General features: G+C 33.6%; 51 protein-coding genes, 1 tRNA gene and 1 pseudogene (2 of these 53 cut by a window edge). 40 read left to right on the forward strand and 13 right to left on the reverse strand.

Annotation, left to right across the window (positions count from 1 at the left end):
- The 4 genes from CBF37_RS05500 to nrdG form a co-directional block, all read left to right on the forward strand.
- Nucleotides 1-113: the final stretch of an FtsX-like permease family protein gene (locus tag CBF37_RS05500; RefSeq protein ID WP_125983752.1), read on the forward strand. The gene continues 1,879 nt to the left of window position 1, outside the view; 113 of the gene's 1,992 nt are visible here — the last part of the coding sequence; the start codon falls outside the window, past its left edge; it ends in the stop codon at nucleotides 111-113.
- 782 nt (nucleotides 114-895) lie between these two features.
- Nucleotides 896-1,609: an epoxyqueuosine reductase QueH gene (locus tag CBF37_RS05505; protein WP_125983753.1), complete on the forward strand. Its 714-nt coding sequence runs from the start codon at nucleotides 896-898 to the stop codon at nucleotides 1,607-1,609.
- A gap of 523 nt (nucleotides 1,610-2,132) precedes the next feature.
- Nucleotides 2,133-4,274 carry an anaerobic ribonucleoside-triphosphate reductase gene (gene nrdD / locus CBF37_RS05510; RefSeq protein WP_420824166.1) on the forward strand — a complete coding sequence of 714 codons (2,142 nt, stop codon included), beginning with the start codon at nucleotides 2,133-2,135 and terminating at the stop codon, nucleotides 4,272-4,274.
- 67 nt (nucleotides 4,275-4,341) lie between these two features.
- Nucleotides 4,342-4,926, forward strand: a complete 585-nt coding sequence (gene nrdG / locus CBF37_RS05515) for an anaerobic ribonucleoside-triphosphate reductase activating protein (protein ID WP_125983755.1) — start codon at nucleotides 4,342-4,344, stop codon at nucleotides 4,924-4,926.
- A 70-nt stretch (nucleotides 4,927-4,996) separates the two neighbouring features.
- On the opposite strand, the gene CBF37_RS05520 is transcribed toward nrdG, so the two are convergent.
- From CBF37_RS05520 to CBF37_RS05530, 3 genes are all read right to left on the reverse strand, one after another.
- Complete coding sequence (locus CBF37_RS05520; RefSeq protein ID WP_125983756.1) at nucleotides 4,997-5,404, reverse strand: hypothetical protein; 408 nt, start codon at nucleotides 5,402-5,404, stop codon at nucleotides 4,997-4,999.
- Nucleotides 5,401-5,847, reverse strand: coding sequence for a LytTR family DNA-binding domain-containing protein (locus CBF37_RS05525; RefSeq protein ID WP_125983757.1), 447 nt, complete (start codon nucleotides 5,845-5,847; stop codon nucleotides 5,401-5,403). Before CBF37_RS05525 ends, CBF37_RS05520 begins: the two co-directional genes overlap by 4 nt.
- Before the next feature lie 170 nt (nucleotides 5,848-6,017).
- Nucleotides 6,018-6,236 (reverse strand): hypothetical protein, encoded by a 219-nt coding sequence (locus tag CBF37_RS05530; RefSeq protein ID WP_125983758.1) that lies wholly within the window; start codon nucleotides 6,234-6,236, stop codon nucleotides 6,018-6,020.
- A 347-nt stretch (nucleotides 6,237-6,583) separates the two neighbouring features.
- On the opposite strand from CBF37_RS05530, the gene CBF37_RS05535 reads away from it, so the two are divergent.
- Nucleotides 6,584-6,943, forward strand: a complete 360-nt coding sequence (locus CBF37_RS05535) for a DUF1622 domain-containing protein (protein ID WP_165866648.1) — start codon at nucleotides 6,584-6,586, stop codon at nucleotides 6,941-6,943.
- Nucleotides 6,944-7,784: 841 nt separating this feature from the next.
- Here CBF37_RS05535 and CBF37_RS05540 read toward each other — a convergent pair.
- Nucleotides 7,785-9,143, reverse strand: a complete 1,359-nt coding sequence (locus CBF37_RS05540) for an Nramp family divalent metal transporter (protein ID WP_125983760.1) — start codon at nucleotides 9,141-9,143, stop codon at nucleotides 7,785-7,787.
- A gap of 366 nt (nucleotides 9,144-9,509) precedes the next feature.
- On the opposite strand from CBF37_RS05540, the gene CBF37_RS05545 reads away from it, so the two are divergent.
- Both CBF37_RS05545 and CBF37_RS05550 read left to right on the forward strand, forming a co-directional pair.
- A complete protein-coding gene (locus CBF37_RS05545; RefSeq protein ID WP_125983761.1) occupies nucleotides 9,510-10,922 on the forward strand; it encodes a C69 family dipeptidase in 1,413 nt (470 codons plus the stop codon).
- A 24-nt stretch (nucleotides 10,923-10,946) separates the two neighbouring features.
- Nucleotides 10,947-12,353 carry a C69 family dipeptidase gene (locus CBF37_RS05550; RefSeq protein WP_240626668.1) on the forward strand — a complete coding sequence of 469 codons (1,407 nt, stop codon included), beginning with the start codon at nucleotides 10,947-10,949 and terminating at the stop codon, nucleotides 12,351-12,353.
- Nucleotides 12,354-12,429: 76 nt separating this feature from the next.
- Here CBF37_RS05550 and tyrS read toward each other — a convergent pair.
- Nucleotides 12,430-13,438 (reverse strand): annotated as a pseudogene (tyrS, locus tag CBF37_RS05555) (tyrosine--tRNA ligase).
- A 659-nt stretch (nucleotides 13,439-14,097) separates the two neighbouring features.
- Between tyrS and CBF37_RS05560 the strand changes: the two are divergent.
- The 7 genes from CBF37_RS05560 to CBF37_RS05590 are packed head-to-tail and all read left to right on the forward strand — an operon-like array spanning nucleotide 14,098 to nucleotide 21,318.
- Nucleotides 14,098-15,561, forward strand: coding sequence for a CoA-acylating methylmalonate-semialdehyde dehydrogenase (locus CBF37_RS05560; protein WP_125983763.1), 1,464 nt, complete (start codon nucleotides 14,098-14,100; stop codon nucleotides 15,559-15,561).
- 53 nt (nucleotides 15,562-15,614) lie between these two features.
- Entirely contained in the window at nucleotides 15,615-16,433 is an 819-nt protein-coding gene (gene iolB, locus CBF37_RS05565) for a 5-deoxy-glucuronate isomerase (protein WP_125983764.1), read from the forward strand.
- Between the two features lie 15 nt (nucleotides 16,434-16,448).
- A complete protein-coding gene (gene iolC, locus CBF37_RS05570) occupies nucleotides 16,449-17,411 on the forward strand; it encodes a 5-dehydro-2-deoxygluconokinase (RefSeq protein ID WP_125983765.1) in 963 nt (320 codons plus the stop codon).
- A gap of 50 nt (nucleotides 17,412-17,461) precedes the next feature.
- Entirely contained in the window at nucleotides 17,462-18,346 is an 885-nt protein-coding gene (iolE, locus tag CBF37_RS05575; protein ID WP_125983766.1) for a myo-inosose-2 dehydratase, read from the forward strand.
- A 15-nt stretch (nucleotides 18,347-18,361) separates the two neighbouring features.
- Nucleotides 18,362-19,957 carry a solute:sodium symporter family transporter gene (locus tag CBF37_RS05580; protein ID WP_125983767.1) on the forward strand — a complete coding sequence of 532 codons (1,596 nt, stop codon included), beginning with the start codon at nucleotides 18,362-18,364 and terminating at the stop codon, nucleotides 19,955-19,957.
- A gap of 31 nt (nucleotides 19,958-19,988) precedes the next feature.
- A complete protein-coding gene (gene iolG, locus CBF37_RS05585; protein WP_125983768.1) occupies nucleotides 19,989-20,993 on the forward strand; it encodes an inositol 2-dehydrogenase in 1,005 nt (334 codons plus the stop codon).
- 19 nt (nucleotides 20,994-21,012) lie between these two features.
- Nucleotides 21,013-21,318 (forward strand): PTS sugar transporter subunit IIB, encoded by a 306-nt coding sequence (locus CBF37_RS05590; RefSeq protein ID WP_125983769.1) that lies wholly within the window; start codon nucleotides 21,013-21,015, stop codon nucleotides 21,316-21,318.
- 45 nt (nucleotides 21,319-21,363) lie between these two features.
- Here the strand turns inward: CBF37_RS05590 and CBF37_RS05595 are convergent, their stop codons facing one another.
- Nucleotides 21,364-22,407, reverse strand: coding sequence for a sensor histidine kinase (locus CBF37_RS05595; protein ID WP_125983770.1), 1,044 nt, complete (start codon nucleotides 22,405-22,407; stop codon nucleotides 21,364-21,366).
- Between the two features lie 16 nt (nucleotides 22,408-22,423).
- A complete protein-coding gene (locus CBF37_RS05600) occupies nucleotides 22,424-23,095 on the reverse strand; it encodes a response regulator transcription factor (RefSeq protein WP_125983771.1) in 672 nt (223 codons plus the stop codon).
- Between the two features lie 192 nt (nucleotides 23,096-23,287).
- On the opposite strand from CBF37_RS05600, the gene CBF37_RS05605 reads away from it, so the two are divergent.
- The 6 genes from CBF37_RS05605 to CBF37_RS05630 all read left to right on the forward strand — a co-directional run bounded on the left by CBF37_RS05605 (nucleotide 23,288) and on the right by CBF37_RS05630 (nucleotide 31,755).
- The gene (locus tag CBF37_RS05605) at nucleotides 23,288-24,049 is read left to right on the forward strand and encodes an ABC transporter ATP-binding protein (RefSeq protein WP_125983772.1); all 762 of its coding nucleotides are present in this window, start codon (nucleotides 23,288-23,290) and stop codon (nucleotides 24,047-24,049) included.
- Nucleotides 24,036-26,111: an ABC transporter permease gene (locus CBF37_RS05610; protein WP_125983773.1), complete on the forward strand. Its 2,076-nt coding sequence runs from the start codon at nucleotides 24,036-24,038 to the stop codon at nucleotides 26,109-26,111. Before CBF37_RS05605 ends, CBF37_RS05610 begins: the two co-directional genes overlap by 14 nt.
- 24 nt (nucleotides 26,112-26,135) lie before the next feature.
- Nucleotides 26,136-28,712, forward strand: a complete 2,577-nt coding sequence (locus tag CBF37_RS05615; protein ID WP_125983774.1) for a YfhO family protein — start codon at nucleotides 26,136-26,138, stop codon at nucleotides 28,710-28,712.
- Nucleotides 28,713-28,765: 53 nt separating this feature from the next.
- Complete coding sequence (locus CBF37_RS05620; protein WP_125983775.1) at nucleotides 28,766-29,851, forward strand: M42 family metallopeptidase; 1,086 nt, start codon at nucleotides 28,766-28,768, stop codon at nucleotides 29,849-29,851.
- Nucleotides 29,852-29,993: 142 nt separating this feature from the next.
- The gene (locus tag CBF37_RS05625; protein ID WP_125983776.1) at nucleotides 29,994-30,734 is read left to right on the forward strand and encodes an MBL fold metallo-hydrolase; all 741 of its coding nucleotides are present in this window, start codon (nucleotides 29,994-29,996) and stop codon (nucleotides 30,732-30,734) included.
- A gap of 13 nt (nucleotides 30,735-30,747) precedes the next feature.
- Complete coding sequence (locus CBF37_RS05630; protein ID WP_125983777.1) at nucleotides 30,748-31,755, forward strand: lipoate--protein ligase; 1,008 nt, start codon at nucleotides 30,748-30,750, stop codon at nucleotides 31,753-31,755.
- Between the two features lie 67 nt (nucleotides 31,756-31,822).
- Here CBF37_RS05630 and trpS read toward each other — a convergent pair whose 3' ends face one another.
- On the reverse strand, nucleotides 31,823-32,839 hold the full coding sequence (gene trpS / locus CBF37_RS05635; RefSeq protein WP_125983778.1) for a tryptophan--tRNA ligase: 1,017 nt from the start codon (nucleotides 32,837-32,839) through the stop codon (nucleotides 31,823-31,825).
- 338 nt (nucleotides 32,840-33,177) lie between these two features.
- Between trpS and spxA the strand changes: the two genes are divergently transcribed.
- The 3 genes from spxA (at nucleotide 33,178) to CBF37_RS05650 (ending at nucleotide 35,011) form a co-directional block, all read left to right on the forward strand.
- Nucleotides 33,178-33,576: a transcriptional regulator SpxA gene (spxA, locus tag CBF37_RS05640; protein ID WP_125983779.1), complete on the forward strand. Its 399-nt coding sequence runs from the start codon at nucleotides 33,178-33,180 to the stop codon at nucleotides 33,574-33,576.
- Nucleotides 33,577-33,723: 147 nt separating this feature from the next.
- Nucleotides 33,724-34,419, forward strand: coding sequence for an adaptor protein MecA (locus tag CBF37_RS05645; RefSeq protein WP_125983780.1), 696 nt, complete (start codon nucleotides 33,724-33,726; stop codon nucleotides 34,417-34,419).
- A gap of 70 nt (nucleotides 34,420-34,489) precedes the next feature.
- Entirely contained in the window at nucleotides 34,490-35,011 is a 522-nt protein-coding gene (locus CBF37_RS05650) for a GtrA family protein (RefSeq protein WP_125983781.1), read from the forward strand.
- A gap of 109 nt (nucleotides 35,012-35,120) precedes the next feature.
- Here CBF37_RS05650 and nrdF read toward each other — a convergent pair whose 3' ends face one another.
- From nrdF to nrdH, 4 genes are read right to left on the reverse strand one after another with little or no spacing between them, the layout of a single operon-like run.
- On the reverse strand, nucleotides 35,121-36,086 hold the full coding sequence (nrdF, locus tag CBF37_RS05655; protein WP_125983782.1) for a class 1b ribonucleoside-diphosphate reductase subunit beta: 966 nt from the start codon (nucleotides 36,084-36,086) through the stop codon (nucleotides 35,121-35,123).
- 12 nt (nucleotides 36,087-36,098) lie between these two features.
- Nucleotides 36,099-38,261 carry a class 1b ribonucleoside-diphosphate reductase subunit alpha gene (gene nrdE, locus CBF37_RS05660; protein ID WP_125983783.1) on the reverse strand — a complete coding sequence of 721 codons (2,163 nt, stop codon included), beginning with the start codon at nucleotides 38,259-38,261 and terminating at the stop codon, nucleotides 36,099-36,101.
- Nucleotides 38,251-38,619 carry a class Ib ribonucleoside-diphosphate reductase assembly flavoprotein NrdI gene (nrdI, locus tag CBF37_RS05665; RefSeq protein WP_125983784.1) on the reverse strand — a complete coding sequence of 123 codons (369 nt, stop codon included), beginning with the start codon at nucleotides 38,617-38,619 and terminating at the stop codon, nucleotides 38,251-38,253. Before nrdI ends, nrdE begins: the two co-directional genes overlap by 11 nt.
- A 2-nt stretch (nucleotides 38,620-38,621) precedes the next feature.
- Entirely contained in the window at nucleotides 38,622-38,855 is a 234-nt protein-coding gene (gene nrdH, locus CBF37_RS05670; protein WP_125983785.1) for a glutaredoxin-like protein NrdH, read from the reverse strand.
- Between the two features lie 339 nt (nucleotides 38,856-39,194).
- Between nrdH and CBF37_RS05675 the strand changes: the two genes are divergently transcribed.
- From CBF37_RS05675 to CBF37_RS05720, 10 genes are all read left to right on the forward strand, one after another.
- Entirely contained in the window at nucleotides 39,195-39,668 is a 474-nt protein-coding gene (locus tag CBF37_RS05675) for a FeoA family protein (RefSeq protein WP_125983786.1), read from the forward strand.
- A gap of 2 nt (nucleotides 39,669-39,670) precedes the next feature.
- On the forward strand, nucleotides 39,671-41,818 hold the full coding sequence (gene feoB, locus CBF37_RS05680; RefSeq protein WP_125983787.1) for a ferrous iron transport protein B: 2,148 nt from the start codon (nucleotides 39,671-39,673) through the stop codon (nucleotides 41,816-41,818).
- 24 nt (nucleotides 41,819-41,842) lie between these two features.
- A complete protein-coding gene (locus CBF37_RS05685; RefSeq protein ID WP_125983788.1) occupies nucleotides 41,843-41,980 on the forward strand; it encodes a FeoB-associated Cys-rich membrane protein in 138 nt (45 codons plus the stop codon).
- A 357-nt stretch (nucleotides 41,981-42,337) separates the two neighbouring features.
- Nucleotides 42,338-42,778, forward strand: a complete 441-nt coding sequence (locus CBF37_RS05690; protein WP_125983789.1) for a hypothetical protein — start codon at nucleotides 42,338-42,340, stop codon at nucleotides 42,776-42,778.
- 123 nt (nucleotides 42,779-42,901) lie between these two features.
- Nucleotides 42,902-42,974: transfer RNA gene (locus tag CBF37_RS05695), tRNA-Lys, on the forward strand.
- Between the two features lie 967 nt (nucleotides 42,975-43,941).
- On the forward strand, nucleotides 43,942-44,643 hold the full coding sequence (yycF, locus tag CBF37_RS05700; RefSeq protein WP_125983790.1) for a response regulator YycF: 702 nt from the start codon (nucleotides 43,942-43,944) through the stop codon (nucleotides 44,641-44,643).
- Nucleotides 44,644-44,651: 8 nt separating this feature from the next.
- The gene (walK, locus tag CBF37_RS05705; protein WP_125983791.1) at nucleotides 44,652-46,475 is read left to right on the forward strand and encodes a cell wall metabolism sensor histidine kinase WalK; all 1,824 of its coding nucleotides are present in this window, start codon (nucleotides 44,652-44,654) and stop codon (nucleotides 46,473-46,475) included.
- Nucleotides 46,472-47,764: a YycH family regulatory protein gene (locus CBF37_RS05710; RefSeq protein ID WP_125983792.1), complete on the forward strand. Its 1,293-nt coding sequence runs from the start codon at nucleotides 46,472-46,474 to the stop codon at nucleotides 47,762-47,764. Before walK ends, CBF37_RS05710 begins: the two co-directional genes overlap by 4 nt.
- Entirely contained in the window at nucleotides 47,764-48,600 is an 837-nt protein-coding gene (locus tag CBF37_RS05715) for a two-component system regulatory protein YycI (protein WP_125983793.1), read from the forward strand. The genes CBF37_RS05710 and CBF37_RS05715 overlap by 1 nt, the downstream gene beginning before the upstream one ends.
- A 26-nt stretch (nucleotides 48,601-48,626) precedes the next feature.
- On the forward strand, nucleotides 48,627-49,436 hold the full coding sequence (locus CBF37_RS05720) for an MBL fold metallo-hydrolase (protein ID WP_165866651.1): 810 nt from the start codon (nucleotides 48,627-48,629) through the stop codon (nucleotides 49,434-49,436).
- A 42-nt stretch (nucleotides 49,437-49,478) separates the two neighbouring features.
- On the opposite strand, the gene CBF37_RS05725 is transcribed toward CBF37_RS05720, so the two are convergent.
- A complete protein-coding gene (locus CBF37_RS05725; RefSeq protein ID WP_420824165.1) occupies nucleotides 49,479-50,888 on the reverse strand; it encodes a S1C family serine protease in 1,410 nt (469 codons plus the stop codon).
- Nucleotides 50,889-51,217: 329 nt separating this feature from the next.
- On the opposite strand from CBF37_RS05725, the gene rlmH reads away from it, so the two are divergent.
- The 7 genes from rlmH to CBF37_RS05755 form a co-directional block, all read left to right on the forward strand.
- Nucleotides 51,218-51,697 carry a 23S rRNA (pseudouridine(1915)-N(3))-methyltransferase RlmH gene (rlmH, locus tag CBF37_RS05730; protein ID WP_125983795.1) on the forward strand — a complete coding sequence of 160 codons (480 nt, stop codon included), beginning with the start codon at nucleotides 51,218-51,220 and terminating at the stop codon, nucleotides 51,695-51,697.
- A gap of 321 nt (nucleotides 51,698-52,018) precedes the next feature.
- On the forward strand, nucleotides 52,019-52,261 hold the full coding sequence (locus tag CBF37_RS11615; RefSeq protein WP_165866649.1) for a hypothetical protein: 243 nt from the start codon (nucleotides 52,019-52,021) through the stop codon (nucleotides 52,259-52,261).
- Between the two features lie 557 nt (nucleotides 52,262-52,818).
- Complete coding sequence (locus CBF37_RS05735) at nucleotides 52,819-54,756, forward strand: BglG family transcription antiterminator (protein WP_125983796.1); 1,938 nt, start codon at nucleotides 52,819-52,821, stop codon at nucleotides 54,754-54,756.
- A complete protein-coding gene (locus CBF37_RS05740) occupies nucleotides 54,740-55,189 on the forward strand; it encodes a PTS sugar transporter subunit IIA (RefSeq protein ID WP_125983797.1) in 450 nt (149 codons plus the stop codon). The genes CBF37_RS05735 and CBF37_RS05740 overlap by 17 nt, the downstream gene beginning before the upstream one ends.
- Before the next feature lie 18 nt (nucleotides 55,190-55,207).
- On the forward strand, nucleotides 55,208-55,519 hold the full coding sequence (locus tag CBF37_RS05745; RefSeq protein WP_125983798.1) for a PTS fructose transporter subunit IIB: 312 nt from the start codon (nucleotides 55,208-55,210) through the stop codon (nucleotides 55,517-55,519).
- A gap of 19 nt (nucleotides 55,520-55,538) precedes the next feature.
- A complete protein-coding gene (locus CBF37_RS05750; protein WP_125983799.1) occupies nucleotides 55,539-56,585 on the forward strand; it encodes a PTS fructose transporter subunit IIC in 1,047 nt (348 codons plus the stop codon).
- Between the two features lie 37 nt (nucleotides 56,586-56,622).
- Nucleotides 56,623-57,671, forward strand: partial view of a glycoside hydrolase family 38 N-terminal domain-containing protein gene (locus tag CBF37_RS05755; protein ID WP_125983800.1) — the 5' end (the start) only. 1,570 nt of this gene lie beyond the right edge of the window; only the first 1,049 of its 2,619 coding nucleotides appear in the window; it begins with the start codon at nucleotides 56,623-56,625; its stop codon lies off the right edge, out of view.

The raw sequence follows: 57,671 nt of genomic DNA on the forward strand, positions 1-57,671 counted from the left end.
TAATCTTTTTAACCGCGAGCGTCATAGTTGTTATTAGTTTCTTAGTTATCTATTTAGGAATGTTTATGCAGACCTCAAAATCATACTATCGTATTGTTGAGAGACAGCATTAATTAAAAATACTATAAAAAAGTAAAGTATCGAGTTATTAGTTACTTTGCTTTTTTATTTTGTAATCAATCGTAGTAATTATTTAGTTTCTAAATTAATATTTGAATGACATTAAATTTTAAAATAGTTTATAATTTTTAATTGAAAGTATGTTAATTTTAAATGGATGCAGCTGTTATAGCTAATGATTTGAGCTTAGTAGCAATGTTTGTTTCAATAAATACTCTTATTAAACGTAAAGATAGACAGAAAATGATAAGTTAATTGAGGAGGCAGTGCATATTGCCGAAGAAGCTAATAAATTATTCGAAAAGTCATTTAGTCTAAGTATAGGAAGCTATGTTACTTATGTAAAAAAATAAAGTTAATGTTATTTATTACTATGCTAAAATAGATAGTCCTGAAAAATTGCTTACTGATCAAGATTTATTGGAAAGGATACAGTATAAGGTAGAATTAACGTTTAGATTAATTGTAATCAAGGGTATAGTTCTATCGCAGGACTCATTAAAGTACACGATATTGATGGTATGGAAAAATTGGCATTATATACATTAAATAAAAAAGAAGTCAGCATACCAAGAAATAGAAAAAATATTAATGTTAATTAATAATAATCGCCATGATTATTTACAAAAAGATATTAAGTTGTTGGATGACGAGTGCAAACAAACGGTGGTAAAAATCTTAGATAATTTTAAAGATACAGCATACTAATTGTACAGTAGAAAATTAAAGAAATACTAATAAATAAAAAATGTTATTTTATGATGGGAGATACAACATGATAAATTCTGAAGAAATCATTAAAAAAATGTCTAATCAAAAAATAAATTATGATTCTGTTTTAAAAAAAGTTATCACATCTTGGGAAAAACAAAAAATACGACCTAAAATTTTATTACATAGTTGTTGTGCACCATGTAGTACTTATACATTAGAATATTTATGTGAATATGCAGATGTAACAATTTATTTCTCCAATTCTAATATTTATCCTAAAAGTGAATACCAACGTCGCGCGACTGTTCAACAAACATTTATTAACGATTTTATTAAAAATACGGGGAAAAAAGTAGGTTATATTGAAGCAGATTATAAACCAAATGAGTTTATAAAAATGGTAAAAAACAATCAATTAGCTGAAGAAAAGGAGGGGGGGAAACGTTGTACAGCATGCTTTAATATGCGTTTAGATTTAGTTGCACAAGAAGCCCTGGAACGAAACTTTGATTATTTTGGTAGTGCATTAACTATTTCACCTAAAAAAAATGCTCAATTAATTAATCAAATCGGTATGGATATCCAAAAAATATACAGTGTTAATTATTTACCAAGTGATTTTAAAAAAAATAAGGGTTATGAGCGATCAATCGAGTTATGCAAGGAATATGATATTTATCGCCAATGTTACTGTGGGTGTGTGTTTTCGGCTAAACAACAAGGTGTCGATTTAAAACGAATAAATAAAGAAGCTATTGAGTTTAATAAAAAATAATAAGGTTTTATCAAATTTTTCTATCAAAAAACACTCCTTTAACTGTATTGTTAGCTAAAAGAGTGTTTTTTAAAGTCTTTAAATAGTAAGGAACTAATTAATTAGAAAAATACTAGCGGAGAATTAGTATTATTTTTAAGGAAACTAATTCTAATGAAAAAAATTATATTAACTATAACTAAGATAATTAATTAGTATGAAAATAGTATGAATAAAATTTAAAGAGAATTTGATAATTGAATGTATTGTATTAATTAAGAGATGTTTATGTTCCATAATAATTTTTATAGTGAAACTAAACTCAAGAAAAAGAGTGATAAAACTCAGATTTGATAATAGTTATAGCAAATCTATAATAACTATATATAGTTGTCAAGACTTTTTTTTTATTTTAAAGACACAATATATAGTTGAAAAAAGCACTTTATTGAGCTATGATAGTAATCGAATGATTGAAAGGGAGTTGACTAAATTGATAGATTTTAACTTAAATAGTGAAAAAGATAGCGAGTTAAGTGTCAAGCTGCACAAGATTCAAGTAATAAAACGTGATGGACGTATCGTTGAATTTGATGATGACAAAATAAAAAATGCTTTGGTGAAAGCTCAAATAGAAATTGACGGACCGTTAGACCCTGTCTCTAATACTAAAATTGATCATTTAGTCGATTTAATTAATAATGAAATTGCTGAACGTTTTGCTAAAAATATTAAAATTTATGAAATTCAAAACATTGTGGAACACACATTGCTGGATCACTGTGAATATGAGCTAGCCGAAGAATACATTAATTACCGCACAAAGCGGGATTTTGATCGTCGCCGTGCGACGGACATTAACTTTACAATTGAAAAGCTATTAAATAAAGATAGCCGATTAGTCAATGAGAACGCAAATAAAGACAGTGATGTATTTAATACACAGCGTGATTTGACAGCAGGAATCGTTGGAAAATCAATTGGTTTGAAGATGTTGCCGCCGCATGTTACAAATGCACATCAAAAAGGTGATATTCACTACCATGACTTGGATTACCATCCATATGCACCGATGACGAATTGCTGCTTAATTGATTTTAAGAACATGCTGAATAACGGCTTCAAAATAGGTAACGCCGAAGTTGAACCGCCAAAATCAATTCAAACAGCTACCGCACAAATTTCGCAAATTATCGCAAATGTAGCATCTAGTCAATATGGTGGCTGTTCTGCTGACCGTATCGATGAATTTTTAGCACCGTTTGCTAAAAAGAATTATCAAAAACATTTAGCTGATGCAGAACGCTGGGTGGATGATGAAGCTAAACGCGATGCATACGCCAAAGAAAAAACACGTAAAGATATTTATGATGCGATGCAAAGTTTAGAATATGAGATTAATACACTATTTACATCTAATGGCCAAACACCATTTACTTCACTAGGTTTTGGTTTAGGAACTAATTGGTTTGAACGTGAAATTCAACGTGCTATTTTTCAAAATCGGATTAAAGGTTTAGGCGGAGAACACCGCACGGCAATTTTCCCAAAATTGATTTTTACAATTAAAGAAGGCGTGAATCGTCAACCAAGCGACCCTAACTATGATATTAAGGAATTAGCTGTTGAATGTGCCACAAAACGAATGTATCCTGATATTTTAAACTATGATAAGATTGTCGAATTGACAGGTAGTTTCAAAGTACCGATGGGTTGTCGTTCATTCTTGCAAGGATGGAAAGATGAAAACGGGCAAGAAGTTAATGCTGGTCGGATGAATTTAGGTGTTGTTACCTTGAACTTGCCGCGTATTGCAATGGAGGCTGACGGCGATAAGGAAAAATTCTGGAATCTTTTGGAAGAGCGCTTAGGTATTATTAAAGATGCGTTGGTTTTCCGAGTGAACCGCTGTAAAGAAGCGACACCTGCTAATGCACCTGTTTTATATATGCACGGTGCCTTTGGACCAAAATTGAAAAAAACAGATTCTGTTGATGAATTGTTTAAAAATCGTCGTGCTACTGTGTCACTTGGCTATATTGGATTATACGAAGTCGCATCAGCATTCTATGGCGGTGCATGGGAACATAATCCAGAAGCAAAGGCATTCACTTTGGATATTGTCAAAGCGCTTAAAGCACATGCGGATGATTGGGGTGATGAATACGGCTACCACTTTAGCGTTTATTCAACACCAAGTGAAAGCTTGACGGATCGTTTCTGCCGTTTAGATCATGAAAAATTTGGTAATGTTGAAAATATTACGGATAAAGAGTATTATACAAACAGTTTCCATTATGATGTTAGAAAAAATCCGACACCTTTTGAGAAATTAGATTTTGAAAAAGATTATCCGCAATATTGTTCAGGCGGATTTATCCACTACTGTGAGTATCCGGTTTTACAAACTAATCCTAAAGCATTAGAAGCTGTTTGGGATTACGCATATGATAAAATCGGCTATTTAGGAACCAATACACCGATTGATCATTGCTATGAATGTGATTTTAAAGGTGATTTTAATCCAACTGAGCGCGGTTTTGAATGTCCTGAATGTGGCAATCATGATCCAAAAACCTGTGATGTTGTTAAGAGAACTTGTGGTTATTTAGGTAATCCGCAAGCACGACCAATGGTGCATGGCCGTCACAAAGAAATTGCTTCACGTGTTAAACATATGAAATAAATTTTAATAAAGAGATTAAGTGTGGGCATTAAACTTAGTCTCTTTTTTAGCTAAAGGGGTAAAAAGTATGAGAAATCCAAAGCCAAAAGAGTGGTCAGCAGCTGATTGGAGCCAGTATAAAATTGCTGATTATAAACCGTTTATGTTTGTTGACGGGGAAGGGGTTCGCTGCAGTCTGTATGTCAGCGGTTGCCTATTTGCTTGTAAAGGTTGTTTTAATAAAGCTATTCAAAATTTCAATTACGGAGAACCATATACGCAAGAATTAGAAGATCAAATTATTACCGATTTGGGTCATGATCATGTTCAAGGATTGACCTTATTAGGCGGAGAGCCATTTTTAAATACACAAGTATGTTTGAAGTTAGTTGACCGAATTCGTGAAAAGTATGGTACGGCTAAAGATATCTGGTCGTGGTCAGGTTATACATTTGAGGAACTGCTTCAGGATACCAATGATAAGTTGGAATTATTGTCGAAAATCGATATCTTAGTAGATGGACGCTTTGAATTAAGCCGGCGTGACTTAACGCTTCAGTTTCGTGGTAGCAGCAATCAGCGAATTATTGATGTGCCGAAGTCGTTAGCATCTGAAAATAAAGAAGTCGTTATTTGGGAAAAATGTGTGGATAAAGCTAGATATCAAGATTAATATTTAATTGGAAAATTATTTAGACAGTCATAAAAAGAGCGCATCTCAACCATGAGAAGCGCTCTTTTTGCTAGATTAATCGGTTTAATTCTTTGGTTAATTGACTATTTTTATATTTTGAATAAAAGTAAAAACCAATGATATGACCAATTAGTGTTAATAAAATAATACCAATCCAATAGGGCATTACGATATTCAGCATGTCTCTTGAATAAAGAGTGAGACCAATAAACATACAAATGTTATTGGCACATGTGCTGATAATGATATTAGTTAAAGCCTTGAAAGTTGAATAGTGCCACAAATATGGATAGATAACTCCAAAGACTAGACCCATAAGTAAGCCGATGAGTAAAATATTCCAAATAAAGTGGAATGGGACTATCCGCTGATGAAATTGTAGAGTCGCTAACATAGTAATCCAAATAGTGCTGCCTAGAGCGGCTTGTGTAAAACTGTTTTTTAATGTGTTTATCATGATAATCTCTCCTTAATATTTTTTGCGTAGTGTCGGCTGATTAGGTACTTATTATCACTTAGCATGGAAATATTTAGTCTTGAATATTTTTCAACATTGAATGTTTTTATTTGATTTAGGTTGATAATAGTTGATTGATTAATTCGATAAAAAGATTCTTGCTCTAAATAGTTTAATTCTTTCAGTCGCTTACTTAAAAAGTACCGTTTTCCTTCGGTTGTTATTATTTGACTCATATGGCTAAGAGCGGTGATTGCTTCGATTTCTGTCAAATTAAGCAATATATTTCGATTGTTAATCATGTCGGTTGCTTTGATTTGATTAATTCCATTTAACAAAGTGTCTAGTTTTTCTAAAATTGTTTTATTTACGGGATGACTAACGATGTCGATAGTGTTTGGCTTTTTTGAATCTTGCCAAATATGATTTATGTTTATTTTCATTATTATCCTCTCCTATGACTTTAGATTAACAAGAATTTAAGTACAGTGTTAGTAATTTTTATTTGGTTGCAATTTTTTAGTACTTTGTTGCAATTAATCAAGATTTAGTTATTAATAATAAAAAAATGCCCCACAGAAGATTTCTAGGGGCATTTTTTATTACTATGTAATTAACTTCGTGTGAAATGATTTTGATAAACGTATGTTTTTTCATCAACTGAAAAACCATCGTCTTCTAATATCTCTTTTGTTACTAGATGAGTGTCACCATCAGAATCTCTCACAATTACTGTATTTTCCAAAATTAATTCTACTCTACCTGTAACATCTTTATCATGAACAGTGGGATGATTAATAACTGAACCTATCGAAATTATAGTTTTAGACAAATTAAATTCACCCTTTCTATATTAAGTATACCATATAAAAAAATATGTTTTTCAATGTTTATATTTTATTATTATCAAATTATACTAGACAAATTATCTTGGATAACAAAATTCAAAAATACTCTCAATTGTGTTTTATATAATTCAATGTATTTTTGAATGTTACTTCTTTTATAAGCAATAGATTGAATAAAAAATTTGTCAACTTATTTGAAATTAATTTTTTAAGTTATCTAGCTTAATGTTACAATCGGTGTTTATATAGATAAGTCGTTTTGATAATAATGATTATTAAAAGACAAATAAGTCAATGTATTATACAATTTAACATAGAGAGGTGGTTTGTAATGTCATTATTAGTTGAATATATAGAAAAAGGAGTCGACTATATCGCGATTTTTATTTTAATTGTTGGTGGATTGAAAAGTATCGTTAATTTTGTGCGGATTGAATTAAGAAAAAAAGAAGGTCACGAAAAAGCATTACATAAAGATATCGAAAAGGTAAATTTGAGTTCATATATTCTTTTAAGTATTCAATTCATGATTATTAGTGATTTAATTCGAACAGTCACATCAGACTCGTTTAAGAATATTTTTTATGTATCAATTTTGATTATAATTAGAGGAATCATTGCAAAATTAGTTGTAGAAGATTCGTCTATTACTAAAAGTGCTATTATTAATCATAAAACAGAAGGAGAATGACAGTATATTCAGTCATTCTCCTTTTATTTTAATGTGATATATAATCAAGTAGTTGAAATATATCATTTTTGATCTAATCAACATCATTATTTGGACTTTTATAGGTTCACCTAAACTGACGAGCATGTCTGTTTCGTCAGTTGTGGGCAAAAATACTACTAAATTGATAAGGATGGCAAGTGTAAATGTCATGTTGATGTATGATACATGTCGACCCAATCTTTGATGTTTCTAGCTCCTTCAATTTGGATGTGCCATAAAACATTGATTTTCATAGTTAATTTCTTTTTTATGAGCAAAGTTAGCATTGGTTTTCTCTCATACAAGTGCCTTTTTCATAGTGTAATTATAGTAGATTGTATATTTGAATGTATATCGCATAAGAATAGGTGAAACTACAAAACGATTACTTAGATTCCTCCATATAATTGCATATTGGCATGTGGAATACTTCTAAATGATTGAATAACTGTCGGAAATAGCAATGAAGCTAAAAAAGTGGTAAATACCTATTAAAGTAGCTTTGTGCTGTCGGTCTTTTTAAACAATGAATACTCTGCTGAAACTGATATAATTTGATTTAGGAAGATTAAATAATTCATACGTAGGTGGTTAGGCTATTTTTATTCAACGACATGGTACGTTCTGCTAAGATACTCAATAATCCCGACAGCGTTAAGTTGATGATATCTTTAATAGATAGGGATGTTTCTTTCACAGTTTCTATCCCTTGAAGCAAGTTTGATTTTAATGTAGAGAATTATTTTATCATCACTGTATCTAATGTGGCGTAAAAGAATAAAAGAAGCTGTCGTATATTTTAAATATACGACAGCTTAAATTAAGTTAATGTTTCGATAATTAGTCGGATATTTAAGATAGTTAATGTAATAACGCAAATCCAAGCAACTACACTAACCCATTTTGAATTCTTGAATCGTTTGCCCATTATTTTTTCGGAACTTGTAAAATAAACCAATGGAATCATTGATATAGGCAAAGCAATACTCAAGAAAACTTGTGAGTAAATTAATAAATTGTCTAGAGCAACTTCATCTCCACCAAAATAAATTGTACAGATTAGAACGGGAATCACCGAAAATAAACGTGTAATTACACGGCGTGCCCATTGCGGTAACTTCATGTGAATGAAACCTTCCATAACAACTTGCCCAGTAAGTGTGCCGGTTATTGTTGAGTTTTGGCCAGATGCTAGTAAAGCAACTGCAAACAATGTACTTAGAATAGGACTTGCAACACCGCCAGCAATTGCTGGGTTTTGTAGTGCATCATACAATGAAGAAAAGGTACCTAAATCATCACTGTGACCAAAGAAAAGAGCACTACCAAGAATTAATAGTAGACAATTAATGACAAAGGCAAAAGATAACTGAATGTTTGAATCCCATGTGGCAAATTTAACTGCTCTCGCAACGTGTTCTTCATCATCACGTTTGTAACGACGGGTTTGAGAGATTGCTGAATGTAGATATAGATTATGCGGCATGACAGTTGCACCAACAATCCCTAAAGCCATTGTTAGTTGACCGTGATTTAAAATTTGACGTCTTGGGAGAAATCCTTTTAACATATCAGGAATATTTGGTTGAGATATGATTACTTCGTAGAGAAAAACAAACATGATAACGGCTACTAGCGACATAACGATTGCCTCGATTTTTCTAAAGCCTAATTTCATTAGTAAGAGTAGCAGTAAAACATCAAATATGGTAAGGATAACACCGAATAATAATGGAATTCCGAATAATAAATTTAAAGCAATGGCACCACCAATAACTTCAGCAATATCGGTTGCCATTATGGCTAACTCAGTAACAACCCATAGTGTAATGCCAAGTTTTTTACCAGTATGTTTTCTCGTTGCTTGAGCTAAATCCATATGAGTGACAATGCCTAGTTTAGCAGCCATATATTGTAGTAACATGGCAATTAAACTAGAGATTAACACCACTGAAATCAGCAGATAACCGTATTTAGCACCACCGCCGATGGAAGTAATCCAATTTCCTGGATCCATATAACCAACAGCCACTAAAGCACCTGGTCCAGAGAATGCTAGTAAATTTTTCCAAAAATCTTTTGATTCTGGTATCTCAACAGTATCATTTATTTCGGAAAGACTAGGGCCATTCGCATACTGAAAGAGTTTTTCTGTCTCTTTTTTTTCTTTTTTATTCATGATACACCAACTTTCAAAAAAATTGCTATGCTTTTCATAAGACAGTATAACGCATTTGATAATAGATTTAAATAGATAATATCAGGCATTAAAAACAAAGAAAGCGTTATAAATGCTTTTGTATAGATCTTTTTAAGCTTGTTTTGTGAACCGTAATATTTTTTTAGGATAAACTAAAAAAATACTGAGTAACCAAATTTGTATTTTTAAATTATAGAAAAGGAATGGACAGAGAGATGTTTGGTTTATTACAGATATATATGTTATTAAACTTGTAATAACATATAATTTTCTGACCATAAAATAATCAATAATCGTGTAAAGTGTTATAATAAAGTAACGTCAAAAATACTTGGAGGTTAAATTATGTGTACCACAGTATTAGTTGGGAAGAATGCGTCTATCAATGGGGCAACTATAATGGGGAGGAACGATGATTCCGGATTACCGTTACCTCACATTAAATTTCTAGTGACACCGGCAAACAATAATCAGAGCGGCAATTATGTGTCTGCTATTAATGGGTTTACGATGCCGTTGCCTAAAAAAGCACTGCGCTATCAATCTTGTCCAGCCATGAAGGAAGATGGAAAAGGTATTTATGGTGAAGCGGGTATTAATGAAGCTAATATCGGTATGAGTGCGACAGAGAGTTTATATGGAAATGAACGAGTTTTAGCCTTAGATCCTTTTGTAAAAAACGGTCTTGCTGAAGATTCTTTGTTAACTGTTGTTTTGCCGTATATACATTCCGCTAAAGAAGGTGTTGAATTTACTGGTCATTTAATAGAAAAATATGGTTCATGTGAAGGAAACGGTATTGTTTTTTCTGACAAAAATGATGTGTGGTATATGGAAATACCATGCGGTCATCATTGGGTTGCTAGTCGTATTCCTGATGATATGTGTGCAGTGATTGCTAATCAAGCATCACAACAAGAAATTAATTTTGAAGATGCTGAGAATTTCTTACATTCTCCTGGAATTCAGGAATTTGTTGAAACCAATCATTTGAATCCTCATCAAGAGGGTTGGAATTTTAGACAGATTTTTGGTACTGCGACATCATATGACATGCACTACAACAATCCGCGTGTTTGGTCTGGTCAAACAATTTTAGGCTTGGATCAATCAGCTGAAGATCCACGTAGTATGGACTTTCCGTTTTTATTTAAAGCAAATCGTCAAGTTAGTGAAGCAGATGTTGCTCAAGTTTTAAGCTCTCATTATAATGAAACCAAGTATGACCCTTTAGGCGAAGGGACAGCATTGGAGAAAACTTTGTATCGTCCAATCTCTATTTATCGGACAGTTTCATCACATATTATTGAAATTAATAGTCATGTTGCAGAGGCTGCTTCTGCGGTTTTATGGTTTAATCACGGTGTGACAGCTTTTAATCCGTTTGTTCCTTTTTTTGCTAATGCGACAGATACATCACCGCGATATACTGATACTCATTTAACGTATGATGAAAATGATATGTTTTGGATAACTCGCAGTATATCTGCTTTAGTAGAGCGTTCTTATCCGCAATTAAAAACGATGTTAGCAACTCATCTCAATGACTGTCAACAAGAGATGAATCATCATGTTGCTAAGACAATTGATTATGTGTCTGCTCATCCCGCCGAAGACAGTACGGAATACTTAACTATTCAAAATAATGTTATCGGTGAATGGGTGTATGAAAAAAATAGGTCGTTTATGAATGACTTAGTAGCGGCAGGTTTAGATTTTTCAAAATTAACGTTTAAAACATATATTAAAAACGGATAGATATCAGGAGAGGATGGGTTTATTTTGTGTACAACAGTTATTGTAGGAAAGAAAGCAACTATTGACGGATCAACACTTAATGCTCGTAATGTTGACAGTGAATCGCCAATAGATGAAGTGAAATTTATTGTAGTACCTGAAGAGAATAACCAAACAGTCGATTATACCTCTGTTGTAACAGGTGTCACTATACCGCTGCCTAGTCGTCGATTACGCCATCAACTAGTTCCAAACATCAAATTAGCTGAAGAAGGAGAGTTTGGTGAATCCGGTATTAATTCAATGAACGTCGGTATGAGTGCTACGGAAAGTATTTATGGCAATGCCCAAGTTTTAGCAATTGACCCTTATGTTGCTGATGGAATTGGTGAAGATGCAATGGTATCAGTTGTTTTACCTTATATTACCACAGCCCGAGAAGGTGTGGTTTATTTAGGGGAACTGATTGAAAAATATGGTTCAAGTGAAGGAAATGGCGTTATTTTTTCAGACCATGAAGATGTATGGTATATGGAAATACCTTGCGGTCACCATTGGATAGCAACAAAAATTCCTGAAGATCATTGTTGTGTCATTGCTAATCAAGTAGCACACCAAGCAATTGATTTTAATAATACAGATAATGTTCTTTATTCAAATGGTATTCAAGAATTTGTTGAAAGAAATTCGTTAAATCCAGATTCTGATGAATGGAATTTCCGGCATATTTTTGGAACAAACACATCTTTAGATCGTCGTTACAATACACCTAGAGTCTGGTATGGTCAATGTTATTTAGGTCATAAAACTGAAAATCCAAGCAGCAATGATTTGCCGTTTACTTTTAAACCAAATAGATTATTAACTATTGAAGATGTCGGATATGTATTGAGTTCTCATTATAATGATACTATTTACGACCAATTAGGAGACGGCTCATTAGCTGAGAAAACATCATTTCGTCCGATTGCGATGAATCGTACAGCTCAGTCACATATTATTCAGATAAGAAACCATGTGTCGGAAGATATTTCGGGTGTTCTATGGTTAAATAGTGCGCCAACTGCATTTAATCCATACGTTCCATTTTATGCAAATGCAGATGACACATCAACTTATTATAATCAAACCAGCTTGTCATTTAATTTTGGAGAAGCCTATTGGCGAGCACGGATGATTGCCGTATTGGTGGAGCAAAACTATGGTGAAACTCATACAGCAAATAATGCCTATTTAACAGAATGCCAACGTCAAGCCAATGCTTTTATTACTGAAACAGATAAATTGAGTATTTCTTATAAAAATCAAGAGCTAACGAGATATTTAACCAAACGCAATCAATTGCTAACAGATAAAATAAAAGCATTAACACTGGCTCATATTGAAGAGTTAACAAACGGTAATTTGGGTCTGTCAGCCTTAACATATACACGAGATAAAAATCAATTGTAGATAAAATTAGAAATATAATAAAGAGCATTTATTGATATTCAGATATGAAATCAATAAGTGCTCTTTTAATTAGAGATTAAACTAAATTAATGAGTGTGTATTTTTTCTTACCTTTGCGGACAATGATAAAACGACCATCAAATGAGATGTCTTCAGTTATTTCAAAATCCAAATCTTGGATGCGGTCGCCGTTAATATAGATGGCACCATTTGTGATGTCTTCGCGTGCTTGTCTTTTTGAAGGTTCGACTTTAGTTTCAATTAACCAATCGACTAAGTTCATCGTCTCTTTACCGATAGAAGCAGATGGCATATTCTTAAAGCCTTCTTCAATTTGTTTTGCAGATAACTGTTTAACGTCGCCAGAGAATAATGCTGCAGATATGCTTAAAGCATCATTTAGGGCTTCTTCACCGTGAACAAAGACAGTCATTTCACTAGCCAATGTTTTTTGTGCTTCGCGTTTATGTGGTTCAGTTGCAACTTTTTCAGCTTGATCAGCACCACCGACTTGTAAGCGGACATCATGATGTTTGAATAGGTGCAAGAAATCCATTGATTGTAAGATTTGGTACGTAAATTCCGTAAAAGAAATACCTGTTTCTAATCGACTAGATACAATGTCTTTAGCAAGCATTGTATTGATATTAAAGTTTTTTACCGTAGTCTCTTAAAAAATCTAAAATAGAAAGATCTTTTGTCCAATCGTAGTTATTAACTAGCGTTAATTCATGCTCATTGTTTTTATCAAAAAATAATTTGCGCATTTGTGCAGTTAATTTATCAACATTGTGTTGGACTTGTTCCATTGATTGCAATTGACGTTCGGAAGTACGTCCGCTTGGGTCACCGATTGTACCAGTTGCACCGCTGATTAAAATAAACGGATGATGTCCGAATTGTTGAAATCTTTTCAACATCATAAAAGGAATCAAGTGCCCAATATGCATACTATCACCAGTCGGATCAACTCCGCAGTATAATGAAATGTTGTTAGTGCTGACATATTTTCGCAGACCAGCTTCATCGGTTTGATGATTAATTGCGTCGCGCCAAAGTAACTCATTAATAATGTTTGTTGTCATGTAATCATCTCCTAATTAATTGTAATAAAAAAAAGTCCCAGCAGATAATTACATTTACCCGCTGGGACGAATCAGTTTAATCCGTGGTACCACCCAAATTGTGCTTAAACTCCTCTTTGATACCTCATATTGCGAGGTGTCGTTTCTTCAGTGGTCATTAAGTGTACTTCATTGTCTTGTTTGTGTTGATTTTCAGCAAACATCTTTCTTGGGGGAACAGGGACAAGCAATTACTGTGCTAAACGAATAAAATTATTATTAATATATCTAACATGGTATATATTGCAAAGGATGTCAGCAGGATACATCAGTGTTTTCACATTATGTAAAACAAAAATTACTATATGAAATAGATTTCAAAAAATGGTTAAGTGTTGTGTAAGTTTGTTTTTATTGTGAGTAATTGATCAAAAGAAAATAGATTTTAAAAAATAGGATTAGCATATCTATGCCTTTTAAATAATATAAGGAATGTCATATAATCGCTTTTAAAGAATATAGTTCAAAAGTTAACTAATAGTTATGAGTGTGTTGGTTAAATTAAACAAAAGATGGTTAAGTTTTGTTGACACTTACTCTTTTTTGTTGTATATTTATCATAAGTTAATCAAAACATAGATTTAACAATATTTTTATTGACTAAATCGGAGGAGGAAATTATGTCAAACAACGTGCGACAATTAAAAAATTACATTAATGGTAAGTGGGTTCAAAGTACAACAGAAAAGTATGAAGTTGTGGTAAATCCAGCAACGAAAGAACCGATTTGTGAAGTTCCTTTATCAACACGCAAAGATTTAGATCAAGCAGCTGAAGTTGCACATGAAGCATTTCTATTGTGGAAAGAAGTCGCAGTTCCAAGAAGAGCAAGAATTTTATATAAATTTCATCAATTGTTAATTGCCAATAAGGATGAACTAGCTCGTCTAGTTACGATAGAAAATGGTAAGGCACTTTCAGAATCTTACGGAGAAGTTCAACGTGGTATTGAGAATGTTGAATTTGCTGCTAGTGCGCCGACATTAATGATGGGAGATAGCTTGTCATCGATTGCGACGGATGTTGAGGCAACTGTTTACAAATATCCTGTCGGTGTTGTGGGTGGTATCACACCATTTAATTTTCCAATGATGGTTCCTTTTTGGATGTTCCCAATGGCAATTGCAACAGGTAATTCAGTGGTAATGAAACCTTCAGAAAAAACACCAATGTTAATGGAAAAAATTGTTGAATTGCTTGCAGAAGCCGGCTTGCCAGATGGGGTATTTAATATCGTTTATGGTGCTCATGATGTTGTTAACGGCATCTTGCAACATCCGTTAATTAAAGCTATTTCCTTTGTAGGTTCTAAACCAGTGGGTGAATATATTTATACTGAAGGGTCAAAACATTTGAAACGAGTTCAAGCATTAACAGGTGCTAAAAATCATACGATAGTCTTAAATGATGCTAATTTAGATGATAGTATTCCGGCAATTATTGGAGCGGCTTTTGGATCAGCTGGAGAGCGTTGTATGGCAGCAGCTGTTGTTACGGTAGAAGAAGGTATCTATGATGAATTTATGACACGTTTAGTTGCCGCGGCAAAAGACATAAAAATGGGTAACGGCTTAGATGATGGTGTTTTCTTAGGCCCGGTTATTCGTGAAGAAAATCTGACTAGAACATTATCATATATTGATAAAGGGATTGAAGCAGGGGCAGAATTAATTTATGACGGACGTGGTCAAGTATCAGAGGAAGGATATTTTGTCGGTCCAACGATTTTTGGCAACGTGACAACAGAAATGGATATTTGGAAAGATGAAATATTCGCACCAGTTTTATCAGTTATTAAAATTAGTGGCTTAAAAGAAGGTATTGAGATTGCAAATCAGTCTGAATTTGCTAATGGCGCATGTCTATTTACAAATAATGCATCAGCCATTAGATACTTTAGAGAAAATATTGATGCAGGGATGATAGGAGTTAATTTAGGTGTACCAGCACCAATGGCAATGTTCCCATTCTCGGGTTGGAAATCATCATTCTTTGGTACTTTACCAGCTAATGGTAAAGCAGGATTAGAATTCTATACACGAAATAAAGTAGTAACAGCAAGATATTCAAGAGAAGATATTTAACTGCAATGTTAAATTAATTATTAATAGATGTGTTTGGAAAGGAGGTTTTCTTTTTGGTAGATTTAAAAAGAAAACAATATTCAAAAGAAATCGGACCGCATGTTTTTGAAAACCAATTAGTGACAAGACAAAACAGTGGATTAGAATATATCGAATTACGATTAATTACGCTAGAACCGGACGGCGTCTATGAAGAAACTTTAACAGACCTAGAAGTATGTGCGGTGGTATTAACTGGAAAGGCAACAGTCACTGAAGGGAATCATGTCTTTTCTGAGATAGGAACAAGAGAAGACGTCTTTGAGAAAATCCCGACAGATAGTGTTTATGTATCCGCGGGAAAAACGATGCAGATAACCACGCAAACGAATGCAAGAATTCTTTTATGCTATGCACCAAGTACAATTGATCTGCCTACACAATTAATCGCGGCAGCTAATAATACAGTTGAAAAGCGTGGGATTTATCAAAATAAACGAATGGTGCATAATATTATGGATGATCAATCACCTGTGTCAGATAAATTAATTGTGGTTGAAGTCTTTACAGATAGCGGCAATTGGTCAAGTTATCCGCCGCACAAACATGACCAGGATAACCTGCCTTATGAATCATTTTTAGAAGAAACATACTATCATGAAATGAATCCAAAACAAGGTTTTGTGTTCCAGCGAGTATATACAGATGATCGATCATTAGATGAAACCATGGCTGTTGAAAATGGGGACGTGGTAATTGTTCCTAAAGGATACCATCCAGTGTCTGTGCCAGATGGTTATGATGGTTATTATTTAAACATTATGGCGGGGCCGACCAAGAAATGGAAATTCCATAATGATCCAGATCATGAATGGATTTTATCTAGAAAATAAACGGGGGATAATAGAATGACAACTAAAAAATTTGATTTAATTGCAATTGGTCGTGCTTGCGTCGACTTGAATGCAGTAGAATATAATCGTCCTATGGAGGAAACGCTAACATTTAGTAAATATGTCGGCGGGTCACCGGCTAATATTGCAATTGGGGCTTCTAAATTAGGACTATCTTGCGGTTTTATCGGTAAGATTCCCGATGATCAGCACGGCCGCTTTATTGAAAATTATATGGCTGGAGTCGGTATTGATACAACGGGGATGGTAATTGATAAAGAAGGACATAAAACAGGTTTAGCGTTTACGGAAATTTTAAGTCCGGAAGAATGTTCTATTTTGATGTATCGCGACGATGTAGCTGATTTATATTTAACACCAGCAGAAGTTAGTGAAGACTATATTACTTCGGCAAAAATATTGGTTGTTTCAGGAACAGGTTTAGCTAAAAGTCCATCGCGCGAGGCGATTTTGAAAGCTGTTTCAATTGCGCGTAAAAATGATGTCCAAGTCATTTTTGAGTTAGATTATCGTCCGTACACTTGGCAGAATGCTGAGGAAACATCAGTGTATTACTCATTAGTTGCAGAACAATCGGATGTTGTTATTGGTACACGTGATGAGTACGATATGCTTGAGAATAAAACAGGTGGTAAAAACGAGGACACTGTATCTTATCTTTTTAAACACCAGCCAGAACTGCTTGTTATTAAACATGGTGTGCAAGGTTCATATGCTTATACGAAAGATGGTAAGGAATATCGTGCAAGCGCTTATAAAACAAATGTATTAAAAACTTTCGGAGCCGGTGATTCATATGCGGCAGCATTTATATATGCTTTGAGCCAAGGAAAAGATATTGAAACAGCACTTAAATACGGCAGTGCGTCAGCTGCAATTGTTGTCAGCAAACATAGCTCATCAGAAGCAATGCCGACAGTTGATGCGATTGAGGATTTAATGAAAGCACAAGCGTAAAAAAAGAAAAAGTTGTAAACTAACCGCTATTAAAATGGAGGAACGATAATATGACGATTAAATTAGGGATTGCACCGATAGCTTGGACAAATGATGATATGCCGGAACTTGGAGCAGCCAATACATTTGAACAATGTATCAGCGAGATGGCGTTGGCAGGATACACAGGAACTGAAATCGGCAATAAGTACCCTAAAGATCCAGCTGTATTAAAAAGTTATTTAGAACCAAGAGGTTTATCGGTCGCTAGTGCGTGGTTTAGTGCTTTCTTAACAACACAGCCGTATGAAGAAACAGAAGCAGAATTTATAAAACATCGTGATTTTCTTCATGCGATGGGAGCAGAAGTTATTGTAGTGTCAGAGCAAGGACATAGTGTTCAAGGACAAATGGAGACACCGGTTTTCGCTGAAAAGCCGGTATTCACTGAGCAAGAATGGAAGCGTTTAACTGAAGGCCTAGAGAAATTAGGTGAACTTGCTAGGGAAAAAAATATGCGGATAGTGTACCATCATCATATGGGAACGGGTGTGCAAACGACAGAGGAAATCCAGCGATTAATGGATAATACTGATCCTGAAAAAGTTTCATTGCTTTTTGATACAGGACATTTGGTTTTTTCTGGAGAGGATCCATTGGAAATTTATAACATGTATCAGCATCGAATTTATCATATTCACTTTAAAGATATTCGTCGTGCACAAATGGAAGAAGTTAAACAACAAAGTATGAGTTTTTTAAATGGCGTTAAAGCCGGTGTGTTTACAGTTCCAGGAGACGGAGTGATAGACTTTTCACCAATTTGGCAAGCTATTAAAAACAGTGGTTACAGTGGATGGATTGTTGTTGAAGCGGAACAAGATCCAGAATTAGCTAATCCATTTATTTATGCTAAAAATGCACGTGAATACATTAAGCAAGTGACAAAAATATAGTAAAGAGGTGTTATCATGAACAGTTTCTCGTTAATTAGTTTTCTGGTACTAGTTGTTGCAGTTTGGATTTTTGCTTATCGGCGCTCAAGAAGTGTTGCTGTAACGGATGCTGAAGGATTCTTTATGGGTGGTCGAAGTTTGACTGCCTTACCGATTGCCGGTTCAATTATCATGACTAATCTCTCTACGGAACAGTTAGTAGGGCAAAATGGTCAAAGTTACATCGCTGGTATGGAAGTTATGGCGTGGGAAGTTACATCGGCAATTGCTATTGTCATGCTGGCTTTAGTATTTTTACCTAAATATTTTAAATATGGAATTAACACTGTCTCCGATTTTATAGAAATTCGTTATGATGCAACATTAAAGCGCATTATTTCAGCTCTGTTTATTATTACGTATATGACATCTTTTATTCCAGTTGTTTTGTATTCAGGCGCTCTTGTTTTTAATAAGATTTTTAGACTAGATGAACTACTTGGTATTCGTCCAATCACGTCGATTATTTTGGTTTCGATTTGTATCGGTGTTGTGGGTATTTTATATTTACTAATTGGCGGTATGCGTCTAAGTGCATATAGTGATACTGTTTATGGTTTCGGTTTATTAATTTGTGGTTTATTGGTTCCAACCTTAGGGGTTATGTTGCTAGGCGGTGGTAATTTTATCAGTGGAATTGATCATATTGTCGACAATACTCCTTGGTTACTAAACTCGGTTGGCTCGATTGATTCAGCAATTGTACCGTGGCCAACATTGTTTACTGGAATGATGTTTAATAATTTATATTTCTGGTGTACTAATCAAATGATCGTTCAGAAAGCATTATCAGGCAAGAGCTTGAAAGAAGCACAAAAAGGTGTGTTTATTGTTGGTTTCTTTAAAATTTTCGGTGCATTATTCTTAGTCTTTCCAGGTATCGTGGCACGTAATGTTTTTGGTGATGCTTTGCTAGGACAAGCAGATAATGCGTATCCATCTTTAGTTACTGAAGTATTCCCTGAAGTATTGTATGGCTTATTTGCCGCAGTAATTTTTGGAGCTATTTTATCATCATTTGCAGGTGCATTAAATTCAACAGCAACATTATTTTCTCTAGATTTTTATAAAACTAAAATTAATAAGCAAGCAACAGATGCACAAATTACTCGTTTTGGTAAATTGACAACGATTACAGTTGGGTTATTTGCTATCATTATTGCACCATTCATTTCTTTTGCACCAGCAGGATTATATCAATTTGTTCAAGAGTTTAACGGGCTTTATAATATGCCGTTACTAGTTATTATACTATTAGCTTTTTATTCAAAAAAAGCAACAGCATTTGCCGCAAAATTTACTATTTCAATGCATGTAATTTTGTATGCGTTATCAAAAGTGTTACTTAAAGATGTCCACTTCTTATATGTATTAAGTGTTTTATTCTTCTTAGATTTAATTGTGATGCTTTTAGTTTCTAAAATTAAACCTGACGGTAATTTTGAATTAACTGTCTTTAATACGAAAGTTGATATTACACAATGGAAATATGGCAAAATTGTCGGCATTATTACAATTGTCGCTGTTTTATTAACTTATGCATTATTCTCACCAATTGGCTTGGCAAGATAATATTAATTAAATTAATTTAGGAGATGACTTTATGACAAAGAATTTAGTAGTTGGCGTAATCGGCGGAGGAAGAATCGGTAAATTACATACAAAAAATTTGGTACAGATGAAAAATGTTACAGTAAAAAAAGTCGCAGACTTATTTGCTGACAAAATGACAGATTTTGAAAGTGAGATTGGCGTACCGATTGTAGCGGATTTTAATGAAATTTTTAATGATCCTGAGATCGATGCAGTTTTTATTTGCACGCCGACCGATACACATGTGGAGATGATTAAGCGTGCTGCCGCAGTTAACAAGCATGTATTCTGTGAAAAACCGATTAGTTTCTCAGATGAAGAAACGTTGGAAACTTACGATATTGTTAAAAAGGCTGGCATTAAGTTTCAAATTGGTGTAAATCGTCGTTTTGATCGTAACTTTGCACAAGTAAAAGAACATGTTGCCAGCGGAGCAATTGGCGATATTCAACTATTGAGAATTGATTCTCGTGATCCGGAAGCACCACCTTTATCATATGTCCAGTCATCTGGAGGCTTATTCTTCGACATGATGATTCATGATTTTGATATGGCACGTTTTATTGCCGGTAGTGAAGTTGAAGAAGTTTATGCTATGGGTGAAGCATTAGTAAATCCTGATATTGAGGGAATAGATATTGATACTGCAGTGGTAACACTTAAATTTGAGAATGGTTGTTTAGGTGTTATCAGTAATAGTCGTCAAGCTGTATATGGCTACGATCAGCGCTTAGAAGCATTTGGTTCAAAGGGAGCATCAGCTGCAGAGAATGAACTAAAAAGCAATGTTACTTTGTCAGATAAATCTGGTGTTCACAGTCAAAAACCGTTATACTTTTTCTTAGAACGTTATAATGATGCCTATATCGCTGAAGTTGAGCAATTTTTAGATGCGATTCGCTATGATAAGGACACACCTGTATCATTTGCTGACGGTATTATGGCACAACGCTTAGCGTTCTCAGCGAATGAATCGCTGAAATCGGGTAAGCCGGTTAAAGTTCAAAAAATTTAACGAAAAAGAGGGTTGTTACATGTCAAAAAGTATATTATTTATCTGTGAAACGGGAATTAGTGCATCATTATTTGTATCTAAAATGTTGGAGGCATTGAAAACACAAGGGTTAGATTATGATGTGGATTATTCGCCGGTATCAAGAGTTGATGAAAAGTTGACTGCACGTGATTACACGGATATATTGTTATCACCCCAAGTTCATCGTTATGATGATCAGTTGAAAGATATTGTTCTTGCAAAAAGAAAGTCAGCGGTAATCGTTAATATTACTGAAGAAGAGTTTCAGACGATGAATGTCGAGCGAATTTTAACTAGATTATAGCTATAATAAAAACCTGTTGAAACGGTAAATGTTTCAACAGGTTTTTTAAATATCTAAAAAATCAGAATCATTATCAGAGTAATAACCTAGTGTTGGAAATAGAATAGAGACCTTTGTCCCCTCGTTTACTTCTGACGTGACGATTAAATGATGACCAAGCTTTTTAGCGAGGTTATTAGCTAGGTAAAGTCCTAATCCGGTCGAATTTGTTTGCTTGTTACGACCGTTACTACCGGTAAAACCTTTGTCAAATATTCGCTGTAACTCTTCAGTAGGAATACCGATACCCGTGTCACTGATTGATAGCAATGTACCGCGATCATCTTTGTTGATTTCGATATGAATAGTTCCACCTGCTTCAGTATATTTCAGCGAATTGCTGATGATTTGGTTGATAATATAATGTAGCCATTTTTCATCAGTCAATACATTTGCGTCCTCGTCGGCTAATTCTAATTTAATATGATTTTGAATGAAGTAATTAGCAGAACGTTTAACAACAGACTGGACAATGGCTAATAAGGAATGGCTACTAATGAGATAATCTTTAGAGAAACTATCAAGCCTTGAATAATACATTACCTGCTCGACATAATCGTTCATGCGTTGTAAATTGTCTTTAAATAGTAAAAATTTGTCATCAGGAATATCATACTCCACAGCATCAACTAATAAATTAAAAGATGCCAATGGAATCTTAATTTCGTGCACCCAACCATTAATAAAGTCCTGATGCTCTTTTGATTGTTTATTGACATGGTTTGACTCCCAGATAAAATCATCTTGGATATTGTTGATACATGTTTGATAAAATTTTTCTTCATAACTATGTGCATTAGTTAGATGTTCCATATCAAGATGTTGGATAGATTTTTTTTCTAACCGATTCCACCATCTCTTTTTTCTCTGATAGGAAGTTAAAAAATAGATAAATATAATAATTACACCTATAAGAACGATGTAAATCATGACAGACATATCCAAAGACTCTTTGGGAGTTAGCCAAAGTACAAATCCAGTTGTTATGATTAATAAAATCCAGATAAGAAATAAATGCAATTGGTCTGATAAGTATTTTAAAAAATTCATATATTTATCAGCTGCCTTATTCAATAATGTAGCCTTGCCCAACACGTGTTTCTATATAATTAGGCAAACCAATACTATCAATTTTTTTTCTAAGACGATTCACATTGACGGTCAGTGTATTGTCATCAACGAATCGTTCATCATCCCATAAAGCACGCAATAATTTTTCTCGACTCGATATTTTTCCTTTGTTTTTTAAGAGAATTACAAGTAATCGAGATTCATTTTTACTTAATTCAGCTGTGTTTCCGTTAACAGACATTGTGTTATTTTCTAAATTTAGTGTTAAGCCCCGGTGTTCAAAAGTGACAGATTTTTCTTGAGAATAGTCATACGTTCGTCTTAAAAGAGCATTTATTTTAGCAATCAAAATGTCCATTGAGAAGGGTTTGTTAATATAATCATCTCCACCTAATTGCATTGACATGATAGTGTCCATGTTTGTGTTGCGACTGGAAATGAAAATAATTGGAGTGTTATCAATTTCACGAATCTTTTGACACCAATAGTACCCATCAAATATCGGTAATGTAATATCTAATAAAACAAGATTGGGTTTTTCTTCACTAAAAATATCTAACACACGGTCGAAATCTGATACACAAATAACTTCAAAATCCCATTTTACCAGAGATTCAGCAATTAAATCGCGAACAGTATAATCATCTTCAACGATCATAATTTTCATATGTATGTCACTCCTTTAATAATAAACAACTACTTATATTATAACTAAAAATGAGAAATAATACAGATAAATCTTTAAAAGACGGTAATTGGCATATACATTACAATACTGTAAGAACACCTGGATGAAAAAAGATAAAAAAATTTGATATGATAACGTTGGGGATATTTTGAAAAAGGTGGGGATAGGATAATGATAGTAGAAGTAGATAAACTTGTGAAAATATATGGCAAAAAAAATAACAGTCATCATGTATTGAAAGATATTACTTTTAATATTAAAAAGGGAGAGTTTATAGGGATTATGGGACCAAGCGGTGCTGGAAAAACGACCCTTTTGAATGTTTTAGCGACTATTGACAATGCCACTTTGGGTTCTGTTATAATTGACGGCCAGGATGTGACGAAAATGACCGAAAAACAAACAAGTGATTTTAGACGAAAAGAGTTAGGTTTTATTTTTCAGGATTTCAACTTATTGAATTCTTTATCTATAAAGGATAACATTCTTTTGCCTTTGGCAATTGAAAGATTACCTTTGTCTGAAATGATGCAGCGATTGCAACGTGTTGCAGAAGTGTTTAATTTGAATTCAATTCTGAATTCATTTCCTGGTGACATTTCAGTTGGGCAAAAACAACGTACTGCAGCAGCTAGAGCAATTATAACTAATCCGAACTTGATTCTAGCTGATGAACCAACCGGTGCATTAGATTCAAAATCAGCTACGGAGCTGCTTCTATATTTGACACAACTAAATAAAATTGAGCGGGTGACAATTATGATGGTTACTCATGATGCGTTTACAGCAAGTTATTGTTCTCGTATTTTATTTATTAAAGATGGCGTTATTTTTTCTGAATTAAATCGACGTGGTACTCGAAAAGAATTTTTTCAAAAAATCATTGATATGCAGGCAGCAATAGGTGGTGGTGTGGCACATGACATTATTTGATTTATCAATAAAGAATGCTAAAAAACAGTTGTCGTCTTATTTTATGTATGCGTTCAGTATGGCGTTTTCCGTATCAATTTACTACATTTTTGTTGCAATGAGTCGTGATTATCGATTAGTTACTTTGATATCAAATGATTTTCGTGTTGATTTTGGCTTGCAGTCTGCAACGATTTTGATTAATTTATTTGCGATTATTTTTATTTTTAGTGCTAATTCCTTTTTTGTTCAACGTCGAAAGAAGGAAATCGGCTTGTATAGCTTATTAGGTATGCGCAAATATCAAATAGGTGCGATGTTTTTTATAGAAAATATGATTATTGGCAGTATTTCTTTAGTTATGGGACTTATTTCAGGCATTTTTTTTTCGAGGTTATTTTCAATGATTCTGTTAAAGTTTCTTTCAGTGAATGGCGACAGTTACATTATTTTTTCTGCCAGCTCGCTACTTAAGACTTCAGCCGTATTTATCTTTCTTTTTTTACTTGCTGCGATTAAGTCGGCTTCAACCGTTTACCGCAGTAAATTACTAGCATTATTTAATTCTGATAAACCGGCTGTAGATATTGGCGATGTTACACTGGAGAATTGGATTTTAGGTATTATCAGTTTAGTTACATATGGTTTACTAGTAGAAATTGTCTTGAAATTTAATTTTATCATGATGATTGGTCGGGTTTATTTTCATGTCAAAATTGGTTTTATTTTTGGTTTAGTGGTCGTTATTGCACTAGGTTTTATTGGGACATATCTATTTTATAACCACTTTTTATCTATCTTACTATGTTTATTTAAACAGATAAAAAAACGGTATTATATGGATTTAAATATGTTGACAGTTAATCAATTATCTAATCGATTAGGCAATAGTGCTAAAATGATGGTTACGACGACAATCTTTTTAGGAATTTCTTTAGCTACAGTCACGTTAGCAAGTGTGTACTATCAATATAATAAAAGTTTAACCGATTATTCATATGATGTGGATTTTGCTGTGTCATTTGATCGGTTTCAACTGATTTTGGATGTGCTTAAGCGCCATGATGTTCAGCCAACGCAAACACTAAGGATTGATTTAAAAGAAGTTACTGGTAACTTTGATGTTTCTCTAGAAGAATTGAAAATGCCAAAAAATATGAATTTTGATGTAATCAGTCAAACAGAATATAATAAGGCACGAAAAATGAAACCAGCACTTCAACCTTTAAAACTAAAAAATAAGAATGATGTTTATATGTTTATCCAAATGAATCAATCAAACATTACTTATAATATGGGCTACGATGAATCTGGCAATATCTCTCAGCTTGGTAAAGTCACACTGCAGGGGGTTTATGAGGATGTACTTGGTAATGAAGATGATATCCGAAAGGCAACTAAACTGCTTTTAGTCAGTGATGAATACTATCAGCGATTAAGTGCTGATAACGAATATTCGTATTACTGGATTAATGTACCTCCTGGCCAAAATACAAAATCAGTAATTGATGATGTGAGACGAGAATTTTCACCTAAAATATCGGAAATCGGGGATTCGTCAAATAATGTGTTATCTATGAGTAAAAAAATAACCAAGTATCACAAAGTTCTTGATTTTGATTCTCAGCAGGAAAAACAAGATAAACAATATATAAAAATTGGTATGAAACGTCCGTATACTACTTTCTTAGAAGCTAAAAGAAAGTTTATTGTTTACATTGCTATCTTTTTAGGTTTTTTATTTATGTTAGCAACCATTAGTATGATTGTTTTTAGACAATTTTTTATACTAGAAAAACAACGTGAAACGTATAAAATATTGTCTAAACTAGGTGTTCCCAATAAAGTCATCAAGAAAAATATTTATCTCGAGAATGCTTATGTTTTCTTCATACCATTTATTGTTGCATTCTTTTTGATGATGTTCTCTTTGAACTGGTTGTATATCGTTGTACCGGTAGTTGATCTAACTTTTATCAGAACATTATGGTTCTTGTTGACAATCTTATACGGATTGTTTTATTGGGTGACGTCTCACTATGCTTATTGTATGATAGTAGATAAGAATTGGACGACGTTTTAAAGTGTCCGTTAAGGTGGTAACTATATGATAATTAACAAATTAAGGAATAAATTCTTATTGTATGGACTAAGTTTTGTCATTCCTTTTTTCGTCATGGTATGCGTGTTTCTATTACTTAAACTTACGCCATTTGGTAATAATAATTTACTGGTAAGTGATCTAGGGACACAGTACTCGCCCTTTTTAACTAGCTTTAAGCGATTTTTTGAGCAAGGTGATATGAGCAGCTTGTACTCATTTTCAAATGGTATTGGTGGATCGACCGAGGCATTAATAGCTTATTATTTAATGTCTCCACTGAATTTCTTTGTTTTATTATTTCCCTATGACATGATACCAATAGCTATTAGCTGTCTTATTATGCTTAAGATTTCGCTGATGGGATTAACAATGTATACATATTTAGATAAGCACTATAATCAAACCAGCGTGTTAACGCAAGGATTTTCTCTAGCTTATAGTTTGTGTGGGTTTGTTGTCGTCTATCTTTTTAATTTTATGTGGTTAGACGTGTTGATTATTTTCCCGATATTAGTCTTAGGTATAGAGCGTTTGTGGCATCGAAAAAAATATGGACTGTATGCTGTAGCTTTGTTTTCGGCTATTGTGACTAACTACTATTTGGGCTATATGGTTTGTATCTTCTCAGTAGCCTACAGTGTCTTTCTCTATTATTACTATATTTATAAACCAAAACCGATTGCTAAAATAAAGCAGTTTTGGCAAGATTGGTGCTTATTTTTAACAGTTTCTTTTTTGGCAGGAACAGCAACTAGTTTTATGTTAATTCCAGCAGTAAATGGTATGTTAAAGACAGGAAAGTCAACATTTTACTTACATGATTTTCTTCCGATACCAAAATTTGGATTGGAAGCACTATCTCAAATGGCAATCGGCACTATAAATTTTGAGACAAGACTAGACCACTTACCAATGGTATATTCTGGAATTTTTATTTGGTTATTGGCATTTATCTATTTCTTTTTACCAACCGTGCCTAAACGTAAAAAGAAAGCTATGGCAGGGTTATTAATCTTTGTTTATTTTAGTTTTTTCTTTGAGATGTTTAATACTGTTTGGCATATGTTTCAAAGTCCAGCAGGTTTTCCTTATCGCAATGCGTTTATTTTCAGCTTCATTTTAATTAAATTGGCATATGAAACGTATCTTTATGCACGCATAGAGCAGGACAAGGATTTAATTAAGAAGCGTGTACTGCTGGCAGGAGTGGTGTATACAATTTTACTAAGTATCGGCCAATTATTTTTAAATATGGGTTCAAATCATAATTATTTATTATCAAATATCTATTTTATTATTTCAGTGGCCATTATTTGGCTGTTTGTCCTTCTAATTACTGTAGGGCTTATTAAAAGTGGCACCGTTTGGCATGTCTTGTTGATGATATGTATTATGGCTGAATTGGGTGGAAATCTTTGGTTATCATTGAAGGATACACCGTTTGGACAGCAGAAACAGTATGAGGAGATGTATAATCAACAAGAAAAAGTGATTCAAAATATGATGGGACGGACAAATAAATTAAATCGTTTCAATCATCGTGTTGATAATCAAAATGATGCATATAATGAAGTCATGAATGGTTATAATAATCCTGTCTTATTTGGTTATCCCGGTGTATCGAGCTATACTTCGACTCTAGAAGCTAATACACAGCATGCCTTAGTTGATTTAGGATTATATGCAAAAAATGACCGTCGTATTTCCTATGTTGACGAGTCGCAGCTTGCTAACCTGCTGCTTAATGTCCGCTATACAATTGTACCGAAAGAATTAGACGAGAAAAAAGTTTTACATAAAGATAAGTTATCTTACACGTATCTAAATGATGAAGCGGTTGGAATGGGTTTTACAGCTAATCCTGACTTAGCAAACTTAGAATTTAACGGCCAAGATATTATTGGAAATCAAGAAAAAATTATGCAGACAATTGCACCGCAGAAGACTGAGTATTTTGATTCACTGAGAGATTTGCAGACAAGCCAAAAGAATAAAAAGGTGATGATTACTGGTGTCACGCAATCATCAGGTACTTTATATTTATATTTACCAAGAGTTGTCTGGAATAATGTCGGCAAATTGAAACTAAATGACAAGGTAATTGATACCTATCAGTATATTGCAACGAATCAATTATTTAATTTAGGATATGTCGAAAAAGACATGAAATTAGAATTAACTTTTAATAGTAACGTAAAAGCTGACTTGTCGAAAATGGCATTTAAAACATTGAATGCTGCTGAATTTCAACATGTAATAGACAAGGCTGAGGAAAATCATTTGGAGTTGGATTTGTTGAATAGAGGTAAATTGAAAGGAACTGTGACGGTTAATGAACCTAATCAATTATTATATATTGCTATCCCTTTTGATAAAGATTGGACGATAAAGGTGGATGGGAAAAAAACAAGACAACAAAAGATTTTAGATGATTTTATCGGAATACCAATAACCAAAGGAAAACACACAATTGAAATGTCTTATTCATCAAAAGCGTTGACCATCGGGGTAATCGTATCGCTGTTTACTATAGTAATGAGCGGCGTCGCGGCTTATTATTTTAAAAAAAGAAGTCGGTGATTTGATCAAGACATGATATACTAAACAAAATACTGAGATAGGGAGCGGTTGATATGTTAGAAAAAAAAGAAGAACTGTTTTTAAAAGAATTAACTGACGCAAATGGTGTTCCAGGTAATGAAGATCAGGTAAGAAGTGTTTTTAAGAAATACGCTGAACCATATGCGGATAAAATCCTTTATGATGGGTTAGGTGGTATCAATGCCCGTCACATTGGTGATAAAGACGGACCACGAGTGCTTATCTCTGGTCACATGGATGAAGTCGGGTTTATGGTAACTAAAATTACAGATAAAGGTTTCATTGAATTCCAAACATTAGGCGGTTGGTGGGGACAAGTTATGCTTGCCCAACAAGTGACGATTACTACTGGAAAGAATGATAAAATTCATGGAGTTATCGGGTCTAAACCACCTCATGTCCTGTCTGCTGATGCGCGTAAACAGCCATATGATATTAAAGATATGTTTGTCGATATCGGTGCGTCAAGCGTAGAAGAAGCTACTTCATGGGGAATTAAACCTGGCGACATGATTACTCCGTATATCGAGTACCAACGTTTAAACGATTCTAAGTATCTGTTAGCGAAAGCTTGGGATAATCGAATTGGGACAGCAGTGTCGCTTAAAGTATTAGAGAACTTAGCTAAAGATGGTCATCCAAATATTCTTTTTGCTGGAAGTAACGTTCAGGAAGAAGTTGGGCTGCGTGGTGCTCGAACTAGTACGCACCTAGTCAACCCTGATATAGCTTTTGCTTTGGACACGGGAACTGCAGGTGATACTCCAGGGATGACACCGAAAGAAGCTGACTCAGTTCTAGGTAAAGGGCCGCAAATCATTGTCTTTGATGCATCAATGATTCCGCATAAAAAATTGCGTGATTTTGTGATTGGAATTGCCGAAGAGTTAGATATTCCCTTCCAATATACGGTCATTACTGGTGGTGGAACTGATGCTGGTATGCAACATTTAACACGTAACGGAGTACCTGCTCTAGCTATCACCGTTTCAACACGTTACCTGCATTCACATACATCTGTGATTCATGAAGATGATTATTTAAATACAGTAAAATTAGTGACAGAAGTTGTGCGCAGACTTGATCAAAAAACTGCAGCAAAATTAATAAGCTATTAAAAAAACAAATTTGTATAAGTAGTGTGATTTTTTATGAATGACACTACTTATTTTTTTGTTTGTAAGGAAAGTTGATTGCGTTCTCGCAGGAATAAAAGTAAAGTATATGTGTAGACTTATTTATGAAAGGAATGACGTCTCTATGAAAGTAACAGTATTAGGATTTTGGGGAGGATTTCCATATGAAGATGATGGGACAACATCATATTTAGTTGAATCTGATGGTTTTTCACTATTACTTGATGCCGGCAGCAGCACACTGGTTAGATTGGAAGAAAGAATGAATCCTATTGATTTAGATGCTGTCATTTTAACGCATTATCATCATGATCATATAGCTGATGTAGGTGTCTTGCAGTATTTACGCCAACTCAAACCTAAACAACCAATTCCAGTATTGCCTATTTATGGACATACCTTAGATAAGTGGCATTTCTCAGAGATGACAATGGAGGGGATATCAGAGGGTATCGGTTACTATGAAGATGAGGTATTGGAGGTAGGACCGTTTGTTATTTCATTTCAAAAAACACGGCATCCGGTTACCTGTTATGCGATGCGTATCGTAGAGCAAAAAAGTGGAAAAGTGTTTGTGTTTACCGGTGATACGGGTTACTTTGAAGGATTATCAGATTTTTGTAAAGATGCCGATTTGCTAATTACAGATACATATTTCTTAGAAGGACATGAAAATCACAAGGCGCATCTGACATCAAAAGAAACAGGGTTAATTGCTAAAGAGGCTAATGTCAAACAACTTGTCTTAAGTCATTTGCAACAAGATATTGATTTAGAATTATTAAAACATCAGACAGAAGATTATTTAAATAATCCAGGGGTTTCTGTAACCTTAGCAGAAAGGTTTTTAACAATTAAACTATAGGGGTGTTTAACACATGATTTTTGTATCAAACGAGGGAATAACAGATCCACGTATTAATTTAGCTATTGAGACATATTTAGTTCAACAAATGCCATTAGATGAGCCGATTTTATTATTTTATATTAATGAACCCTCAATTATTATTGGTCGTAATCAAAATACAATTGAAGAAATTAACACAGAGTATGTTGAAGAAAATGGTATTCACGTGGTTCGTCGTTTAAGCGGTGGTGGAGCTGTTTATCATGATGAAGGAAATTTGAATTTTAGTTTTATTATGCCGGATGATGGTGAGTCGTTCCGTAATTTTGGTAAAGTGACACAGCCGATTATTGATGCACTTCATGATATGGGTGTTGAAGGGGCAGAGTTGAAAGGACGTAATGATTTAGTTATTGATGACAAGAAGTTCTCGGGTAATGCCATGTATGCGACTAATGGTCGGATGTTTGCGCACGGGACATTAATGTTTGATAGTGATATCAATGAAGTTGTTAACGCCCTTAAGGTACGAAAAGATAAAATTGAGTCAAAAGGGATTAAGTCAATTCGATCACGTGTGACAAATATTAAACCGTATCTATCTGATGAACATCAAAATATGTCCACTGAGGATTTTAGAAAAGATATTTTATTAAAAATATTTGAAACGGACAACTTGGATGATGTTAATGTATATAAGTTGACGGATGATGATTGGGAAAAAATCAATAAATTAAGTGACGAATTATATCGTAATTGGGATTGGAACTATGGAAAATCTCCCGAATTCGATTTAGTGCGTCGTAAGCGATTCCCGATTGGCTCGATTGAAGCTAAAATGAATGTTTCTGACGGGGTTATTCAAGACATCAGAATTTTTGGTGATTTCTTTGGTTTAGGTGAAATAAAAGATGTTGAAGAAAAATTGCAAGGAATTAAATATGATAAACAAAGTATCGTAGATGCAGTAGCTGCGATAGATGTAAAAAAATATTTTGGAAATATTGTGCCAGAAGATTTAATTGAATTAATTTATTAAAAAAGAAAACCGGACGGTTAATGTCCCTTTTACATAGGGGATATTAACCGTCCGGTCATTTTTTTTATTATCGTTTTGGTTTTCGTCCCAAACCGACTGCGTTTCGCATTTTTTGCAGTGTTCGGTCTGCTACTTTTTGTGCGTCAATCGCGCCATCATCTAGAATGGTTTGCAATTCGTCAGACACTAAAAGTTCTTTGTAATGTGTTTGAATGGGTTCTAGTTTATTAACGACTACTTCAGCTAAATCAGCTTTAAACTCTGCATAACCACTGTCATGGTACTTAGCTGTGATATCAGAGATAGGAAGATCAGACATTGCAGAATATATGACTAATAAATTCGATATCCCTGGTTTGTTATCAGGGTCATACTCGATGATACCACTTGAATCAGTAACAGCTGATTTAATTTTTTTGCGGATAACGTCCGGTTCGTCTAACATAGAAATGAACCCTTTTCTGTTTGTGTCAGATTTACTCATTTTTTTTGTTGGTTCTTGTAAACTCATCACACGACCACCACTGTCTTTTTTAGCAATTTTAACTTCAGGTGATACTAAAATTGGTTGTTTCGGTGTACCATAACGGGAATTAAACCGATCAACAAAATCACGTGTTAATTCTAAATGTTGTTTTTGATCTTCGCCAACAGGTACTAAATTAGAATTATATAGAATAATATCTGCAACCATTAATGGAGGATAAGTTAAGAGTCCTGCATTAACACTAGTACGTCCAGTTTTTTGCGATTTATCTTTAAACTGTGTCATTCGTTCTAATTCACCCAAGGGAATATTACATTGGACAATCCAAGCAGCTTCAGCATGTGCTGAGACCTCAGATTGAATAAAAATCGTTGCTTTTTTAGGATCGATACCGACAGCAATATAGAGTGCGGCAAGTTGTAGAATTTGTTCACGTAATTTTAAACGATCTTGCGGCACTGTAATTGCATGTTCATCTACAATACAGAAATAACATTGGTAGTCATCTTGAAGCTGTACAAATTGCTTCATTGCCCCAATATAATTTCCAATAGTTGGAATACCACTAGGTTGTATACCAGAAAAAATAGTTTTCATTTTTTAATCATCCTCTTTACTTAACTTAGTACTTATCATTATAACTGAAATATTGATTAAAAAAAACTCATTTAACTGATAATTTAGTGAGTATATATGCTGCGCATTATTAACTTTTAGTAGTAATTATATGAATAACCACCTTTTTTTGCAAAGGGATATTAATAAGCTATGATCTTTAAAAACCTATATATATCAAAGGTTTTATCAATAAATACTTTGGAATAATTATAAAATAAGGGGTAGAAATTGGAAATTAATTATAGTATAATTAATGCTAGGTAGTAAACATTATACTGTTTATAAAATATCTAGTAATTTGAAAGGGAGTGATTTGTATGTTGAAATTATATACTTCTCCAAGTTGTACATCATGTCGTAAAGCAAGAGCATGGTTACAAGAACATCAAATTCCTTTTGTTGAACGTAATATTTTTTCTGAACCGTTAACACAAGATGAGTTAAAAGAGATTTTACGAATGACAGAAAATGGAACTGAGGAAATTATTTCGACACGATCAAAAGTTTTCCAAAAATTGGATGTCGATCTGGATGAGTTATCACTTCCAGAGTTATTAGATTTAGTGCAAAATAATCCAGGGTTGTTGCGCCGACCGATAATGGTAGATGATAAACGATTGCAAGTTGGATTTAATGAAGATGAAATACGTCGATTCTTACCTCGGGAAGTACGAGCAATCGAATTAAAACATGCACAAATGCAGGCTGGTTTCTAGTGCCAATTGATTAAAAATGTAAAAACGTTAGCAGCATGTGGTATGTTTTACCATGCTGCTTTTTAGTTTATGAATGTATTTCCTTTACTTTTTACTGATTTACTATACAATGATACTATAGATAAGATGGAAGAGAGGTGCAACGATATGGAAATGGAGCGTATAAATGAAAATACTATCCGTGTGTCAATCGGCAGTGAAGATTTGGAAAAACGCGGGGTAACTTTCTTAGATCTCTTAGGTAATCAGAAACAGATAGAAGGCTTTTTCTATAGTATTTTAGAAGAAGTTGATGTGGATGATCAATTTCATGAGACGGATGCAGTAACCTTCCAAGTACTACCAAATCGTGACGGCCTAGAGTTATTTATCAGTAAAGTAACAAATTCTCAAGAAGATCCACAATTAGCTGATGAAAATCTGCAAAAGATTATTCAAGAAAAAATGCCTAAAGTTTTAGATGATGATTCAGATGTTGTCAATGAGAAGGATAAGAACCTGGAAACATTTGATGCTTTCTTACAAGAATATGAAGATGATGACCGCGGTACTGTTTACAGCGTGAAGTTCGTTTTACCAGATTTTGAATCACTAATCAACTTAGCGCGCCATGCTAAGTTAGATGCCTATGAATCAAATGTCTTTTTATACAATAAAAAGTATTACTTGCAAGTTTTATTCGATCCTTTTGGTGCATCGGACGAAGGACTGTTATATCAAGTCGCTAGAATGTATGAATTTGCAACAAGTACAATTGTAACTGATGATATTTTAGAAGAGTATGGCGAACTTGTTCTTTCGGATGACGCATTAGACCAAGTGAATGGATACTTTAACAAGTAACATTAAAAAGATGCTTATTCACTAAGTGATTAAGCATCTTTTTTTATGAAGAAAATGAGGTGTTTATTAGATGATTAAGCGAAAAGAGTTTTTATTTTATGTTCTTTTCGGTGTTTTAGGTACGTTGATTTACTTTTTCACACGTTTTACTGCTAGAGAATTTACGAATAATGTATTGTTACCAGTGTTCATCGGGCAAGCAGTGGCTTTGATTTTTGCTTTTTTTGCAAATAAATACCTTGTATTCAAAAATAAACGGGTCGGGTGGAAAAAGAGTGTGATACAGTTTATTGAATTTACTTTAACCCGTGCGGGGGTTTTTTTTATGGATTTAGGAATAGCCTTTATATTTGTTGATAAGTACGAAAAATTTTGGATTCGATTCTTACATTTAAAACAACTAAATTTTAATAATTCCTTTTTCTCAAATGTTTTTTTTGCAAAATATATCGGTTCACCGCACTTATTGAATGAATTTATTTTTACTGTGTTGTCACAGAGTATAGCTGCAATTATTAATTATGTAGTATCTAAACGTGTCGTATTTAAGATAAAACAGACCCATGAACCGATTGAAAAACATTTAACTTAGAAGAGGCAAGAAGGCAAAGTAGATATTTATTTTTATTTAGAACAACGATAAACCATACAGAAAAGGCACCTTATCCTCTTATTAAAGAGAATAAGGTGCGCTTTTTGGATTAATCTAAACCGATTAAATAGTCATCATCTTGCATCGCTTCTACAGTACCTAACAAGTAGCCGTTACCTACTTGTGAGAAGAAGTCATGATTGCTAGTTCCAGTTGAGATACCGTTCATTACAATTGGATTGACATCTTCAGCTGTATCAGGGAATAAGGGATCCATTCCTAGATTCATTAATGCTTTATTAGCGTTGTAACGCAAGAAAGTTTTTACTTCTTCTGTCCATCCTAGCTTGTCGTAAAGCATCTCTGTATAATGTTCTTCATTTTCATACAGTGTAAAGAGTAAGTCGTACATCCAAGCTTTAAACTCCTCTTGTTCTTCATCAGCTAGTTCATTAAAGCCCAATTGGAATTTATAACCGATATAGGTACCGTGGACTGACTCATCACGAATAATTAATTTAATAATTTCAGCCACATTGGCTAATTTATTATTTCCTAAGTAATAGAGTGGTGCGAAGAAACCAGAATAAAATAAGAAAGTTTCAGAATAAACGTTAGCAACTTTTTTTTGTAAAGCTGTCCCGTTTTTATAAATTTCGTTAATAATTTTTGCTTTTTTCTGCAAGTACGGGTTTGTATTAGTCCATTCAAAGATTTCATCAATTTCAGCTTTGGTATTTAATGTGCTGAAGATTGATGAGTAGCTTTTTGCGTGGACTGACTCCATGAATTGGATATTATTTAATACAGCTTCTTCATGCTGTGTTCGGACATCGTGGCGGAGAGCCTCGATAGCACTTTCTGACTGTATGGTATCTAGAAGTGTCAAACCGCCGAATACTAAACCGATATTTTCTTTTTGATCATCGGAAAGTGTCCGCCAATCATCTAAGTCGTTAGATAAGGGAATACGTGTATCCAACCAGAATTGTTCAGTTAGTTTTTCCCAAGTAGATTTGTCGATAATATCCTCAACGGCGTTCCAATTTATAGCTTCATAATAACGATTAGTCACAATTATTCCTCCCTAAATAACACAGCTTTCACATTGATTACTGCCGATTTCGCTTGAATCATCCGTAAATGTGCGAATATAGTAAATTGATTTTATACCTTTGTTGAATGCATAATGACGTAAAATGTTTAAATCACGTGTTGTTTGTTTAGTAGTATCTGTTTTCCACTCATACAAGCCTTCAGGAATCTCTGAACGCATAAAGAGTGTTAAACTCATTCCTTGATCCACGTGTTTTTGTGCAGTTGCGTAAACATCAATTACTTTACGCATATCCATATCATACGCTGATGTATAGTATGGCATGCTGTCATTATTTAGATGTGCAGCCGGATAATAGATTTTTCCGATTTTTTTCTCTTGGCGTTCTTCAATCAGACGTGTTATCGGATGGATACTGGCACTTGTATCATTAATATATGAAATTGATCCATTTGGTGCGACGGCTAAACGATTTTGATGATATAGGCCATATTCCTTGATAGAGGATTTTAAGGCTGTCCAGTCATCTGCAGATGGGATAAAAATGCCATCAAATAGTTTTACGACTTTATCAAATTTGGGTTGGACAGGCTCATTAATGTACGTATCAAAATAAGAGCCATCAGCATATGCCGATTTATCAAAGTTATGAAAAGTTATCCCGCGTTCTTTAGCAATCTGGTTACTTTCAAATAAGGTCCAATAATTTAGCAGCATGAAATAAACATCAGTAAAATCAAGTGATTCTGGAGATCCGTATTCCATTTGATTTTTAGCAAAGTATGTATGCAGTCCCATCGCACCTAATCCAATTGTATGACTAAGATTATTACCATTTTTGATTGATGGTACGACATCAATACTTGACGCATCAGTTACTGAAGTTAAGGCACGTGTCATCACTCGAACTGATTGACCAAAGTGCGGGCTTTCCATCAGATTGACAATATTAGTTGATCCTAAATTACATGAAATATCAGATCCGAGTACTTCATATTCTTGACGGTCATTAATAAGAGACGGTTCTTGAATCTGTAAAATTTCAGAGCAAAGATTACTCATAATGATTTTCCCATATACAGGATTAGCTCGGTTAGCGGTATCGATATTAATGATATAAGGATATCCAGATTCTTGCTGTAATTTACTAATTTCATTTTCTAGATAGCGTGCACTAATTTTTTGTTTTCGAATACGTGGGTTAGCAACTAATTCATCATATTTTTCAGTGATATCTAAATAAGAAAAAGGCACATCGTATTCACGTTCGATGCTGTATGGACTAAATAGATACATATCATCATTATTTCGAGCTAATTCATAGAATTTATCTGGAACAACTAGTCCTAAAGAAAGAGTCTTGACACGAACCTTTTCATCGGCGTTTTCTTTTTTAGTAGATAAAAAGCTCTCGATATCAGGATGGAAGACGTTTAAGTAAACAACTCCGGCACCTTGTCGCTGACCTAATTGGTTACTGTAGCTAAAGCTATCTTCAAACAACTTCATAACAGGAACGACACCGCTGGCAGCTCCTTCAAACCCTTTGATTGGTGCACCTGCTTCACGTAAGTTAGACAGGGTAATTCCTACTCCTCCACCGATTCGTGATAATTGTAAAGCACTGTTGATAGAACGGCCGATGCTGTTCATGTCATCTGTGACCTGTACTAAAAAGCATGATACAAGCTCTCCGCGACGCTTGCGTCCAGCATTTAAGAAAGAGGGCGTTGCTGGTTGATAGCGTTGATAAATCATTTCTTCAGCTAATTGACGCGCTAAAGTCTCGTCGCCATTGGCAAAATACAAAGCATTGAAAGCAACACGGTCTTCATAGCGTTCCAAATAGTGTGAGCCGTCATTTGTTTTCAGAGCATATTGTGAATAGAACTTATAAGCTGCCATAAATGATTTAAAGGTGAAACGCTGTTCATCTAAATACTCGTATAGCGAAGTAATGAATTTCATTGAGTATTGGTGGATAAATTCAGATTCGATATAGTCGTTTTCAATCAGATAGTTGATTTTATCAGCTACTGTATCAAAATTCATTGTATTCGGCTCAGCATTTTCCTTAAAAAAGGCCGCTAATGCTTCTTTGTCCTTATATAAAGGAATTTGATCATTGACTGGCCGGTTAATTTCATTATTCAGTTCAAAATAAGTTACGTCTGTCAGTTCTTTAAGACTCAAAGTCACTCACTACTTTCTTAAATTTTTTTACGTCAGCATCAGTTCCGCTAAATTCAAAAGAAAAAAGTAGCGGAACATGATAATCACGCGAGATATCTTTTGCGGTATAAACAAAAAGATCGGCAAAATTACGATTGCCGCCGCCTGCTACACCTTTTAAATACGCTTTGTTGTCCTGAAACTCAATAAAATCGTTCACTACCTCGGTGACTTCAACATCGTAAGTAGGAACGACCAGTATGTAAGGTTCGTTGATTTGATAAAAAGGGTTGGAGGTATCAATTTCGTAGGCCGGTAAATCAAGTTTATCGATGAATCGTCTCGTTTGTCCGGTTAAAGAAAAAAAGACTAATTTCATAACTAAACCGCCAACGTTCTTAATTGATCCGGACGGAAGCCAACAATCGTTACTTGAGCATCTTCAGTTGTAATGACAGGAACACTTCTAAAACCTTGTGCTTTTAAAGCATCAATATATTGTGGTTCAGTATCAATATTGATTTCGTTAAATACCACATCTTTATCGGCTAAGAATTTTTTTGTCATCATACATTGAGGACAGTTGTTTTTTGTATATAAAGTAATTGTTGACATACCATTCACTCCTAAATTTGATTTTCTGATTTTAAATCTATAAATAATAGTATAGCTTGATTTTGAAAAAAGTCAATCGAGAAACACAATATATGGTGTTTTTTAGTTATCCACATACTACTGTTAGTATTCAACAAGGGAAAGACCTTGACACGTCTGGTTTCTTAAAAAGTTATCCCAAGAGTTACACACAGGAAGTTCATAATTTAAGTATTAAATTCACAAATAGTAATTGACGACGAATTCTTTTATATAGTACAATAAAACTGTTAATTGAGAATGATTATCGTTTTTATTTATTAATAGATGTGAATAAGATAATTTGATAGGAGTCTTGTCATGAACAAGTTAATTGATGGTAAAGAAAGTCGAGCGTATCAATTTTTGGCTTTTGAAGGGGACGAAGCACAGAAAAATCATTTGAAGAATTTAGGACTAGTTAAAGGAACAACACTATATATAGTAAGTAAAGTGAAACATCAACCTTTGATTGTTTTATTCAAGGGTATCCGCATTGGATTGGATGAATCCATTGCTAAAAATATTTTAATAGAAGAAAAAACAGATGAAGAAGATATTGTAACTATTCCGCTTAGTGCGTTTAGTGTTGGACAAGAAACACGTGTTGTCAAATTAATTGGTACAAAAGAAGTTAAGCGTCGGTTATTGGATATGGGATTGACAAGAGGAACACTGATTAAAATTAAAAAAATTGCCCCTCTAGGAGATCCAATTGAAATTACTGTAAGAAATTATGAGTTGACATTACGTAAACAAGAAGCAGAGCATATCATTGTTGAAGGAGATGACTAGTTATGGATAAATATTTTTCTGTTGCTTTAGTTGGTAATCCGAATTCGGGTAAAACGAGCCTTTTTAACGAATTAACTGGTTCAAGTCACTCTGTAGGAAATTGGCCAGGTGTGACTGTTGAACGAAAATCCGGGAAAATTAAAGGCGAAAAAGAGCTAGTCTTGCAAGATTTACCAGGTATTTATTCATTGTCGCCATATTCACCCGAAGAAGTTGTTGCCAGGGATTACTTGATGAATGATGTGCCAGAAGGAATTTTAAATATTGTCGATGCTAGTAATTTAGAACGAAATCTTTATCTAACTCTGCAACTTCTTGAGACTGGTCATCCCGTTGTTGTTGTATTAAATATGATGGATGTTGTTAAAAAGCAAGGAACGTCGCTCAACTGTGAAAGTTTGTCTTATATTTTGGGATCTCCTGTTTTGCCAATCAGCGTCACAAAAAAACAAGGGTTGGCTGATTTAAAACAGGTGTTAGCTAAGCGCAAATTCAAAAACGGTCAAGCTGAGAATTTTCCAACTTATGATGATCGTTTAGAGGTTGCATTGTCTGAAATTTGTGAGCTCATCGCTGCTTATGTACCGTCCTATCAATTACGCTGGTATAGTATTAAATTATTTGAACAAGATACACAAGTTTTAAGCAAATTAAACTTACCTGATGAGATTCAACTTGAGATTCAAGAGATTGTTGAGATAACGGAGAAAATTTTCAAAGACGATAGTGAAAGTATTGTTGTTAACGCAAGGTATGATTTTATAGATGAAGTAACAAAACTTTGCTTGCATCATTCACCAAACGCAACACAGACTATCAGTGATAAAATCGATCGTATCGTCACAAATAAATGGTTAGGATTACCAACTTTTGCAATTATTATGTGGGCTGTTTATTACTTGTCCATTCAAACAATTGGTGTTATTGGTACTGACTGGGTAAATGATGTCTTATTTGGTGAATGGATACCAACTACTGTTGAACATTGGCTTGCAGCGTGGCAGGTTGCTCCTTGGCTGCAATCACTTATCTTAGACGGTATTATCGCAGGTGTTGGAGCTGTCTTAGGCTTTGTACCGCAACTCATGGTGTTGTTCTTATGTCTATCCTTTTTAGAAGATTGCGGCTATATGAGTCGTATTGCCTTTGTTATGGACCGGATGTTTAGACGTTTTGGTTTGTCAGGTAAATCTTTCATACCCATGTTGGTAGCGACTGGTTGTGGCGTTCCTGGTGTTATGGCGAGCCGAACCATAGAAAATGAAAAAGACCGTCGAATGACAATTATGACAACAACATTTATGCCATGTTCAGCCAAATTGCCGATTATTGGACTAGTGTCTGGAGCATTTTTTCCAAATAGTTCGTGGGTTGCGCCATCAGCTTATTTTATTGGAATTGGAGCCATAGTCTTTTCAGGTATATTATTGAAGAAAACTAAAATTTTCAGTGGTGATCCGGCACCATTTATTATGGAATTACCGAATTATCACTGGCCTCGATGGAGTAATAGTATTCGTCAAACACTTGAACGGTCAAAATCATTTATAAAAAAAGCGGGGACTATTATCTTCGCCTGTTCTGTTTTTATTTGGTTTCTGTCTTCGTTTAATTGGCGTTTCCAAATGGTTGAGACAGACCAAAGCCTGTTAGCTATGTTAGGCCGTCAAATTGCATTTATCTTTGCACCGTTGGGTTGGGGAAATTGGCAGCCGACAGTGGCGACTATTACGGGATTAATTGCAAAGGAAAATGTTGTAGGAACATTTGGTATCTTATATGCGCATTTACCTGAAGTTTCTGAAACTGGAACAGAATTTTGGCCACTTTTCAGTAGTAGCTTAACACCTGTTGCAGGTTATTCCTTTCTATTATTTAATCTATTGTGTGCACCGTGTTTTGCAGCAATCGGAGCCATTCGTCGTGAGATGAATGATTGGCGTTGGACAACTCTAGCTATTGCTTATCAATGTGGATTAGCTTATGTTGTGAGTTTTGTGGTGTATCAATTGGGAAGTTTATTATTAGGTTATCATCACTTTGGTATTAGTCAATTGCTTTCGGTATTCCTTATTATAGCAACAATTGTTTATATAATGAAACCAACGAAGAAAGAACAAGCAGATGTACCGGGAATAAAAATAATGTAATTACTATAGATAGAGGTGAGATGAATGGGTACAATTATTATTGCGGGAATCATTTTTGGAGCAGTCGGAGTGGTTATCTATCAATATGGAGTTAAGAAGAAACCAAGTTGTGATTGTTCATCAACTGATTGCCCAGTTAAAAAGCAGCACTCAACTAAATAAAAGAAGTTAAAATGATAAATCTGTCTAAAAAGCTTGTTTAACGAACATATTATTACTTTGTGTTTATTAAAATGATTTTTAGATAGATTTTTTTATATATTGTCGTCAGAAATGACTACAAACGAAAAGATATACCTCTTAGAGTTGCTATACTGTTCTTAAGGGAAGGGGATGCCCAATAACCTTGAGCGTTAAGATAATAATTAACCTACTTTGGGGAAAGTTAGGAGAAAATTAATTATTATCTTCGCTTTATGTAAAATCCAAAATGTAGTTAAGTGATCCGAATGACTTTTAAAAAAAGAAGATAGACATAGGATAAAATGTATAAGAATTAACGAAAAGAGGACTTGTTAAATGAAAACAAATGATTACATGGTTGAGGCTAATTTATTTTTTGATATGGAACAACAAGAAACATTGAAATTAATCGATGACTTTCAAAAATCGTTAAACTTTAGAGGTCTTAATTATTATGAGCAGCAATTGACAAAAGAAGTCATTCTAAAAGTCTCAGAATTCATGTTGAATCATCATTTTCAGACAATAGAAGAATGGGAGTCTGTAGCGTTACAAGAAACTCTAGTTGTAAGTTTTCCACAATGTATTGTTGCAAACACAAATTTCTTAAATAGCGTTGAGGGAATTTTAGCAACCTTCTTTAATTATTTATACATGAGTGATAGATTACCACAAGGACAGGTTTTAATTAGAGAATTACCAACAATTTGTTCTATCATGTTGGAAATTTTTAAGGAAATTCAACAGAATAAATTAAATGATTACTTATTTGTGTAGTGTAATGAATTCTATCAATACCTTAAATTCATCAGAAATTAAATATATTAGTAGATAAACTTGTAGTAAAAAACTAAAAAATTATTGAAATGTAAAATTTCAAGTGTTATAATAATTTCATTGGGGTTGTTAGCTCAGCTGGCAGAGCAACGGACTCTTAATCCGTGGGTCGCGGGTTCGATCCCCGCACAACCCATCAATGAAAGAAATATCACCATACTGGCGTTTATAACGTTTGTATGGTGTTTCTTTTTATTCATATTTAAAAGAATAATACTTTTTTTATTGTGCTAAATATATACTTATGAAGTTGTGCGTATCTTTGGTTACAACTATCATAAAGAGTATAAGGTGTCGTAAAATTTACCAATGTATTCAAGTACTTCAGGCTACAAATCGCGTGAGAATACTTAGATATTATTGACGAAGTTGTAAAAATATTGATTGAAAGATTTTAATTCATTGTAATGTTTTAGTCAATATGGGAGGAAGGTTTATTTTTTGCAGACATCAATCTATTGCCATATCAATTCGTAAATGCTGTCCTATTTTATTTGAAATTTAAGAGAAAGCAAATTAGGTGTATGTTATCATGGTTCTTTTTAAGAATAGATAGAAGATGATAGTAAAAAATAAAAAAAACCAACTATTGATAATATAGCGGTTTCATTTTTGCTAATTGATAATTATAGATAGTTATGCGTACTGAATTGGTAGATAATTAATTTGAAAGATTATACAATATTAATTGTACTAAAAATGTACAAGAAATTAGACAAAAAGCAGAGAGTAAACTCTGCTTTTTTTACAGATACAAATGAAGTTGTGTAAGGGAAGGGGAAACTAAACCCGTATCTGCTTATTAGCCGAATAAATTAAATTAATAATTTATACTTATAGGTTAAAACAAAATGCTTTAAATAACAACACAAATATAATTATTATTATTTTAATATAATGATTAATGCGATAAAACGTTAATAAAACAATGTTTTTGTAAAATTCTATTTTTTCGTATCTATATGCAAAAAAAAAGAACTTGTTGTGAAAATTAATGAATTAACGAGTTCTTATTAGCAAATAGTGTTTAAGTAAATAAAAATAATGTATAATAGAAGAGATAGTATGAGGAAATGAATTAAAGTTAATAGGAGGAAGTCATCATGAAGAAAATTTTAGTGGTCGATGATGAGAAGCCGATCTCAGATATTGTTAAATTTAACTTAACTAAAGAAGGTTACGAAGTCTATACAGCATTTGATGGTGAACAAGCAATCGATATGGTTGAAGAAGTTGAGCCTGATCTGATTATTTTAGATTTAATGCTACCTAAAAAGGATGGTTTGGAAGTTTGTCGTGAGGTACGTAAGAATCATGATATGCCGATTATTATGGTGACAGCGAAGGACTCAGAAATTGATAAGGTTCTTGGTTTAGAATTAGGTGCCGATGATTACGTGACGAAACCTTTCTCGAATCGTGAACTTGTTGCACGTGTAAAAGCTAATTTGCGCCGTCGAGGATCGGATAGTACTAAACCAGAAGAAGAAAGTAATGAGCTTCATGTTGGTGCATTGACAATCCATCCCGATGCATATGTCGTTTCTAAAAGAGGTGAAACAATTGAATTAACGCATCGTGAATTTGAATTGTTGCATTATTTAGCGAAACATCTGGGTCAAGTAATGACACGTGAACATTTACTTCAAACAGTGTGGGGTTATGACTATTTTGGTGATGTACGAACAGTTGATGTTACAGTTCGTCGATTACGTGAAAAAATAGAAGATAATCCGAGTCATCCAGCTTGGTTGGTGACACGTCGTGGCGTCGGTTATTATCTGAGAAATCCAGAACAAGAGTAGGAGTAGTTATGAATAAACGAATTCGTTTTTTCTCTTCTGTTCATTTTAAAATTGCGTTGGTTTTTGTTTTATTATTGATGATTTCAATAGAAATTATTGGTGCGATTTTTATTAGAGAATTAGAAACTACGACAACGCGTAACTTTGAAGAAAATATTACATCACAGGTTGAAACCTTAGCAACAAATATCAGCAGTGAATTAATGAAGTATCAAGAGGATGGTAAAGATAATCAATTAAAACGGACGCTATCAGAATTTTCAAAAAGTGATATTTTAGAAGTGCGGCTAGTTGATGATAAAGGTGTTTTAATTGCAACGAGTAATCCTAACCTACAAGATGACGTGGGTAAAAAAAATGATGTTGAGCTTTTTAATACGTTCTCACAAAGAGAAGAAGAACGAACTGATCCGACTACAAGGAGGCGTGTATTTGTCAATATTCAGCAAATATACTCACCTACTGGTGATTCGGTTATCGGTTTTTTATATGTTAAAAGTGATATTGAAAGTAAGTATCAGCAAATAAATGATATTACAATTATTTTCTTTTCAGCATCTATGATTGCTTTGCTGTTTTCATTAATAGTTGCTCTTTTTGTATCACGAACAATTACAAAACCGATTGGTGAGATGAAACTTCAGGCAGAGCGTATTGCTAGTGGTGATTATTCTCGAAAAGTTGAAGTTTATGGTAAAGACGAACTTGGACAGTTAGGTGAAACATTTAATGAGTTATCAGCTAGAATTGAAGAAGCTCAAGGCATAACTGAAGCAGAGAGACGACGCTTGGATAGTGTGCTATCGCATATGACAGATGGTGTCATTGGTACTGATAGACGTGGACAATTGATTTTAATTAATGAAACAGCTCTAGAACTCTTAGGTATCACTAATGAAGAGGCGCTGGGGATGTCGATTATTGAAATTTTACGTTTGGATGAGACACACACTTTTAGAACACTTTTGGAACATCAAGATAATTTGTTGATTGATTTAAGTACATCTCATCAAGAAACGTTGTTAATTCAAGCAGAATTTTCAATGATCCGTCGCGAATCTGGATTTATTAGCGGTTTGGTTTGTGTTCTTCATGATGTAACTGAGAAACAGCGAGATGAAGAAGAGCGACGTCAATTTGTTTCAAATGTATCGCATGAATTACGTACGCCTTTAACTAGTATGCGTAGTTACTTAGAAGCACTATCTGATGGTGCCTGGCAAAATCCAGAAATAGCACCACAGTTTTTGAAAGTAACGCAAGAAGAAACAAATCGTATGATTCGTATGATTAATGATTTACTTCAGTTATCACGGATGGACAATCAGAAAATAACAATACAAAAAGAATTGGTCAATTTAAATGAACTATTTAATTATGTGTTGGATCGATTTGATATGGTCGTTAAAGACTCAGATAAAAAATATAGTATTAAACGAGAGTTTACAAAGCGAACAATTTGGGTGGATATTGATACGGATCGTATGATTCAAGTAATTGATAATATATTAAATAATGCGATAAAATATTCACCAGATGGCGGTGTGATTACTTGCCGACTGCTTGAAACACATAAAAATGTCATCATCAGTATTTCTGATGAAGGACTAGGTATTCCTAAGCAAAATCTCGGAAGAATATTTGATCGGTTTTATCGTGTTGATAAAGCACGTTCTCGAGCAATGGGCGGCTCTGGTCTTGGATTAGCGATTTCTAAAGATTCAGTAATTGCTCACGGTGGCAGTATTTGGGCGGAAAGCGAGGAAGGGAAAGGGTCAACCTTTTTTATCTCGTTACCATATGAACCTTATGAGGAGGATCTTTGGGAATGACACAAATTGGCGAAAGAATTGTCAGAATCAGCTTAATATTAATGGTTATTCTAAGTCTTATTTTATCTTGGAAAATCTGGACTAATCCGTCGTCAAACCACGCCTTAAATGAGTTTAACCAAAAATCAAATGATGTGATTCAACAAAAGAAGATTACAGATGTTTACGTACCAATTAAATTATTTTATCAAAAATCTGATGACACGATTTTATACACAAATCGTGAATCTTTGATTAGTAATATTCAAGATGAAATCACTAATTATAAATTTAGTGAAGGGCGCGTTTTATCTAGAAGTGAAGCAGAACAGGCATCGCAAGCGCCAACTCGAAATGTAGACTTAACATTTCCTACTGAGATGCCGATTAGTTTTTATTTAGATAATTATGGCGTCAAAGCTACTTTACCTTCAGAAGTTAAAAACTCAAAATTTAGTCGAGTAATACTTGATTTTGATAATAGCAAAGTTTATTTTTCTTCAAGAACTAATGAGACAGTGATTGAATATATAGTTGATGGAAATTTCCAAAAGATATTAGACATGTTAGAGAATAAAGATATCACTTATTACCCTGTAACATTAAGTAATAATAATGTTTCAAATGTCTATTATTTGTCAAAACCTTCAAATTTAAAAATATACAGTTATATTATAGCTACTCAGTCGTTTACAACGTTCTCAAAAGCCTTTTTTAATCAATCAGAAGATTTATATTTAGGTGAAAATGGTGCTGATAGCGATGTGAATTTATCAAATGGTGAAGGAGAATCTTTAACGATTCAATCTAAAACAGGTGAAGTGAGCTACTTTGGCAAGCTGCAATATAGTAAGGACGATATTTATTTCAGTACATTCAAATATATTGAAAATCTTGGAAATACGATTGGTTCTTTGCGATATTCAGAAGCAAAAACTAACGAGATTATCTATCGTAATTATGTCGAAGGGTTTCCAGTTTTTGGTAATCATTCAAAGGGTGTCGTCGATATTGCTATTCAGAATCAAAAAAATGTCAGAATATTAACGAATCAAGAGACAATTCAGATACCAATACCTTCAAATGATACGGTAACTTTACCGCAAACAACAGAAATGTTGGCTGATTTAGAAAATCACGGTATTGATAAAAGTAAAATTTTAGATATGCAAATAGGTTATGAGTGGCAATCAAATACTGAGACGAAACAAGTGGTTGATTTAGTTCCTAAATGGTATTTAAATTATAATGGATCGTGGAAGTCAAATGAACAGTTGCGAAGTGAATTGCAAGAGGGGGTAGTCGACTAATGGATTTTAAACGTGTCGAAGGTATCTTTCTTTTAGTTTTTCTATTCCTGAATATCTTCCTTTTTTATGTATTTCAAGAGAATAAAGTAAATGACCAATCAACATTGTCGGGTACAATTTCTGATCAGATTGAAGAACGTTTAAAAGCGGATAAGATTAATGCACCAAAAAACTTATCAAATGAACATCGTGAAGGTTTTTACTTAGCTGCTAATGATGTTAACCTAGCCTCTCAGGCTGAAAAACAGCTAAAAAACCAAGAATGGTATGTTACTAACAATACTTTACATAGTAGATTTTTAAATGAAAATAGTGATCAGCTAGTTATTGATTTTAATAGCCAACAAAGTGTTGTTGATTTTATCAGTAATCCAGACAATGTGATTCAGGGCTCTCAGTATCATTTGGATTTATCTCGCAGTAAACGAAATAAACGGTATGTTTTTTCGCAAGCTTGGGAACAAATTCCCTTTTTAGATGATACGTCTACCCTCACTTTGATTGCTGGACACAATAATCAAAATAAGCTAATAATTGAGAGTTATGAACAAACAATGTTGTCAACAGATATTGAACCATTGCGCGAGAAACAGCAATTAATTTCTGAACGCGAGGCAATCATTAGCTTATATACTAATAATCGTTTACCAGCAAAATCAAAAATACAACGAACAGAATTGGGATATTCACGGATTTTTACCGTTCGGGGCAAGGGTGTATACATACCAATATGGATTGTTGATGTGGAAACGAATAAAAATAATACTCAGGTAGAGCGAGTAAATGCATTTACGAGTGCAATTATTACGTCAAATGTGTCGGAAGTTAAACACTAGACTAGTACGTGTAATTAGGAAGGAAGATTCTTTTGGAAAGTAATCAATTTAATGTGAGTGTTTTGGCCAGCGGTAGTACTGGAAATTCATTATTTATAGAAACCAATACTCAGAAAATATTGGTTGATGCAGGATTAAGTGGGAAGAAAATCGTTGGTTTATTGTCAAGAATTGATCGTCGTCCAGAAGATTTAGATGCTATTTTAGTAACGCACGAACACCGTGATCATATTCATGGTGTGGGGGTTATGGCAAGAAAATATGGTTTAGATGTTTATGCAAATGAAAATACATGGGAGGCAATGTCACCAATCATTGGAAATGTTCCTCTTGAACAGAAACATATTTTTAATATGGGGAAAACAATGACATTTGGTGATGTAGATATTGAAAGTTTTGGTGTATCACATGATGCGGCAGAACCACAATTCTATCAGTTTCATAAAAATAAAAAATCTTTTGTTGTTTTGACAGATACCGGTTATTGTAGTGACCGGGTTAAAGGAATTATAAAAAATGCAGATGCTTATCTGATGGAAAGTAATCATGACTTAAACATGTTGCGTATTGGAAAATATCCATGGAGTACCAAACAACGAATTTTAAGCGATCGAGGCCACTTATCTAATGAAGATGGTGCTTTAACTGCTGTTGATGTCATTGGTGATAAGACAAAACGAATTTATTTAGGGCACTTAAGTAAAGAAAATAATTTAAAAGAGCTAGCAAATATGACAATGAGTCACACATTACGTGAGCATGATATCAATGTAGGGAAGGATTTATTAGTTTGTGATACAGATCCTGAAAATCCCTGTGAGTTATATTCAATCTAAAAAAATCCTCACTCTTTTCTTAAAAGAGTGGGGATTTTTTGCTTATTGTTGAAAGGCGTCACGATCCTGTGTTTGGCTTCCTTGTTCATCTTGTTGATTCTTCTGAGCAGCTCTTTGTTTACTTTGTTGTGCATTTTCTTTATCTAATTGACTAGAATCTTGATCTAGTTTAACAGTTGTTGATTCTTCTTTGCCATTATAATAATAAGTTAATTTCATAGAATCACCAACTTTTTTACTATATAAAATAGATTGTAATTCAGAACGTGTTTCGACGTTTTTATCATCAACTTTTGTGATAACGACGAATTTTTTTAATCCGGCTTTTTCTGCAGGAGACCCTTTGATGACTGAACCGAGAACAACACCGCCTGTTAAACCTTTATCTTTAAGTTTTAAAACGTCTTGACGGTCAGCTGCGCTAACGTAAGCTAAATCAATCATTGTTGCACCAAGCATTGGACGAATTACTTTACCATTTTTTTCAAGCTGATTTATAATTGATACAACATTATTACTTGGAATAGCAAAGCCAAGTCCTTCAGTCGCTACGCCTGAAGCCGCCTGTGCGATTTTACTAGAATTAATGCCAATAACTTGACCAGATAGATTGACAAGCGGACCACCTGAGTTACCAGGATTAATTGCAGCGTCTGTTTGAAGAGCATTTATATTGATAGGTTGACCGTCTTCAGTTGTATTAGTAATCACACGGTCTTTTGCTGAAATAATACCTTGTGATACTGAATTAGCAAAAGTGGATCCTAGTGGAGAGCCCATTGCAAGAGCAGGCTCACCAACTTTAATATCGTCAGAATTTGCAAATTCTGCTATAGCTTTGACTTTTTCGGAAGGTATTTCTAATACTGCTAAATCACTATAAACATCTGTACCTATAATTTTAGCAGTTACTTTGTCTCCACCATTCAACAAAATTTCTACAGCATCTGCATTTTCGACAACATGATTATTGGTAACAACATATGCTTTGTTTCCATCTTTACGGTAGATAACACCACTTCCTTCAGCAGCTTCTTTTAAATCACCGTCATTATTTTTACTGTCATCAGCTGTACCAAAAAATTGTTCTAAATCAGATAGCTGGCTTTTCTGTTGCTTTTGAAGTGTTTCAATTGATACCACAGCATTTTGCATTTTATCAACGGCTGTAGTAACATCCGTGCTAATGTTTTGTGTACTAACATTAGTTACCTTGCCTTTGTTAGTATTTGTTGTTTTTAATTCAGTTGATGTCGCTGAATTTGTTGTTGGATTATCTACTTTGTTATAAGTAACGAAACCTCCGACAACTAAGGCCCCCCCTAGAATACCACCAGCCAGTGAAATACCGAAACGTTTCATCATGCTTGGTTTTTTTTGTCTCTGTTTATCATAACTATTGTTAGAACGATTATTTGTTTCATTTTCTTTAGGTGTAACATCTTTCCTCATATTAGATGGTGTTTAAAACACCTTGCCTCCTTTAACTATTAATTTATTAATAACAATAACTTTGCTTCACATTAATTAGTATAAAACTTCTTTTTGAAAAAATCATGAATTAAGTTACTGAATTAGCGAAATAAATGATTAAAAAGAATGAAATTTCTGCAAAAAAATGAGAAAATATAATGAATTCAAAAAAATATTATTAACAAGATTTATCCACAGCGTTGTTAACAACTAAAAAATATGTTGTTAACATCCTTGAAAAATTGTGCATAAAACTGTGGATTAGTGTGTATAACTTTAGAAAAAGAAGATAAATTGGAGAGATATTTATGAAAATAAAGATTATTACCGTTGGGAAATTAAAGGAAAAATATTTAAAACAGGGGATTGCTGAATATACAAAACGTTTGGGAAAATATTGCAAGCTAGAGATGATTGAGGTTGCTGATGAAAAGGCTCCAGAAGCGCTTAGTGACGCAGAAATGACTCAAGTCAAACAAAAAGAAGGTGAGCGAATTTTGAGTAAAGTTGGTGACCAAGATTATGTCTACGCTTTAGCCATACAAGGTAAGGAAATCACCTCTGAAAGCTTTGCTGAAAGTATTGAGAAAATGAGTATTCAAGGCAAGAGCACATTTACCTTTATTATCGGCGGTTCTTTAGGTCTGTCAGATGATGTTTTGAAGCGTAGCAACACCCAAATTTCTTTTGGTCGGTTAACTTATCCACATCAGCTTATGCGTCTGATTTTGGTAGAACAAGTATATCGTTGTTTCAGAATTATTAAGGGTGAACCGTATCATAAATGATGCGGTTAATATAGTATAGTAGTCATATTTAAGAATTATCTATAATGAGCAATAAGGAAGAACGTTTGGCATTAAACGTTATAAACGAATCATTGAAGTTAGTTTTTGTTAAGGTGAACAAAGATGATTTTTTGGTAAAGATTTTTGGCAAAAATGTTGAAGATAAAAATATATTATTAAATCAAGGTCCACTGATAAATTAGAAAGAGGAATTGAAAAACATATTACAAAAAGTAATTTTGAATATTTTGTTAAGAATATCTTATGGAATGTAGGTTTTAAAGATACGGATTAGCTATTGCGAAAAATGCAATAAATTATATGTGGGAAATGTATTTAAAAAATAAAGATCTGGGAGTAGATGATGCAAAGTTAAAAGGCTTGATTAGAAAATTATTTCTTATTAGCATCTTAACGTCAATATATAGTAAAGGTTTTGAAAGTCAAGAAACAAATGGTTTTCAGAAAATGAATTCTAAAAATTCTTTAGAGGAATTTATAAAAACTTTGTATAATAAACTAGCTAATTACATTGATCTTCATGATCAAGTAATAATAAAATAAATGACTATACTCCTGAAAGTAATATAACTAAAATTATGGATTTTGCTGAGATTTATAGAGTTAATAAATTTAACTGATCTTAATAAAAGCTTTGAGAATAATGCTATGCTAGAATTAATTAAGGAAAGAAATGGTAATAATTATTTAACATTTTTAAAAGAAAGATTCCTTTTAATGTCATTGAAGTACTGTAATTGTTTGTCTAAATTTTTTTGAAATTTTATCGATAGTCTCCACTTTCTTATTTTGATGGAGATATACTTTTGGTAAAAAATATTCGCCTGTAATAATATGTAAATCATTTGTAATCACTTATTTGTTTTCTTTGTTTGGAATACAAAATGGTTGTATTACAAATGATTTATTTATTTTATCTAAGTTAATTTTACAATCGAAAATATGAATTTAATGAATTAAGATTTAAATGTATTACATTATAAAGAAATGGTATTTAAGGGATAGCCTTAATTATATTCCTTAATGAAAAGGAAAAAGTTTGGGTTTGATAAGAAGATAATTTCCATTACAATGAAAGCGTATTCAGGAGGGTAGGATATATGAATATAAAATTTGAAGATAAATTTGAAAAGATTTTAAGCTATCTATTGAAATATCGTCACACAACTTACAAAGATTTGGCGAATCATATGAATGTGTCTACAAAGACAGCAAGAAAATATATCAATATGCTTCAAGAAATGATTGGATCTGAAACTGATGTTTTGATTTTAGTAAAGCCCGGATTAGGAATTGAACTGAAAGGAGACCCTAGTGATATATTTACAGCAATCCAGTCTAAATCTTTAGGAAAAATCAATAGTATTGAGGATCGAATAATGTATGTCTACTCAAGATTTCTTAATACAAATGAGTTTATTCGAATTCAGGATCTTGCAGATGAATTGTTTGTTAGTCGAGCAACAATGGAAAATACAGTCAGAGAAATCAGAACGAAATTGAAAAAAGAAGGTGTTTCACTGATTAGTAGTCATCAAGGTCTAAAAATTGATGCCTCAGAAGCATTAAAAAGACACCTTATGTCAGACGTTATTCATTATTATTGGGGAGGCGTGACGGCAATAAGTTCACAAAAAGAAAAAGTAAAATTAGGTGTTAAAGTTATCGGGAATACAAATGATTTAATTGACTCTAATGTACTAGATGATGTCGCAGATGTGTTGAATGAATTTATTGAGAAAACAAATCTGGAAGTAACAGAATATGAATATCAAACTTTATCGATTCATTTGGCAATTGCTTTAGAAAGAATCAAACAAGATTTTTATGTTGATAAGGAAATAGATTTTAATGACACACCCTCAAAAAACACTAAAATATTTATCGAACTGATTGAACAGAAATTTAATATTAAAATGCCTAATTTTGAGCGTGAATACGTTGATGTTCATATTTCAGTTATCGAAAAAAATTCATTAAATGATGTGAAGGCAGAAAAGCTACAAGTTTTAGATTACAGTGATAAATTGAAAAAAATTTTATATTTTAAGCTAATAAATTTTACACCGGATGCTGAACTAATTAACAGTCTAGTAGTCCATTTAAATGCAGCTATTAAGAGATTAAAACTTGGTGTCTCAATTCATAATCCTTATACTAGCGAGATCAAAATAAATTTTTCGGGAGCTTTTGCTCTTAGTTATGAACTAGCACAACTGATTGCAACAGAATTTGGCATTACAATGAATGATGATGAGATTGCGTTTATAACTCTTCATGTACAATCATTTTTGGATCGAGAGGGGCATACTCCTAGAGATGTTATATTAGTATGCAGCAGTGGTTATGGAACCTCTAAATTATTAGAACAAAGAATAAAAAAAAGATTTAAATCTGAATTAAATATAAAAAAAATAATGGGAATTCGAGACTTGCAAAAATCAAGCATTAAAAATGAATTAATCATTAGTACGTTGCCAATCAGCAATATCAAAAATACAGTTATTGTTGTTAGTCCCTTGATGACAACAGCAGATGCCGAAAAAATCGAATCTTATATTAAGAGACGAGAAACAGATTCAAAAGAGATTTTTATGAGATTTATTCAGAGAGATTGCTGTTTTATCTCTAATTCATTTGGAGAAACGCAACAAGAAGTTTTAGAGAATATTACTAATAAATTGATTGAGAACAATTATGCTGATAATGGAATCTACCAAAGTGCTATTAAAAGGGAACAGATGTCAACAACGGCCATGGGGAGTTTTGCTATTCCTCATGCGGAGATTAAATATGTAAAGCAACCAATTATTTCAATTTACATAAACAAAAATGGAATCGACTGGCAAGGAGAGAAAGTTCAATTGGTATTCTTTTTCGCATTAAATGAGCAAGTTAAAGATTTGATTAATCAAGTTTATGAATTTTTTAATGAAGTAATTTCAAGTAACTATATAATAAAAAGATTAACGAACTGTACTAATTTTGAAGAGATTGAAATCGTATTAGGAGATGTTTTAAATGGTGTCCACAAATAAAGTAAATAAGGAAAATATCATACTTGATCTTGAAGCATCAACGAAAGATGAAGTAATAAAAAAAATCGCGATTCAGTTAAATAAAAATGGTTATCTGTCAAATTTAAATACCTTTATAGACGACGTTCATGACAGAGAAGATCATATGACAACAGGAATTGGGGACGGTTTAGCAATTCCTCATGGTAAAAGTGATGCGGTTTTAGAATCAACCGTTGCGGTCGCAAGACTAAAAAAACCTGTGGATTGGGATTCGTTAGATGATAAGCCAGTAGAATTTATTTTCCTGTTGGCAATTAAAAATAAAGATCAAGGAGATGAGCATTTGCGAATTTTAGCAGATTTATCTGGAAAACTAATGGATGATAACTTTGTAGAAAGGATCAAACAATCTAAAACAGAAGAAGAATTATTTGATGCGTTAGCATTTTAATGAAAAGGAGAAAAAATAATGATAAAAATGGTCGCAGTAACAGCATGTATAGCAGGCATAGCTCACACGTATATGGCAAAAGCAAATTTAGAAAAATTTGCTAAACAAAATGGAATTGAAATGAAAGTAGAAACACAAGGTGCAATGGGAACGGAAAATAGATTATCTGATGACGATATTTTAAAGGCTGATTTGGTGATTTTCGCAGTAGACACAAACGTTTCAGAGCGTGGTCGTTTTGAAGGAAAAAAAATCCTAGAAGTGAGTACAACAGATGTTGTAAAAGATGGTGAAATGGTTATAAATGAAGCTATTGATCTTTTGAATTAAAAATGGAGGAGAGAATAACGTGAGTATCAAAAAAACAGGTAAAGAAATTCTAAATCATTTTCAAAGTGGTGTATCATACATGATTCCACTAGTAACTGCGGCTGGATTACTAACGTCTATCGCTGTTATTTTGGGGGGTAGTGGGGTTTGGGATCAAACAGATACTTTTTGGGGTGTCGTACGGCTAATAGGTCAAACAGGTTTACAATTTATTGTTCCAATGATTTCTGGCTATATCGCATACTCTATTGCGGATCGTCCAGGGTTAGCACCTGCTTTTATATGTGGTATGATTGCAAATCAAATGGGTACGGGCTTTATCGGCGGGATGTTTACTGGTCTGGCAGTTGGCTATCTAGTTAATGCATTAAAAAAGGTTCCCATTCCTGCACAAATTATGAGTTTGAAATCATTGATATTGATTCCATTTATTGCGACAGCTATTGTGGGATTAGTTCTATGGTATATTGTTGGAACACCAATCACTGCTGCAACAGAAACATTAACAAATTGGTTGAATGGTATGTCAGGCACTAATTCAGCGTTATTAGCAGCTATTCTTGGTGCTATGATGGCTTTTGATATGGGAGGTCCTGTTAACAAAATTGCGTATGCATTTGGTGTTGCTTCTTTTTCAGCTGGTAGCTATGCAATCAGTACTGCCATGTTGATGGCAATTGCGATTCCCCCGTTTGGAATGTTTTTAGCAACGTTACTAAATAAAAAACTGTATTCAGAAGCAGAACGTGATAATGGTAAAACTGCAATAATTATGGGAGCTGTGGGAATTACGGAAGGAACAATTCCTTTTGCAGTAGCTGATCCATTACGTGTGATTCCAAGTATTGTTGTTGGAACTGCAACTGCATGTGCAGTAAACGGATTCTTTGGTATTACTCAACAAACTATGTTGGCAACTTTTATGGCGATTCCGTTTACGTCTAATCCAATTTTATATTGTGTTTCTATCTTAGTTGGTGGATTGGTTACTGCAATTATGGTTAATGCTCTAAAATCGTTTAAAGTGAAACGAGCAATAAAAATGGATGCTGGAAATGGGGAGTAGCAATTATTTTAGACTAAAGAAAGCGTAGGTTAATGAAATGGTAAAAGGATATATTGTACAACATACACACTGGGATCGTGAATGGTATTTTACTGCGGAAGATGCGAAAGTATTAAGTGACCAGGTCTTTACAGAAGCGCTAAATGAACTTGAGAAAAATCCAAATGTGAATTTCTGTCTAGATGGTCAATCCTCCATTTTAGATGAATATCTCGAGATAAATCCTCAAAAATTACAGGTAATCAAAGATCTAGTTGCGAAAGGTCGTTTATTCGTTGGACCATGGTATACACAAACGGACGCATTATTAGTTGACTCAGAATCAATTTTACGTAATTTGATTATTGGAATTAATGAAACCAAAGAAAAATATGGGAATCCTATGATGGTAGGATATCTGCCGGATACTTTTGGTTTTAACGCAAATCTTCCAACATTATTGAATCAAGTTGGCATTGATAACTTTATGGCTTGGCGAGGTATTAACTTTGATAAACAGGCTTTTTCACCTTATTTTATTTGGAATGGTTTAGGCGACCAATATGTTTATGCGATGTATTTTCCGTTTGGCTATATGACTGGATTGATGACACTTGATGCGGTAAATAATATTCCTAATTTCGTAGAAAATCGTCTTGACCCTATGCTGAGTTTTTTGATGGAGCATGGAGATAATGAAGATTTACTTTTACCGTCTGGTATCGATCAAAAGAGCATGGTTTTAGACTTTGATAATATCGTTGAACAAATCAATGAGGTCAGTGATTATGAAAATGAGATTTGTGATTATCCGACTTATGTAGAGATCATTCGAAATAAAAAGAATTTACCAAATTATGAAGGGGAATTGCGGGAACCTGTTTATTCTCGAGTGCACCGATCAATTAGCTCTGTCCGAACTCAAATGAAACAGGATAACTTTCAATTAGAACAAATCATCCTTCATCGCATTGAACCTTTAATGGTTATTTCTAAGAAAATCGGTGTAGAGATCAGTACAGGATTATTAAAACGTCTTTGGAAAAAAGTATTAGAAAATCAAGCACATGATAGTATTGGTGGCTGTGTTTCTGACAATGTTGCAGA

This window comes from Vagococcus vulneris, from assembly GCF_003950515.1.
GTDB lineage: Bacteria > Bacillota > Bacilli > Lactobacillales > Vagococcaceae > Vagococcus > Vagococcus vulneris.

What these genes read in the sequence shown, in the direction of transcription:
- CBF37_RS05505 (WP_125983753.1), top strand. Translation starts at nt 896, where the DNA reads ATGATAAATTCTGAAGAAATCATTAAAAAAATGTCTAATCAAAAAATA.
- nrdG (WP_125983755.1), top strand. Translation starts at nt 4,342, where the DNA reads ATGAGAAATCCAAAGCCAAAAGAGTGGTCAGCAGCTGATTGGAGCCAG.
- CBF37_RS05520 (WP_125983756.1), bottom strand. Translation starts at nt 5,404, where the DNA reads ATGATAAACACATTAAAAAACAGTTTTACACAAGCCGCTCTAGGCAGC.
- CBF37_RS05525 (WP_125983757.1), bottom strand. Translation starts at nt 5,847, where the DNA reads ATGAAAATAAACATAAATCATATTTGGCAAGATTCAAAAAAGCCAAAC.
- CBF37_RS05535 (WP_165866648.1), top strand. Translation starts at nt 6,584, where the DNA reads ATGTCATTATTAGTTGAATATATAGAAAAAGGAGTCGACTATATCGCG.
- CBF37_RS05540 (WP_125983760.1), bottom strand. Translation starts at nt 9,143, where the DNA reads ATGAATAAAAAAGAAAAAAAAGAGACAGAAAAACTCTTTCAGTATGCG.
- CBF37_RS05545 (WP_125983761.1), top strand. Translation starts at nt 9,510, where the DNA reads ATGTGTACCACAGTATTAGTTGGGAAGAATGCGTCTATCAATGGGGCA.
- CBF37_RS05560 (WP_125983763.1), top strand. Translation starts at nt 14,098, where the DNA reads ATGTCAAACAACGTGCGACAATTAAAAAATTACATTAATGGTAAGTGG.
- iolC (WP_125983765.1), top strand. Translation starts at nt 16,449, where the DNA reads ATGACAACTAAAAAATTTGATTTAATTGCAATTGGTCGTGCTTGCGTC.
- iolE (WP_125983766.1), top strand. Translation starts at nt 17,462, where the DNA reads ATGACGATTAAATTAGGGATTGCACCGATAGCTTGGACAAATGATGAT.
- CBF37_RS05580 (WP_125983767.1), top strand. Translation starts at nt 18,362, where the DNA reads ATGAACAGTTTCTCGTTAATTAGTTTTCTGGTACTAGTTGTTGCAGTT.
- iolG (WP_125983768.1), top strand. Translation starts at nt 19,989, where the DNA reads ATGACAAAGAATTTAGTAGTTGGCGTAATCGGCGGAGGAAGAATCGGT.
- CBF37_RS05590 (WP_125983769.1), top strand. Translation starts at nt 21,013, where the DNA reads ATGTCAAAAAGTATATTATTTATCTGTGAAACGGGAATTAGTGCATCA.
- CBF37_RS05595 (WP_125983770.1), bottom strand. Translation starts at nt 22,407, where the DNA reads ATGAATTTTTTAAAATACTTATCAGACCAATTGCATTTATTTCTTATC.
- CBF37_RS05600 (WP_125983771.1), bottom strand. Translation starts at nt 23,095, where the DNA reads ATGAAAATTATGATCGTTGAAGATGATTATACTGTTCGCGATTTAATT.
- CBF37_RS05605 (WP_125983772.1), top strand. Translation starts at nt 23,288, where the DNA reads ATGATAGTAGAAGTAGATAAACTTGTGAAAATATATGGCAAAAAAAAT.
- CBF37_RS05610 (WP_125983773.1), top strand. Translation starts at nt 24,036, where the DNA reads ATGACATTATTTGATTTATCAATAAAGAATGCTAAAAAACAGTTGTCG.
- CBF37_RS05615 (WP_125983774.1), top strand. Translation starts at nt 26,136, where the DNA reads ATGATAATTAACAAATTAAGGAATAAATTCTTATTGTATGGACTAAGT.
- CBF37_RS05620 (WP_125983775.1), top strand. Translation starts at nt 28,766, where the DNA reads ATGTTAGAAAAAAAAGAAGAACTGTTTTTAAAAGAATTAACTGACGCA.
- CBF37_RS05625 (WP_125983776.1), top strand. Translation starts at nt 29,994, where the DNA reads ATGAAAGTAACAGTATTAGGATTTTGGGGAGGATTTCCATATGAAGAT.
- CBF37_RS05630 (WP_125983777.1), top strand. Translation starts at nt 30,748, where the DNA reads ATGATTTTTGTATCAAACGAGGGAATAACAGATCCACGTATTAATTTA.
- trpS (WP_125983778.1), bottom strand. Translation starts at nt 32,839, where the DNA reads ATGAAAACTATTTTTTCTGGTATACAACCTAGTGGTATTCCAACTATT.
- spxA (WP_125983779.1), top strand. Translation starts at nt 33,178, where the DNA reads ATGTTGAAATTATATACTTCTCCAAGTTGTACATCATGTCGTAAAGCA.
- CBF37_RS05645 (WP_125983780.1), top strand. Translation starts at nt 33,724, where the DNA reads ATGGAAATGGAGCGTATAAATGAAAATACTATCCGTGTGTCAATCGGC.
- CBF37_RS05650 (WP_125983781.1), top strand. Translation starts at nt 34,490, where the DNA reads ATGATTAAGCGAAAAGAGTTTTTATTTTATGTTCTTTTCGGTGTTTTA.
- nrdI (WP_125983784.1), bottom strand. Translation starts at nt 38,619, where the DNA reads ATGAAATTAGTCTTTTTTTCTTTAACCGGACAAACGAGACGATTCATC.
- nrdH (WP_125983785.1), bottom strand. Translation starts at nt 38,855, where the DNA reads ATGTCAACAATTACTTTATATACAAAAAACAACTGTCCTCAATGTATG.
- CBF37_RS05675 (WP_125983786.1), top strand. Translation starts at nt 39,195, where the DNA reads ATGAACAAGTTAATTGATGGTAAAGAAAGTCGAGCGTATCAATTTTTG.
- feoB (WP_125983787.1), top strand. Translation starts at nt 39,671, where the DNA reads ATGGATAAATATTTTTCTGTTGCTTTAGTTGGTAATCCGAATTCGGGT.
- CBF37_RS05685 (WP_125983788.1), top strand. Translation starts at nt 41,843, where the DNA reads ATGGGTACAATTATTATTGCGGGAATCATTTTTGGAGCAGTCGGAGTG.
- CBF37_RS05690 (WP_125983789.1), top strand. Translation starts at nt 42,338, where the DNA reads ATGAAAACAAATGATTACATGGTTGAGGCTAATTTATTTTTTGATATG.
- yycF (WP_125983790.1), top strand. Translation starts at nt 43,942, where the DNA reads ATGAAGAAAATTTTAGTGGTCGATGATGAGAAGCCGATCTCAGATATT.
- walK (WP_125983791.1), top strand. Translation starts at nt 44,652, where the DNA reads ATGAATAAACGAATTCGTTTTTTCTCTTCTGTTCATTTTAAAATTGCG.
- CBF37_RS05710 (WP_125983792.1), top strand. Translation starts at nt 46,472, where the DNA reads ATGACACAAATTGGCGAAAGAATTGTCAGAATCAGCTTAATATTAATG.
- CBF37_RS05715 (WP_125983793.1), top strand. Translation starts at nt 47,764, where the DNA reads ATGGATTTTAAACGTGTCGAAGGTATCTTTCTTTTAGTTTTTCTATTC.
- CBF37_RS05725 (WP_420824165.1), bottom strand. Translation starts at nt 50,888, where the DNA reads ATGAGGAAAGATGTTACACCTAAAGAAAATGAAACAAATAATCGTTCT.
- rlmH (WP_125983795.1), top strand. Translation starts at nt 51,218, where the DNA reads ATGAAAATAAAGATTATTACCGTTGGGAAATTAAAGGAAAAATATTTA.
- CBF37_RS11615 (WP_165866649.1), top strand. Translation starts at nt 52,019, where the DNA reads ATGTGGGAAATGTATTTAAAAAATAAAGATCTGGGAGTAGATGATGCA.
- CBF37_RS05735 (WP_125983796.1), top strand. Translation starts at nt 52,819, where the DNA reads ATGAATATAAAATTTGAAGATAAATTTGAAAAGATTTTAAGCTATCTA.
- CBF37_RS05740 (WP_125983797.1), top strand. Translation starts at nt 54,740, where the DNA reads ATGGTGTCCACAAATAAAGTAAATAAGGAAAATATCATACTTGATCTT.
- CBF37_RS05745 (WP_125983798.1), top strand. Translation starts at nt 55,208, where the DNA reads ATGATAAAAATGGTCGCAGTAACAGCATGTATAGCAGGCATAGCTCAC.